Below are 57,671 nucleotides of genomic sequence, written 5' to 3' on the forward strand. Positions count from 1 at the left end.
TCACGCTCAACTTCCTGTTTGATCGCATTGAAGCTGCGCTTCAGGCGCCCGATCCAGAGACCGGCGGTGCGCGCAGCACCCGGCAGGCGCTCGGGGCCCAGCACCAGCAGGGCGACGAGGCCGACGAGCAGCAGTTCAGTGAAGCTGATCCCAAACATTAGTCAGTGCTCACGAGTCTTTGCGGGTCGGCTCTTCGACTTTCTGTGCCTGCACATCGATAGTGTGCGGCGCATTCACAGGCTGTGCTGCTTGAGGCTGTACGGGCTGGGCCGGCTGCACAGGCTGGGCAGGGGCTGCCGTCGGATCGGCCGGTTTCTCGTCGTCGTTCATGGCTTTGCGAAAGCCCTTGATCGATTCGCCGACATCGGTACCCAGGTTCTTCAGTTTCTTGGTCCCGAACACCAGCACCACGACAACCAGGATGACGATCCAGTGTTTCCAGTCAAAAATACCCATGTGGCTATTCCTCTCAATAGTTGATCAGGCGGACGGGCGCGAAGCCTTCTCGACGTGCCCGGACAGACCGAAGCGACGGTCCAGTTCATCCAGTACAGCCTGTGGGTGCTGCCCCAATTGAGCCAGCATGACCAGGCTGTGGAACCACAGGTCGGCGGTCTCGTAGATCACGTCGCTGCAGTCACCGCTGATAGCGGCGTCCTTGGCGGCGATGATGGTCTCGACCGATTCCTCGCCGACTTTCTCCAGAATCTTGTTCAGGCCCTTGTGGTACAGACTCGCGACATAGGAACTGTCAGCCGCTGCGCCTTTGCGCTCTTCCAGCACCTGGGCCAGGCGGGTCAGGGTATCACTCATGAGTATGTCCTGAATAAATGGCATGCGGGTCCTTGAGCACCGGATCGACGGTTTTCCAATCGCCGTTCTCGAAGACGCGATAGAAGCAGCTCTGACGGCCGGTGTGACAGGCGATTTCACCGACCTGTTCGACCATCAGGATGATGACGTCGCCGTCGCAGTCCAGGCGCATTTCATGCAGATGCTGCACGTGGCCGGACTCTTCGCCCTTGCGCCACAGCTTGCCACGGGAACGTGACCAGTAGATGGCGCGGTTCTCGCTGGCGGTCAGGGCCAGGGCCTCGCGGTTCATCCAGGCCATCATCAGTACGCGCCCGGTCTTGTGATCCTGGGCGATGGCTGGCACCAGGCCGTCAGCGTCCCATTTGATTTCGTCCTGCCAGTTTTTCATCTTCGACTCCGACCATGGGCCTTGCACCTCAAGTCGGTGGGCCCAGCGTTGAAACAGTGTGCCAGTGCGAACCGGTGCTGGCTATCGACGAACGACCAGATACAAACCAACGATCACCATCACGGCGGCAGGCCAATGCCCCAGCTCGCTCAACGGTCCGCCGGCCGCCAGCACCGCGCCGCCACCCAAGTGTGCGGCACCGAGCAGGCGCAGCAACCAGTCGTCCTTGCGGCGTTTCCACGGCGGGGCGGGGTCTTGGGCGTGGGGCTGGGACATGCGTTCGAGCAGGTCCCGGGTCATGTTGGCCAGGTGCGGGATCTGCTCGAGCTGACTCTGCACGTTGCCCAGCAGGGCCTTGGGGCTGACGCGCTCGCGCATCCAGCGTTCGAGGAAGGGCTGAGCGGTGTTCCACAGGTCCAGGTCCGGGTACAACTGGCGACCGAGGCCTTCGATGTTCAGCAGGGTCTTCTGCAACAGCACCAGCTGTGGCTGAACCTCCATGTTGAAGCGACGCGCGGTCTGGAACAGGCGCATCAGCACCTGGCCGAAGGAAATATCTTTTAACGGTTTTTCGAAGATCGGCTCGCACACGGTGCGGATCGCCGCTTCGAATTCGTTGAGCTTGGTCTCGGCCGGTACCCAGCCTGAATCGATGTGCAGTTGTGCGACGCGGCGGTAATCGCGCTTGAAGAACGCGAACAGGTTGCGGGCCAGGTAATCCTGGTCCTCGGGTGTCAGGCTGCCGACGATGCCGCAGTCGATGGCAATGTATTGCGGGCTCCACGGTTGCACGGTGCTGACGAAGATGTTGCCGGGGTGCATGTCGGCGTGGAAGAAACTGTCGCGGAACACCTGGGTGAAGAAGATCTCCACGCCGCGTTCGGCGAGCATCTTCATGTCGGTGCGCTGGTCGGCCAGGGTCGCCAGGTCGGTGACCTGGATGCCGTAGATGCGCTCCATTACCAGAACCTTGGGGCGGCACCAGTCCCAATAGACCTGCGGCACATACAGCAGCGGCGAGCCTTCGAAGTTGCGGCGCAACTGGCTGGCGTTGGCGGCCTCGCGCAGCAGGTCGAGCTCGTCGTAGATGGTTTTCTCGTAATCCTGGACCACGTCGACCGGGTGCAGCAGGCGCGCATCGGCAGACAGTCGCTCGGCGGTGCGGGCGAGGATGAACAGCCAGGCGAGGTCCTGGGCGATGACCGGCTTGAGGCCCGGTCGGATGACCTTGACCACCACTTCTTCACCGCTCTTGAGCTGCGCGGCATGGACCTGGGCCACGGAGGCCGAGGCCAGGGGCTCGACGTCGAAACGGCTGAAGACTTCGTTGATCTTCTTGCCCAGTTGCTCCTCGATCAGGGCCACCGACAGTTTGGAGTCGAACGGTGGCACGCGGTCTTGCAGCAGCATCAGCTCATCGGCGATGTCTTCGGGCAACAGGTCGCGGCGGGTCGAGAGGATCTGCCCGAACTTGATGAAGATCGGTCCCAGGTCCTGCAAGGCCAGCCGCAGGCGGGCGCCGCGACTCAGGTCCAGCGTTCGCCGGGGGAACCAGCGCCACGGCAGCACGAAACGCAGTGCCAGCAGAAACCAGGGCAGAGGCAGGGCGAACAGCAAGTCATCGAGGCGGTAACGGATCACGACGCGCTGGATGCGCAACAAACGGCGGACGGCAAGCAGCTTCATGCGTTATCGCTTGGTTTCAAGGGATCGGGAAAGGCGCTCGAAACGCGCCTCGAGACGTTCCAGATCAAGTTTGATCCGGTCCAGTTCGTTAAAACGGGCTTCGGCTTCGCGTTTTCCTACGAGCGTACGCGATTCTTCGGCCAGGTATTCACTCAGATTCTGCCCCAGGCTGGCGAACCCCTGCCGATACCAGCGTGTGCGGCTGCGTAAGTGGCCGCTGATCAACTGGGTGGCCACCGGGCCGAGCCAGCGGGACAGCTCATATTCCCAGTCCAGCTCCAGGTCCTGCAGGATGGCCGCCAGGTCCAGCAGCGCGCCGCTGTCGCCTTCGAGCTCGACGTCGGGGCTGTGCAACACCGCCGTTTTGTCCTTGCTCAAGGCCAGGTTCAGCAGGCTCGAGGCCGGGGCACGCAGGGTGCAATCCGCCTCGGCTTCCCAATGGGAGGCGAGCATCAGGCCTTCGTCGCTGGGCAGGATAAACAGCTGCAACGTCGGGCTGCGGCAATCGACGGCAATCACCTTGCCACCCAGATGCGCCAGGCGCGCCAGCGCCGTGCTGTCCAGGCGCAATACCCGGTTGATGCCGAGTTCGACGCTGGCGAGCAGGCCGGCGAGCAGCATCAGGGTTTGATACCGCGGTGCAGGGCCACGATGCCTGAGGTCATGTTGTGGTAGGTCACGCGGTCGAAACCGGCCTCGACCATCATCGACTTCAGGGTCTCCTGGTCCGGGTGCATGCGGATCGATTCGGCCAGGTAGCGATAGCTTTCCGCATCGTTGGTGATCAGCTTGCCCATCAATGGCATGAAGGCAAACGAGTAGGCGTCGTAGGCCTTGGACATCAGCGCGTTGGTAGGTTTGGAAAATTCCAGCACCAACAGGCGCCCACCGGGCTTGAGCACCCGCAGCATCGAGCGCAGGGCGTCTTCCTTGTGGGTGACATTGCGCAGGCCGAAGGCGATGGTCACGCAATCGAAGTGGTTGTCCGGGAACGGCAGTTTCTCGGCGTCGGCCTGGACGAACTCGACATTGCCGGCCACACCCAGATCCAGCAGGCGGTCTCGACCGACCTTGAGCATGGATTCGTTGATGTCGGCGAGCACCACATGGCCGGTCGGTCCGACGATGTGGGAGAATTTTTTCGTCAGGTCGCCCGTGCCGCCAGCGATGTCCAGCACGCGGTTGCCGCTGCGCACGCCCGACAGCTCGATCGCGAAGCGCTTCCACAGACGGTGCATGCCGCCCGAGAGCAGATCGTTCATCAAGTCATATTTGGCGGCTACCGAGTGGAAAACCTCAGCGACTTTTTCCGCCTTCTGGCTTTCCGGCACGTTCTTGAAGCCGAAGTGAGTGGTGGGTTCGGCATCGCTGCCTTTGCGCTGATCAGTCATATCGCTGTCACCAAAAAAGAATGCGGGACATTCTAATCCCGGTGGAGGGCTTTGTCTTGGCAAGGCTGAAGGTAAGATGAACCACCGCCGGGACGTTTTGACGCAGTCCGGGCAATTGCCGATATAACAGGAGTCAGCGAATGGCCAAAATCAGTGTTGAGCGTACCCATGACCTGGGCAAGGAAGCGGCCCGCGCGAAGGCCGACCAGTTGGCGCAGAAATTATCCGACAGCTATGGCCTGAAACCGCAATGGGTCGGCGACACGCTGGAGTTCAAGGGTTCCGGAGTCGAGGGTACGGTGGCGGTCGGCGAGGACCTGATTCGCGTCGACGTGAAGCTGGGCCTGTTGATGTCGGCCATGAGCGGGATGATCAAGACGGAGATTGAAAAGGCGCTGGATAAGGCGTTGGCCTGACGCTGAACTCATGTGGGCACTCCCCGCTGTGGGAGCGAGCCTGCTCGCGATAGCGGTGGGTCATTCAATGATGATGTTGACGGTGATACCGCCATCGCGAGCAGGCTCGCTCCCACAAGAAAGAAGTCAGTGCTTTCAAGAATTGTGTGAGTTGTTAGGGTGCCGTTTCTAATTATTCTCCCTACTTTGTGCCTGAGCCCGTCCGCATGCGGGCAGTTCCTCCAACCTGTTTTCCAGTGAGGTGCACCATGGCCAAAGTTATTCTGAAGAAAAAAACCGACGTTGAATCTTCCACGCTCAGCGGCGTGAAAACGTACGCGCGCAAGATCTGGCTGGCTGGCCTGGGCGCCTACACCAAGGTCGGCCAGGAAGGCAGCGAGTACTTCCAAGAGTTGGTCAAGGCTGGCGAAGTTATTGAAACCAAAGGTAAAAAGAATATCGCTGGAAAACTTGAAGCGGCCAACAGCGAACTGATTGAAGCCAAGGCTGACGTCAATACGTTCAAGGCCCGGGTCGAAGTACAACTCGATAAAGTCGAGAAGGTATTCGACGCCCGTGTTGCAAGTGCCTTGAATCGTATCGGCATTCCGTCTAAACATGACGTTGAGGCACTCTCTGCCAAGCTCGATGAGCTGACGGCACTGCTCGAACGTGTGACGCGTAAACATTAAGGAGAACGGGATGGCTGGCAAAAGAACAACCGAAAAAGAAAGCAGCTCGTGGGCCGGGAAGATTGAAAAATACTCCCGCAAAATCTGGCTTGCTGGTTTAGGCGTGTACTCGAAGATCGACACTGACGGCAGCAAACTCTTCGAGTCCCTGGTTAAGGACGGCGAGAAGGCCGAAAAACTCACCAAGACGGCGGTCAGCAAGCAAGTCGATGCCGCCAAGGACTCTGCCGAGTCCGCCAAGTCGCGCATGAGCGGCGTGAAGGATCGTGCGCTGGGCAAATGGGACGAGCTGGAAGGGGCTTTCGACAAGCGCCTGAACAGCGCGATCTCTCGCCTGGGCGTGCCAAGCCGCAATGAAGTCAAGGCTCTGCACAGCAAGGTCGACACCCTGACCAAGCAGATCGAAAAACTCACCGGGGCCAAGGTCGCACCGGTGGCGGCCAAGACTGCAGCGGCCAAGCCGGCCACTAAAGCGGCGGCCAAGCCATTGGTGAAAGCGGCGGCGAAAACCGTGGCCAAACCTGCGGTGAAAGCCGCGGCCAAGCCAGCGGCAAAAACCGCTGCAGCCAAGCCTGCAGTCAAGGCTGCGGCCAAACCGGTAGCGGCCAAAGCGGCAGCCAAGCCTGCAGCGGCCAAACCAGCGGCGAAGCCTGCGGCAAAAACCGCGGCGGCGAAACCTGCTGCGGCGAAACCGGCAGCGAAACCGGCGGCCAAGCCCGCGGTAAAAGCAGCAGCCAAACCTGCCGCCGCGAAAAAGCCGGCCGTGAAGAAAGCGACCGCGCCAAAAGCAGCGGCACCCAAGGCACCGGCAGCCGTCGCAAAACCGGCGACCCCGACGAGCACGGCAAACTCCGCCTCGGCTCCGACTCCGGTTGCCACCCCGACTCCAGCGCCGGCTCCATCGACGCCTACCAGTCAGTCCTGATTTTCAGGGCACACACAAAACGCCCGGCCTGCGAAGGTCGGGCGTTTTTGTTCATGAGTGCCACAGGGCCCTTGTGGGAGCGAGCCTGCTCGCGATAGCGGTGTATCAGTGACATCCACGCTGCTGACCCACCGCCTTCGCGAGCAGGCTCGCTCCCACAGAAAGGGCTATTCGTGGTCTTCCAGATACCGCAATGCCAACCGTTCGGTCGCCACCTTGGTCGCCGGTAGCAGATGCGGGGCCACCAGCATCATGATCTGATAGACCACCAGTCGAACCTCCCCTTCGCGATCAAGAATCCGCTGGTAGTCCAGCGAGAACAGCAACGTCAGGGTGATCTGTTCCACCAATTGTCCCAAGGCCTGGGTGCCGCTGACCAGAAGCCCCTGGGCCTTGAGTTGCGCCAGCAGGGATGCGAGGGTGCGCTTCAGGGCATTGAGCAACTGGCGGATACCCTTGGCCAGTTTCGGCAAGCGCCCGGCCAGGTTCGACAAGTCCTGGAACAGGAACCGGTATTGGGCCAGGCGTTCGACGATCAGGTGCAGGAACAACCAGTAATCCTCCGGTGCCAGTTGCGCGTCGGCGGGGGGATCCAGCAATGGTGACAACTCTGCCTGGAAGTGCTCGAACAGCCCCAGGACAAGGGGTTCCTTGCCATGGAAGTGGTAATAGAGATTGCCGGGGCTGATGCCCATTTCGTTGGCGATTTCCAGGGTGGAAACGTTCGGTTCGCCCTTTTCATTGAACAGATGCAGGGCGCATTCAAGAATGCGGTCGCGGGTCTTCATCCGGTTTTCTTAATGATGGAGTCGTGCCACGGCCGATACTTCGACCGTGGGGTGAGCCATTCAACGCACGCGTACATAGGTTCCCGGTGCCGCTTCCAGTGGTGGGTATTTGGCGTTGCCCAGGGTCATCCGGGTTTCACGCCGGGCACCGGAGCGCGCCTGAATCCAGTCCAGCCACTGAGGCCACCAGCTGCCATCGACGTGTTTGCCATCGTAGTACCAGGCTCGCGGGTCACTGCTCAGTTGTGGATTCTCGACGTAATTGGCCTTGGGGTTGCCCGGAGGATTGATGATGCTCTGGATATGCCCGCTGTTGGAGAGCACGAAGCGTCGCTCACCTCCCAGCAGCAGCGTCGAACGATACACCACGTCCCACGGGGTAATGTGGTCGTTTATGCCGGCCACGCTGAAACTGTCCACGGTCACCTGCTGCAGGTCGACCGGTGTGCCGCACACTTCCAGCGCCCCGGGACGGGTGAGCGGGTTGTGCTTGAAGAGGTCCAGCAGTTCACCGTGATAGGCCGCCGGCAGCCGCGTGGAGTCGTTGTTCCAGTAGAGGATGTCGAAGGCCGGCGGTTCTTTGCCCAGCAGGTAATTATTGATGAAGTAATTCCACACCAGATCGTTGGGCCGCATCCAGGCGAATACCCGGGCCATGTCACGACCCTCGAGAATGCCCTTCTGGTAGGACCGGCGCTTGGCGGCTTCGAGGGCCTGCTCATCGAGGAACAGGGTGGCCGCACTGTCGATCTCGCAGTCCAGCAGGCTCACCAGGTACGTGGCGCTGGCGACTCGGCGCAGTTGACGCTTAGCTTGCAGATGACCTTGCAGGGCAGCGATGGTCATGCCGCCGGCGCAAGCCCCCATCAGGTTGACCTCACGGGCGCCAGTGATCGCCCGGCAGACGTTCATGGCTGCTTCGGTCGCCTCCACATAACTGGACAGGCCCCATTCACGGTGGCGCACATCCGGGTTGCGCCAGCTGATGATGAACACCTGCAAGCCATTCTTCAGGGCGTACTGGACGACGCTGTTGGAGGGGGTCAGGTCGAAAATATAGAACTTGTTGATCTGCGGCGGCACGATCAGCAACGGCTTGGCGTATTGCTTTTCGCTCATGGGCCGGTATTGGATCAGCTCCAGCATTTCATTGCGGAACACCACTGCGCCGGGTGTGATTGCCAGGGTCTTGCCGACCTCGAAGGCATGGGGCGTGACCTGCCGTGGCATTGCGTCGTTGTGTAGCAGGTCATCGACCAGGTGACTGAGGCCACGGATCAGGCTGGTGCCGCCGGAGTTGAAGAACTCCTTGACTGCCAGTGGGTTGAGCAAGGTGTTCGAGGGCGCCATGGCGTCGTTGAGCAACGAGAAGGCGAAGTGCGCGCGTGCATGATCATCGGGCGTCATGTCGCAATCGTCGATCCAGCTCCTGACCTGTTTTTGCCAGCTCAGGTAGGCCTGCAGGCTGCGACGGTAAAAGGGATTGAGTTCCCAGGTGGGATCGGCGAAGCGCTTGTCCTTGGGGTTGGTGGGGTGCAGGGTTTCCCCCAGCAGCACGCGACCCAACTGGCTGCCCAGCTTCAGCGCGTGCCGGGCACTGTTCACCGGGTTGCGCAAGCCGTAGGCGGCAACGTCGCGCAAGGTGGACAGCAGGTCCCTGCCGCGCAGGCCGGTGACCGCACTTTGCGCATTGATGAAGCTGGCAGGGGCGGGCATGGAACCCTTCGCCGGTTTGTCGCGCATGAGTCAACTCCTTCTTCATCAGGCCAAATACAAACACACCGAATCAGACAACATAGTCGCTGTTTCGGAAGTTGCGCGTTCCGGCTTCCTGCCAGGCGCGCCGGGGCGTCAGCCGCCACCCTGCGGTGTGGGATGCGGATGCATGACCGCACGCTGACGTTCTTCCTCCAGGAACTTCATGATGATGGGCGCCACGGCCTCGGCCCGGGTGATCAGGAAGAGGTGGCCGTCATCGATGATGTGCAGCTGGGAGTTGGGGATGCGCCAGGCCAGCATGCGCATGTTGATCAACGGGATCAGCGGATCGTCGTCGCCGGCCAGGATCAGGGTCGGCTGATGGATCTTGTGCAGCCAGTGGATACTGGTCCAGCCCAGGCCGGCAAACAGTTGCCAGTAATAACCGAGTTTGCCCGCCGAGCGGACCCTGGCCGCGTGGCTGGTCGCCAGATTCGGGTCGCGGCGGAACGAGCCGCCGTAGATCAGCGGCGCGATGCGCAGCACATGGGAAGGCTGAACGTAGCGTCTGGGGCTTGCCATCATCCACAGTACCTTCGGCTTGCCCGGCACCATCACCGCCCCGGCGGCCGTGGCCGCCAGGATCAGTTTCTTGCAGCGCTCCGGGTAATCGTGGGCGAACTGCTGGGCCAGGGCGCCGCCCCATGACACACCCACCACGCTGACCTGCCCATAGTCGAGGTAATCGAGCATGCGCGCGGCAAGCTTTGCCAGGCCAGGAAAGCGATAGGGCCGGCTGGGTGTCGATGAACCGCCGACACCAGGCACATCGAAGGCGATGACTTCCAGGTCCGGGTCCAGGGCCTCGATGAACGGGAACACCAGCTCCAGGTTCGCGCCGATGCCGTTGAAAATCAGCAGCGGCGTCAAGTGAGGCTTGCCGGGACGTACCGCGGTGCGCAAGGTCTGGCCATCCAGGTCGACGGTACGGAAGATGTACGGTTGCGGCATGCTTCAAGCCCTGTGGGTTATGTCGCGATCTTTCATTTTTCCCCGATTCCTTGTGGGAGCGAGCCTGCTCGCGCTGGCGTCGGGTCAGTCGGTATGGATTTGACTGGCCTGGCGCTGTCGCGAGCAGGCTCGCTCCCACAGGGGATTTGCTGCGAGCATGGGATCGGGTCTGCAGCGAGCGGGTCCTGCATCAGATCAGGATATCGGCAGGCAAGTCCCATCCGTTACCGCTCATGCACATACGTGCCAGGTGCCGCTTCACCCGCCACGTAGGTCTTGTTGCCCAGAACGGTGGGTGCCTTTTTCAGTTTGCCCGAGCGCTCGGCCTGCCAGGCCTGCCAGTGCAGCCACCACGAATCGGTGTGCTTGGTGGAGTTTTCCTGCCAGTCCTCGGCCTTGGCGGGCATGTCTTCGCTGGTCATGTAGCGCGACTTGGGATTGCCCGGCGGGTTGAGGATGCTCTGGATATGACCGCTGCTCGACAGCACGAAATCCACTTTGCCACCGAACAGCTGCGCCGACTTGTAGCAGGACTTCCACGGCGTGATGTGGTCGTTGGTGCCCGCCAGGGCAAAGATGTCGGCAGTGACCTGCTTGAGATCGATCGGCGTACCGCACACTTCCAGTGCATTGGGCCGGGTCAATGGGTTGGTCTTGAACATTTCGATGAGGTCGCCGTGGAACGCCGCCGGAAGCCGGGTGGTGTCGTTGTTCCAGAAGAGGATGTCGAATACCGGCGGCTCGTTGCCCAGCAGGTAGTTGTTGACCCAGTAGTTCCAGATCAGGTCGTTGGGGCGCATCCAGGCGAAGACCTTGGCCATGTCGCGGCCTTCGAGCACACCCGCCTGGTAGGAATGACGCCGGGCCGCTTCGAGGGTCTGCTCGTCGACGAACAGTGCCACGTCAGTGTCCAGGGTGGTGTCGAGCACGCTCACCAACAGGGTCAGGGCGTTGACTTTCTTCTCGCCGAGGGCGGCGTAATGGCCCAGCAGCGCGGTGCAGGTGATGCCACCCGAACAGGCTCCCAGCATGTTCACGTCCTTGCTGCCGGTGATGGCCGTGACCACATCCACCGCTTCCTTTAGCGCCTCGATGTAGGTCGACAGGCCCCACTCGCGCTGGTCTTTGGTGGGGTTGCGCCAGCTGACGATGAAGGTCTGCACATTGCTGCGCAGGCAGAAGCGCGCCAGGCTCTTGTCCGGGCTCAGGTCGAATACATAGAACTTGTTGATCTGCGGCGGAACCACCAGCAGCGGTCGCTCATGGACCTGCTCGGTGATGGGACGGTACTGGATCAGCTCCAGCACGTCGTTGCGAAACACCACGGCACCTTCGGTCACGCCCAGGCTCTTGCCGACTTCGAAGGCGTCCATGTCCACCTGGCTCGGCATCCCCCCGTTGTGCACCAGGTCCTTGGCCAGGTGGGACAGGCCGTCCAGCAGGCTCTTGCCGCCGGTTTCGAAGAAGCGCTTGACCGCTGCCGGGTTGGCCGCCGAGTTGGTCGGCGACATGGCTTCGGTCATCAGGTTGATCACGAAATGCCCACGGCTGATGTCCTGGGGCGGCAGGTTGCTGTCATCGATCCAGGCATGCAGTTCCTTGCGCCAGGCCAGGTAGGTCTGCATGTAGCGCTTGTAGAGCGGGTTCTGGCTCCATGCCGGATCATTGAAGCGGCGGTCATCGGCGGCTGGTTGCAGCTCGGACTTGCCGAACAGGACGTTCTTGAGCTCGGCACCGAAATGGGCGACGTGCCTGGCGCTGTGCAGCGGTTGCTTGAGGGTCTGGGTCAGTACCATGCGAGCAGAGGCCAGCAGGTCTTTTCTGCGCAAGCCGACGACGGGATTCAACCCCAGGGTATTTTCCGAGGCTTGGTACTTCAGGTCATCGTTGTTCTTGTTGCTCATCTACGACGCTCCATTGTCAGACGAGTACCGGGACCGTGCCGCAAAGCCACACAGCCAATACCAGGTACGCTGCTCGGGTGACCGTTAATTCCGCATCGTGGCCAATGAGGAAACATGTGCAAGGGAACTCGCAGGTTCCTTTGCAGGGAACTTGCCAGCTCCATTGGTTACCCGAGTTTAATTTTTTTCGCAAGCAGGCCAGTCATTGACCTTGCCGGGTGGACATTCAAACAGATGAGTCTAGAAAATTCGCCCTAAAGCGCCAGCCCTTGAGCTAGAGCATCAGCTTGACGACGGACTCGCTGGGGTCGCGGGTTTTTCCGGCGGCCTTGAGCTCGGCAAGATAATCGCTCCACAAGTCGTCCTGGCGCACTGCCAACTGGTACAGGTACTCCCAGGTGAACAGTCCGCTGTCATGACCGTCGTCGAAGGTCAATTTCAGTGCGTACTGGCCGGCGGGTTCGATCTTGGACAAACCGACGTTGAGCTTGCCGTATTGCAGGATGGGTTTGCCGTGGCCCTGGACCTCGGCGGAAGGCGAATGCACCCGCAGGAATTCGGCGGGCAGGTGGTACTCCTCGTCCGGCGCGTATTTCAGCGTCAGGGTCTTCGAAGCTTTGTGCAGATTGATGGCGGTGGGGAGTTTGGTCATGGCCTGTGGTCCGTAGCTGAAAGAACCCTGATCTACGCAGCGACACCGTCAGATGTGGGAGCGAGCCTGCTCGCGAAGGCGCAGTGTCAGCCAACAATGATGTGACTGATACCCCGCTTTCGCGAGCAGGCTCGCTCCCACACGGAACTGCGCATGCCTGTAGTGATGAGTTACAGGATATACCGCGACAGGTCTTCGTTCTGCGCCAATTCACCCAGGTGGCTGTTGACGTACTCGGCGTCGATGAGGATCGGCGCTTCGTCATGTTTGCTCGCCAGGTCACCGGCGCTGAACGACACTTCCTCGAGCAGTCGCTCAAGCAGCGTGTGCAGGCGGCGAGCACCGATGTTCTCGGTCTTCTCGTTGACCTGCCAGGCGATCTGCGCCAGGCGCTTGATGCCTTCTGGCGTGAACTCGATGTTCAGGCCTTCGGTCTTGAGCAGTGCGCAGTACTGTTCGGTCAGGGAGGCATGGGGCTCGCTCAGGATGCGTTCGAAGTCTTCCGGCGACAGCGCCTTGAGCTCCACACGGATCGGCAGGCGGCCTTGCAGTTCCGGCACCAGGTCACTTGGCTTGCTCAGGTGGAACGCGCCGGAGGCGATGAACAGGATATGGTCGGTCTTGACCATGCCCAGCTTGGTGTTGACCGTACAACCTTCGATCAGCGGCAGCAGGTCCCGTTGCACGCCCTCACGGGAGACGTCGGCACCGCCGACATTGCCACGCTTGGCAACCTTGTCGATTTCGTCGATGAACACGATGCCGTGCTGTTCGACGGCCTCCAGGGCCTTGGCCTTCAGTTCTTCCTCGTTGACCAGGCGGCTGGCCTCTTCATCGCGCACCAGTTTCAGCGCTTCCTTGACCTTCAGCTTGCGGCTTTTCTTCTTGCCCTTGCCCATGTTGGCGAACAGGCTCTGCAACTGGTTGGTCATCTCTTCCATGCCCGGCGGCGCGGAAATGTCGACGCCGGACATTTCGGCCACTTCGATCTCGATTTCCTTGTCGTCCAACTGGCCTTCGCGCAGACGCTTGCGGAACAGTTGGCGGGTGTTGGAGTCCTGGGTCGCGGCGGAGTCGGCATTGAAACCCATGCGCGCCGGTGGCAGCAGGGCATCGAGGATGCGTTCTTCGGCCGCGTCTTCGGCGCGGTGGCGGACCTTGGTGATTTCCTGTTCGCGCAGCAGCTTGATGGCGGCGTCGGCCAGGTCGCGGATGATCGACTCGACGTCACGGCCGACATAGCCGACTTCGGTGAACTTGGTGGCCTCGACCTTGATGAACGGGGCGTTGGCGAGTTTCGCCAGGCGACGGGCGATCTCGGTTTTGCCGACACCGGTCGGGCCGATCATCAGGATGTTCTTGGGGGTCACTTCGACGCGCAGCTCTTCGGGCAGCTGCATCCGGCGCCAGCGGTTACGCAGGGCGATGGCGACGGCGCGCTTGGCATCGTCCTGGCCGATGATGTGGCGGTTGAGTTCGTGGACGATTTCGCGGGGAGTCATGGACATAGTAGTTGGCGGTCCTCAAGCAAGAATGAGCCGGGGTACGGGCTTCATTCTGCGAGATCCTGCTCCTCAATGGTTTGGGTATGGTTGGTGAAGACACAGATGTCGCCGGCAATGCCCAGGGCGGTCTCGACGATTTCACGGGCCGACAGGTCGGTCTTCTTCAGCAGCGCACTGGCGGCGGCCTGGGCGTAGGCGCCCCCGGAACCCATGGCGATCAGGCCGTCTTCGGGCTCAACCACATCGCCGTTGCCGGTGATGATCAGGGAGGCGTCCTTGTTGGCGACCGCCAGCATGGCTTCGAGGCGGCTGAGGGAACGGTCGGTGCGCCACTCCTTGGCCAGCTCAACGGCGGCCCGAACCAGATGGCCCTGGTGTTTTTCCAACTGGCCTTCGAAGCGCTCGAACAAGGTAAAAGCGTCGGCAGTGGCCCCGGCGAAGCCGGCGATTACCTGGCCGTGATACAGGCGGCGGACTTTCTTCGCATTGCCTTTCATCACGGTATTGCCCAGTGAAACCTGGCCGTCGCCGCCCATGACGACTTTGCCATGACGGCGGACTGAAACGATGGTGGTCAAGGGAAGAGTCTCCACGCAGCGGGGCGAAAATGCCCGGATGAAAACTCATATGGGGGTGACGTGGGGTTTTTCAACTGCGGCGTGGGCGAGAGGACGGGTGGTCTCTTACTGATCGTGCCCACGCTCCGCGTGGGCATGCAGCCCGTGACGCTCCGCGTCACTGGACGCGGAGCGTCCCCTGAGGCGTTCCCACGCGGAGCGTGGGAACGATCAGTAGGCTACTAGCGGCTCTGGCGTTGTTGTAACAGCAGGTTGCTAAAGCCGCTGCTGGCCAGTTGTTTCTGCGCCTTGGTCAGTTCCTCGCGGTTGCTGAACGGGCCGACCATGACCCGATACCAGGTTTCGTCCTTCACGGTCCCGGACTCCACCGACACGGATTGGCCCTGCAAGATGATCTGCGCCCGGACCTTGTCGGCGTCGGCTTCCTTGCGGAACGAACCGGCTTGCAGGAAGAACTTCGTCACCGGCGCGGCTTTCTGCACGGGTGGCGCCGGTGGCGGCGTGATGCCAGCCAGGGCCGCCTGGGCGCGGGCGGTGTCGATCTTCGCGGCTTCGGCCGGAGTGACCGGCGTGGCGGGCACTTGTGGCGTCGGCAGGGTTTTTTCCGGTACCGCATCAGGCGGCACGATGACTTCCGACTCCGGCAGCAGGGTGTAGAAGTCGTATTTCGGCTTCACCGGTTGCGTCGGGCTCGGCGGAGTCTTGTTGGCCTCGGCGATGCGCGTGGCTTTCTGCTGCTCCTGGCGAACGCGCTTGACGTCATCGCCCTGGCCCGGCTCCAGTTTCATCAGGAACACGATGAAGGCGCCGACGCTCAGGCCGATCGCCATCCACAACCAGCCCGGAATCGGCTTCTTGGCCGGGGCCTGGTAACGACTGGCGCCGCGTTTGGGGGCAGGTTTTTTCTTGGCAGCCAACTTACATGCGCTCCAGCGTTTCCAGGCCCAGCAGTTCCAGGCCTTGCTTGAGGGTGCGTCCGGTCAGCGCGGCGAGGCGCAGGCGGCTCTGCATTTGCTCCGGGGTGTCGGCGCTCAGGATCGGGCAGTTCTCGTAGAAGCTGGAGAACAGACCGGCCACGTCATACAGGTACGCGCACAGGGTGTGGGGTGTGCCCTTGTCGGCGACGTTGTTCAGCACTTCGCCGAACTGCGCCAACCTCGCTGCCAGTTCCTGTTCGTGAGCCGCCTCCAGCACAATCCGGCCATCCACCTCGTCGAAGCTTTTGCCGAGCTTGCGGAACACGCCTGCCACGCGGGTGTACGCGTACAGCAGGTACGGCGCGGTGTTACCTTCGAAATTGAGCATCAGGTCGAAGTTGAAGCTGTAGTCGCTGGTGCGGTGCTTGGACAGGTCGGCGTACTTCACCGCGTCGATGCCCACGACTTTGGCGATCTGGCGCAGTTCGTCCTCGGCCAGGTCCGGGTTCTTGCCCTTGACCAGGGTGTAGGCGCGCTCCTGGGCTTCGGTCAGCAGGTCGATCAATTTCACCGTGCCGCCGTCGCGGGTCTTGAACGGACGGCCATCGGCACCGTTCATGGTACCGAAGCCCATGTGCTCCATTTCCATCGGGCGAGGTACGAAGCCGGCCAGGCGGGCCACTTCGAACACTTGCTGGAAGTGCAGGGCCTGACGCTGGTCGACGAAGTACAGGACCCGGTCCGCCTTCAGCACGCTGTTGCGATAGCGCACGGCCGCCAGGTCAGTGGTGGCGTAGAGGTAGCCGCCGTCGGCCTTGACGATGATCACCGGCAGAGGCTCGCCGTCGGCGGTCTTGAACTGGTCGAGGAACACGCACTGGGCGCCGTTGCTCTCTACCAGCAAGCCCTTGGCCCGAAGGTCGTTGACCACATTGATCAGGTCGTCGTTGTAGGCGCTTTCGCCCATCACGTCGGCCATGGTCAGCTTGACGTTCAGCAGTTCGTAGATTTTCTGGCAGTGGGACAGGGAGATGTCCTTGAACTTGCTCCACAGGGCCAGGCACTCGGCATCGCCGGCCTGCAACTTGACCACCAGGCCACGGGCGCGGTCAGCGAACTCCGGCGACTCGTCGAAGCGCTGCTTGGCGGCGCGGTAGAAGTTCTCCAGGTCCGACAGTTCGTCGCTGGTGATTGGGTTTTCCTGCAGGTAGGCCATCAGCATGCCGAACTGGGTGCCCCAGTCGCCGACGTGGTTCTGCCGGATCACGGTGTCGCCCAGGAACTCCAGGACCCGGGCCACGCCATCGCCAATGATGGTCGAGCGCAGGTGGCCGACGTGCATTTCCTTGGCGAGGTTCGGCGCGGACAGGTCGACCACGGTGCGTTGCAACGGGCCGGCTTTGCGCACGCCGAGGCGTTCGTCGGCCAGGGCGGCGTCCAGGCGCGAGGCCAGGGCCTGGGTATTCTGGAAAAAGTTGATGAACCCGGGGCCGGCGATGTCTGCCTTGGTGACGTTTTCGTCAGCCGGCAGCGCAGCGATGATTTTCTCGGCCAGGTCCCGTGGTTTCATTCCGGCCGGTTTTGCCAGCATCATTGCGATGTTGCTGGCAAAGTCGCCATGGGTCTTGTCGCGGGTGTTTTCGACCTGAATCGCCGGCGACAGGCCTTCTGGCAACACACCTTCAGCGACGAGTTGGGTGATGGCTTGCTGGATGAGCTGGCGAATGGTGTCTTTCATGGTCTTCTCTTTCAACCGCAGGCGCGGCGGCGCTTCGATGCGCTGGTGGAAAAACTGGGCATTATCCGTGGGGAAGACGGGCTTGCCAACTGTAGCGGGTCGGTTGGGGGCCGGTGGTGACTATTCGGACGCCATCGCGAGCAGGCTCGCTCCCACATTGGAATGCGATTTCCTGTGGGAGCGAGCCTGCTCCGGGCGGCGATATTCCATTCAGTACAAATCCACCGGATCCACATCCATCGACCAGCGTACCGCTCGTCCGCTGGGCATCTGTTCCAGTACCAGCAGCCAGGCGCTCAGTAGGCGATGTAGCGGCGCCCGGGCATTGGCTTGTAACAAGAGTTGCGCCCGATAGCGCCCCGCGCGTCGTTCCATCGGCGCTGGTACCGGGCCCAGCAACTCGATTCCGCTCAGGTTCTGCTCGGCCAGCAGGCGCTCGGCCTCGCTGCAGGCGTCGTCAAGAAAGCCTTCGGCCTGCCCCGGCTTGTGGGCTTCGGCCCGCAACAGCGCCAGATGGGCAAACGGCGGCAGGCCGGCGCTGCGGCGCTCGCTCAAGGCTTGCTCGGCGAAGGCGAAGTAGCCTTGCTCGGTCAGTTGTATCAGCAGCGGGTGGTCCGCCAGGTGGGTCTGGATAATCACCTTGCCCGGCTCTTCGGCCCGCCCGGCACGGCCGGCAACCTGGACGATCAGTTGCGCCATGCGTTCGCTGGCACGGAAATCCCCGGAGAACAGCCCGCCGTCGGCGTCCAGGATCGACACCAGCGTCACCCGGGGGAAGTGGTGTCCTTTGGCGAGCATCTGCGTGCCCACCAGGATGCAGGGCTGGCCTTTCTGGATCGTGGTGAACAACTGGTTCATCGCGTCCTTGCGCGACGTGCTGTCACGATCCACCCGCAGCACCGGGTAATGGGGAAAGAGAATGCCCAGGCGCTCTTCGGCGCGTTCGGTGCCGGCGCCCACCGGACGCAAGTCCACCTTGCCGCATTGCGGGCAATGCCTCGGTACTCGCTCGGTGTGGCCGCAGTGGTGGCAACGCAGCTCGCCGTAGCGTTGATGCACGGTCATCCGCGCGTCGCAGCGTTCGCAGCCGGACATCCAGCCACAGTCATGGCACAGCAGGGTCGGGGCGAACCCGCGGCGGTTGAGAAACACCAGGACCTGCTGGCCGGCAGCCAACGTCTGGCCGATGGCTTGCTGCATCGGCCCGGAAATGCCGCTGTCCAGTGGGCGGCTCTTTACGTCCAGGCGCAGGAACCGCGGCTGTTTGGCACCGCCGGCCCGTTCGTTCAGGCGCAGGAGCCCATAGCGACCGGTGTAGGCGTTGTGCAGGCTCTCCAGGGAGGGCGTCGCCGAGCCGAGGACAATGGGAATGTCCTCCTGGCGGGCCCGCACCAGGGCCAGGTCGCGGGCGTGGTAGCGCAGGCCTTCCTGCTGTTTATACGAGCCGTCGTGTTCTTCGTCGATGATGATCAGCCCGGGGTTCTTCATCGGCGTGAAGAGGGCCGAGCGGGTGCCGATGATGATATCGGCCTCGCCGTCCCGGGCGGCCAGCCAGGCTTCCAGGCGTTCGCGGTCATTGACCGCCGAATGCACCAGGGCGATCCGGGCGTTGAAACGCTGTTCGAAGCGCGCGAGGGTCTGTGGACCGAGGTTGATTTCCGGAATCAGCACCAGGGCCTGCTTGCCCGCTTCCAGGGTCTGGCGGATGAGCTGGAGATAGACTTCGGTCTTGCCGCTGCCGGTGACGCCCGCCAGCAGAAAGGCGTGATAACTGTCGAAGCCTGCGCGGATCGCTTCGCAAGCCGCTCGCTGTTCGGCATTGAGCGGCAGTTCCGGCTGGGCCAGCCAATGTTCATGACGGGCGCCCGGGGCATGCCGGCGGACTTCCACCTGGACCAGATCCTTGGCCAACAGCAGGTCGAGGCTGTCCTTGCTGAGCATCAGCTTGCTCAGCAACTGATGCGCCACGCCGTGGGGATGCTGGGCAAGCGTCGCCAGGGCTTCGCGTTGACGGGGCGCGCGGGCGATGCGCGGGTCATCCAGCGAAGCCCCCGGTGCCACCGACCAGAACCGCTCCTGGCGTGCTTCGGCCGGTTCGCCCTGGCGCAGCAACACCGGCAACGCCCAACTCAGGGTGTCGCCGAGGCTGTGCTGGTAATACTGGGCGGTCCACAGGCACAGCTTGAACAACGAGGTCGGCAGCGGCGGCGTGGCATCGAGCAGCGCCAGGGCGGGCTTGAGCTTGTCGGCGGGGACCTCGCTGTGGTCGGTGACTTCCACCAGAATGCCGATCATTTCCCGCCGACCGAACGGCACCCGCAAGCGCATGCCCGGTTGCAGCCGGGCACGCGGGACTCCGGCCGGGGCGCGATAGTCGAACAGGCGGCGCAGGGGCGAAGGCAGGGCGAGGCGCAGGATGGCGTCGGGCACGCGGGGATCTCGATAGCAAATCAGAAGGGCTGGGTGCACCCTGTGGGAGCGAGCCTGCTCCGGGCGGCGATCCGACGATAGCGGTGGTTCAGCAACCTGCACAGTGACTGACACGCCGCCATCGTCGGATCGCCGCCCGGAGCAGGCTCGCTCCCACAGTTGAGGTCGGGAGCCTAGCAGACGGTTGGTACAAGGCATAGCTTGCGTCATCGTCGATGTCTGGTAGAATCCGCGCCCTAATTACGTGCGGTATTCAACAATAGTGTTGGGTGGCGGCACGCTAGCCTGAGGAAAACACCATGAAAGCCGATATCCATCCGGAATACCCAGCCATTGCTGTAACCTGCAGCTGCGGCAACAAGTTCGAAACCCGTTCGACCTACGGCAAAGCCCTGGCGATCGACGTTTGCAACGAATGCCACCCGTTCTACACCGGTAAGCAAAAGACTCTGGATACCGGTGGTCGCGTTCAGAAGTTCGCAGACCGTTTCGGTGCTTTCGGCGCCAAAAAGGCCTGAGACTGATCATTTTGGCGGGTCGTTTCGACGGCTGCGAAGTGATGAAAAAGGCGTCCCTTGTGGGCGCCTTTTTTGTGTCCGCGATTTGGCTGAGCGGCGCCCAGGCCTTCTGCCCCGCACCGACGGGCGCGACCGAGGTGGTGGTCCGGCGGGTGGTGGATGGCGATACCCTGCGCCTGACAGATGGTCGCAGCGTGCGCTTGATCGGCCTCAATATACCTGAGCTGGGTCGGCAGGGGCGTTCCGACGAGCCCTTTGCCGTTGCGGCCCGCCGTCGCCTGGAAGCCTTGGTGGCCGCCAGTGGCGGGCGCGTAGGGTTGGTTCCCGGCAGGGAGGGCAAGGATCGCTACGGTCGGACACTGGCCCATGCCTATGGTGCCGATGGACGCAATCTCGAAGCGCAGATGCTCGCCGAGGGCCTGGGCTTTCAGGTGGCGGTGGCACCGAATGTCGGGTTGGCCGATTGTCAGCGGGCCGCCGAACGCCAGGCGCGGGAAGCGCGTCTCGGCCTGTGGAAGCGTTCACCCGTGCTCAAGACCGGGCAGGTCAAGGCGTCCGGTTTCGCAGTGCTGAGCGGGCGCGTCAGCGCAGTCAGGCGCAATCGTGGTGGTGTTTGGCTGCAATTGGATAATTCGGTTGTATTGCGCATTGCGCCCAATCTGCTGGAACGCTTCGATATGGCTTCGCTCGAGCGCCTTGTCGGCAAGCAGGTCGAGGCGCGTGGCTGGGTGGCCGAGCGGTCTCGCCGTGGGAACGCGGGGCAGGGGCAAGGCCGCTGGCTACTGCCGCTGACCGATCCGGCGATGCTGAGTCCGATGCCGGGATAAAAAATTGTAGACATTTTTTCTGTTGATTGTATGCATCGAGCCCTTGTGTTTCGTGGCCCTTGGCCCAAAGTCGTAGGGCAGGGCGCTTGACAGCGGTGACCGGTCAGTCTTGTAGGGACTTTGCGAGGCGCGTATCCTCGGCGGTCCGTCTGTCCAACACAGTAAAAAGCGGAATGCCCACATGTCTGATCTGAAAACTGCCGCTCTCGAATATCACGCTCATCCTCGTCCAGGAAAGCTGAGTGTCGAGCTCACCAAGGCCACCGCTACTGCCCGCGATCTGTCGCTGGCCTACAGCCCCGGCGTAGCCGAGCCAGTCCGCGAAATCGCTCGCGACCCTGAACTGGCCTACCGATACACCGGCAAGGGCAACCTGGTTGCAGTCATTTCCGATGGCACCGCGATTCTCGGCCTGGGTGACCTGGGTCCATTGGCCTCCAAGCCGGTCATGGAAGGCAAGGGTGTGCTGTTCAAGCGTTTCGCCGGTATCGACGTGTTCGACATCGAAGTCGACTCCGAAAGCCCGCAAGCCTTCATCGACACCGTCAAGCGCATCTCCATCACCTTTGGTGGCATCAACCTGGAAGACATCAAGGCGCCTGAGTGCTTTGAAATCGAACGCGCGCTGATCGAACAGTGCGACATTCCGGTGTTCCACGATGACCAGCACGGTACCGCAATCGTGACCGCGGCCGGCATGATCAACGCCCTGGAAATCGCTGGCAAAACCTTGCCGGAAGCCAAGATCGTCTGCCTGGGCGCCGGTGCTGCGGCCATCTCCTGCATGAAATTGCTGGTGAGCATGGGCGCGAAGATCGAAAACATCTTCATGATCGACCGTACCGGTGTGATCCATTCCGGTCGTAGCGACCTGAACCAGTACAAGGCTGTCTTCGCTCACGCGACCGACAAGCGCACCCTGGCGGACGCATTGGACGGCGCTGACGTATTCGTCGGTCTGTCGGGTCCGAACCTGCTGAGCCCGGAAAACCTGCTGCGCATGGCGCCGAACCCGATCGTGTTCGCCTGCTCGAACCCGGATCCGGAAATCGCTCCGGAACTGGCTCACGCCACTCGCAACGACGTGATCATGGCGACTGGTCGTTCGGACTACCCGAACCAGGTCAACAACGTACTGGGCTTCCCATTCATCTTCCGTGGTGCCCTGGACGTTCGCGCCAAGCGCATCAACGAAGAGATGAAAGTCGCGGCGGCCAACGCCCTGCGCGAACTGGCCAAGCTGCCGGTGCCTCAGGAAGTCTGCGACGCCTACGGCGGCATCAAGCTGGAATTCGGTCGTGAATACATCATTCCGAAGCCAATGGACGCCCGCCTGATCACCCTCATCTCCGACGCCGTGGCCAAGGCCGCGATCGAGACTGGCGTGGCAACCCTGCCGTACCCGAAAAACTACCCGCTCAAGAGCGTGGATGATGTGTTCAACGGCTAAACCGTTGTAACGCTTCAACGAAAAACCCCGGCTCCTGTGAGTCGGGGTTTTTTATTGATCGTTCCCACGCTCTGCGTGGGAATGTAGCCCGGGACGCTCCGCGTTCCATCAAGAGCCGAACGCGGAGCGTCCGTAGCGGCGTTCCCACGCAGGAGCGTGGGAACGATCACACCTTGAGGGCGCCATCGCGAGCAGGCTCGCTCCCACATTGATCGTTCCCACGCTCTGCGTGGGAATGTAGCCCGGGACGCTCCGCGTTCCCATCAAGAGCCGAACGCGGAGCGTCCGTAGAGGCGTTCCCACGCGGGAGCGTGGGAACGATCAATCGCGAGCAGGCTTGCTCCCACATTTGGAATACATACCCCTGTGGGAGCGAGCCTGCTCGCGATGCAATATCAGAACAGATCGATCGGCGCCGCTTCATCCGCCGGCAGCGGGCTGCCTGGTGCAACGCCATTGCCCAGCTCGTTGGCCGACGGTGGGGTGTCTTCGCTCTTGAACAGCTCGAAGTACGCACCGGGAGTGCCTGGTGTGGCCGCACGGCCGCTGACCGGGTCGACCCGCAGGCTGAGGATGCCTTCCGGTTCTGGCTGGGTGTGAGGCGGTTTGTCCTTGAGGGCGGCGCCCATGTAGCTCATCCAGATAGGCAGCGCCACGGTGCCGCCGAACTCGCGGCGACCCAGACTCTCGGGCTGGTCGAAACCGGTCCAGACGGTGGTCACGTAGTCGCCGTTGTAGCCGGAGAACCAGGCGTCCTTGGATTCGTTGGTGGTACCGGTCTTGCCTGCCAGGTCGGTACGGCCCAGGGCCAGTGCACGACGGCCGGTGCCGAGCTTGATCACGTCTTCCAGCATGCTGTTGAGAATGTAGGTGGTGCGCCCGTCAACGATGCGTTCGGCGACCGCAGGTGCCTGGGTCGCTGGAGTGGCGGCGGAGGCTTCACCCGGAGTCGGATTCACCGTGAAAGTCTCGGCGGACGGGGCGGCGATGCCATCGCTGGCCTGCTCGCCGGTAGGCACCCGCGGCGGGTTGGCCACGAACAGTGTCTCGCCGTTGCGACTTTCGATCTTGTCGATGATGTACGGGGTGATCTTGTACCCGCCGTTGGCGAATGTGCTCCAGCCCGTGGCGATTTCCATCGGGGTCAGGGTGGCGGTGCCCAGGGCCAGTGACAGGTTGCGGGGCAGGTCCTGCTTGTTGAAGCCGAACCGGGCGATGTAGTCGATGGTGCGATCCACCCCCAGCGCCTGCAACAGGCGGATCGACACCAGGTTGCGCGACTTGTACAGCGCCTCGCGCAGACGGATCGGGCCGAGGAAGGTGTTGGTGTCGTTCTTCGGGCGCCAGACCTTGTCCAGGTATTCGTCGACAAACACGATGGGCGCGTCATTCACCAGGCTCGCAGCGGTATAGCCGTTATCCAGCGCGGCGCTGTAGACGAACGGCTTGAAGCTCGAGCCCGGCTGGCGCTTGGCCTGCAATGCGCGGTTGTAGTTGCTCTGCTCGAAGGCGAAGCCACCCACCAGGGAGCGGATCGCGCCGTCCTGCGGATCGAGGGACACCAGGGCGCCCTGGGCGGCCGGGATCTGGCTGAACTTGAGGGTGTTGTCCGGCTGGCGCTGTACCCGGACCAGATCGCCGACCTGGGCCACGTCCGATGGCTGCCGGGGTGCGGCGCCCATGCTGTTGGTATTGAGGAACGGACGGGCCCACTTCATGGTGTCCCATTTCACGTGTTCCTCAAGCTCGCCGTTGCGCGTCAGGACCTTGATACCGTCCTTGTCCACCTGGGTGACGATCGCCGGTTCCAGGCTGCTGATGGTGCGCTGTTTGGTCAGCTCAAGGGCCCAGGCTTCCCTGGTCTTGCCTGGCAGGCGCGATTCGGGGCCACGGTAGCCGTGGCGCTGATCGTAGGTCATCAGGCCTTCGTGCAGCGCGGTGTTGGCCATTTCCTGCAGGTTGCTCGGCACCGTGGTGGTCACGCGGAACCCTTCGGTGTAGGCATCGCTGCCATAGCGTCCGACCATCTCGGCCCGGGCCATTTCGGCGATATACGGGGCGTTCACTTCCGGTGTTGGCACGTGATAGCTGGCGTTCAATGGCTCGTTGATCGCGGCGGTGTAGTCGGCCTCGCTGATCTTGCCGAGTTTGTACATGCGCCCCAGGATCCAGTCGCGACGCTCCTTGCTGCGCGCCGGGTTGGCCAGCGGATTGAAGCGCGACGGTGCCTTGGGCAGGCCGGCGATCATTGCCATCTGCGCCAGGCTCACATCACGGATCGACTTGCCGTAATACACCTGGGCCGCCGCCTCGATGCCATAGGCGCGGTTGCCCAGGTAGATCTTGTTCACGTACAGCTCGAGGATTTCATCCTTGGTCAACTGCCGTTCGATCTGCAGGGCCAGGAGAATTTCGGTGGTCTTGCGCGAGAAGCTGCGCTCGCTGGTCAGGAAGAAGTTCTTGGCCACCTGCATGGTGATGGTGCTGCCGCCGGACTGGATGTGCCCGCTCTTGACCAGCTGGCTGGCGGCACGCATCAGGCTGCCCGGATCGACGCCATAGTGGTTGGCGAAGTTGTCGTCTTCGGCACTGAGTAACGCATTGATGAAATTGGGGGGGATGTCGGCGAAGCGGATCGGCGTGCGGCGCATTTCGCCAAATTCAGCGATCAGCTTGTTGTCGCTGCTGTATACCCGCAGAGGAATCTGCAACTGAATACTTCTCAGCGCCTCCACGGATGGCAATCCCGGACTAAGGTAAAGAAACGCACCGCTCAGACCCAAGAGCAGTCCGCAGAAAACGGCGATGACGGACCATCCGAAAAATTTCAGCAGACGAATCAAGGCTTTTGGATATCCAGGCAAAGAATGAAAAAGACGCCAGGTGCAGGGAAGGACCCGTGCTTGCAGCAAAGCGAAAAAAACGCTGCGCATTATAAGCATTTTTTTCCGTCGGAAACGCCATCCGGACGTCCGTCGGGCTGGGGTGATTGAACGCAATGCGTATTAGAGAGTCCGTAACTCACGGATAGTCATAGGGAATTGGTAGTGCTACGACTCTTCAATAAAAAAACCCATACGCTTCTGGGCATCGACATCAGCTCCACATCGGTGAAGCTGCTCGAGTTGAGCCGCCAGGGTGACCGTTACCGTGTCGAGTCCTACGCGGTCGAACCGTTGCCGGCCAACGCCGTGATCGAGAAGAACATCGCCGAGCTCGAGGGGGTCGGGCAGGCGTTGTCCCGGGTTTTGATCAAGGCCAAGACACCCACGCGCAGTGTGGCGGTGGCCGTGGCGGGTTCGGCAGTGATCACCAAGATCATCGAGATGGATGCGGGGCTTTCCGACGACGAGATGGAGAACCAGCTCAAGATCGAGGCGGACCAGTACATTCCTTATCCACTGGATGAAGTGGCCATCGATTTCGAGGTCGTGGGCGTGTCTGCGCGCAACAGCGAGCGGGTCGAGGTGCTGCTGGCGGCCTGTCGCAAGGAAAACGTCGAGGTTCGCGAGGCTGCGCTGGCGCTGGCGGGGCTGACGGCTCGGGTGGTCGATGTGGAAGCCTATGCGTTGGAGCGCGCCTTTGGCCTGCTCGCCACACAACTGGCGGCGTCCCAGGAGCGGTTGACCGTTGCGGTGATCGATATCGGCGCCACCATGACCACCCTGAGCGTGCTGCACAACGGACGCATCATCTATACCCGTGAGCAACTGTTCGGCGGTCGCCAACTCACCGAGGAAATCCAGCGGCGCTATGGCCTGACCCTCGAGCAGGCCGGCCTGGCAAAGAAGCAGGGCGGTTTGCCGGACGATTACCTCAGCGAAGTGCTGCAACCCTTTCGCGAGGCGTTGGTGCAGCAGGTTTCGCGGTCGCTGCAGTTTTTCTTCGCTTCGGGCCAGTACAGCGCGGTGGACCACATCCTGTTGGCCGGAGGCACGGCGTCAGTCGCCGGGCTGGACCGCCTGATCGAACAGCGCCTGAGCACGCCGACCCATGTGGCCAATCCGTTTTCCAACATGGCCCTGGGCAGCAAGGTCAATGCCGGTGCCCTGGCCAGTGACGCGCCGGCACTGATGATCGCCTGCGGACTGGCCCTCAGGAGTTTCGACTGATGGCACGGATCAACCTTCTTCCCTGGCGCGAAGAGCTGCGTGAAGAGCGCCGCAAACGCTTCCTGCTGGCATTGGTGGGGGCGCTGGTCGGCGCGGTGGGGGTGACCTTGATCGGCGTTCAGTACCTGCACAGTGCCATCAATCACCAACTGGCGCGCAATGGGCACATCACTGAGCAGATCGCGGTGCTGGACGAGCGCATCAAGCAAATCAGCGAGCTGAAGGCCCGTCGCCAACAACTGGTGGAGCGCATGCGCATCATCCAGGACCTGCAGGGAAACCGGCCGGTCAGCGGGCGCATCTTCGATCAATTGGTACGGACGTTGCCGGACGGGGTGTATTTCACCGAAGTGAAAATGGAAGACAAGACGCTCTCCATCAAGGGGGCTGCGGAGTCCAACCACCGGGTCTCGGACCTGATGCGCAACCTGGACGCGTCGGATCTGTTCGATGCGCCCAGCCTGACGGAAGTCAAGGCCACGACCGCTGGCCAGCTCGACCAGGCCAACGTGTTCCAACTGACGGTCCGACAGACCCAGCCGGTCGACGCGGAGGACGCCCAATGAGGCCGGGGGAGTGGTTCGACGCGCTGCGCAAGGTCGACTTCCGTGACCTGGACACCAACAACGTCGGTTCCTGGCCGTTGCCGGTCAAATGGTTGGCCGGCGTCCTGCTGGTAGTCCTGGTCCTGGGGTTGGGCTATAACTTTGCCGTGAGCGACCTGGAGGATGAGTTGCAGCAGGTGCGCGAGGAAGAAAATACCCTCAAGGCGCAATTCGCGGGCAAGGCCCATATGGCCGCGAACCTGGAGCGCTATACCGAGCAGATGAAGCAGATGGAAACCTCCTTTGGCGTGCTGTTGCGGCAATTGCCCAGCGACACCGAAGTGCCTGGCCTGCTGGAAGACATCACCCGCACCGGCCTGGGCAGCGGCCTGGAGTTCGAGGAGATCAAGCTGCTGCCCGAAGTGACCCAGCCGTTCTACATCGAACTGCCGATCCAGATCACGGTGACCGGTGGCTACCATGACCTGGCGACATTCGTCAGCGGTGTTGCCGGGCTGCCCCGCATTGTCACGCTGCACGATTTTGACATTGCCCCCGCGGACCCCGAGTCGGGCTCGAAGCTGCGCATGAGCATCCAGGCCAAGACCTATCGGTACAACGAGCAGGGGGCGCAGCCATGAAGCCGCTCCGCTGCATGGGCCTGCTGGCCGGGCTGGTTGTGCTGGCCGGCTGTAACAACGACAGTGGCTTCGAGGACCTGGACGCCTACATGAACGAGGTGCGGTTGCGCCCGCCCGGCAAGATCGAGCCGACGCCGACGTTCAAGCCAAACGAAACCTTCACCTACAGCGCGTCCGACCTTCGCAGCCCGTTCTCGCGGCAGGTCCGGGTGGATCAGGCCGAACGGCAAAAAGGTTCGCGCAATGTCCGGCCCGATCCGAACCGGGTCAAGCAGTACCTCGAAGGCTTCAACATCGAACAGTTTGAAATGGTCGGCACGATCGCCAATGCCAGTGGCTCCTATGCGCTGCTGCGCGGTGCGGGCGGGGTGCATCGGCTCAAGGTCGGTGACTATCTGGGGCGCAACGACGGGCGAATCGTCGCCGTCACTGCCACCCAGGTCGATGTGGTCGAAATCGTTCCCGATGGCGAAGGTGCCTGGCTGGAGCGACCACGGACCATTCCTTTGAAAGAGCACTCAGTGGAACTCGAACAATGAACAGGATTTTTACAGCCCTCGGTGTTTCGCTATGGATAGCGCTGATGTCACCGACGGTGCTTGGGGCGAACCTGAAGGCGCTGGATGTTGCGGCTTTGCCGGGAGACCGGGTCGAGTTGAAGCTCTCTTTCGACGGGCCACCGCCAACGCCTCGTGGCTATACCACCGAACAACCGGCCCGGATTGCCCTGGACCTGCCTGGGGTGACCAGCCAGCTGGCGCGCAAGACCCAGGACCTGGGCAGCGGTAACGCACGCAGTGCCACCGTCGTCGAGGCGGGGGACCGCACCCGATTGATCATCGGCCTCACCCAATTGGTGCCGTATAACGCTCGGGTCGAGGGCAACAATCTGTTCGTGGTGGTCGGTAAAGGCGCGGAGCCGAAAACGATTGCCCAGGCCCCACGCCCAGCAGCTGCCGGCGCGGTGCCCGCCAGGAGCAACGCACCGGTGGGCCGGGCCATTCGTGGCGTGGACTTCCAGCGCGGGACCCAGGGTGAAGGCAACGTGGTGATCGACCTGTCGGACCCGTCCATTGCGCCGGATATCCAGGAGCGGGAAGGCAAGATCATCCTCAACTTCGCCAGGACCCAGCTGCCTGAACCATTGCGAGTGCGCCTGGACGTCAAGGACTTCGCCACCCCGGTCCAGTTCGTCAATGCCAGCGCCGGTTCCGACCGGGCCACCATCAGCATCGAGCCTGGCGGTACCTTCGATTACTCCACCTACCAGACCGACAACAAACTGACCGTCAGTGTCCGTCCGATGACAGTCGAGGACTTGCGCAAGCGCGACACCGACCGTGCCGCCTACAGCGGTGAAAAGCTGTCCCTGAACTTCCAGGACATCGAAGTGCGCTCGGTCCTGCAACTGATTGCCGATTTCACCAACCTGAACCTGGTGGCAAGCGACACGGTGCAAGGGGGGATCACCTTGCGATTGCAGAATGTTCCCTGGGACCAGGCGTTGGATCTGGTCCTGAAGACCAAGGGGCTGGACAAGCGCAAGGTCGGCAACGTGTTGCTGGTAGCCCCTGCCGATGAGATTGCGGCTCGCGAGCGCCAGGAGTTGGAGTCCCAGAAACAGATTGCCGACCTGGCGCCGCTGCGGCGAGAGCTGTTGCAGGTCAACTATGCGAAGGCGGCGGACATCGCCAAGCTGTTCCAATCGGTGACCAGCGCCGAAGCGAAAGCCGATGAACGTGGCACGATCACGGTGGATGAGCGGACCAATAACATCATTGCCTACCAGACCCAGGATCGGCTCGACGAATTGCGTCGGATCGTGGCCCAGCTGGATATTCCGGTGCGCCAGGTGATGATCGAGGCCCGGATTGTCGAGGCCAACGTCGATTACGACAAAAGCCTGGGGGTGCGTTGGGGCGGCTCGGTGCAGAACCAGGGCAACTGGAACTCTTCGGGTGTGACCAACGGCAGCTCCACCACTATCGGCACGCCGGGCAGCACCAGCACCAACCAGCCGTTCGTCGACATGGGCGCGGCAGGCAATACCTCGGGTATCGGCATTGCGTTCATCACTGACAACGTACTGCTGGATCTGGAGCTGACGGCCATGGAGAAAACCGGCAACGGGGAAATCGTCTCCCAGCCCAAGGTGGTGACTTCGGACAAGGAGACCGCGAAAATCCTCAAGGGCACGGAAATTCCCTACCAGGAAGCCAGTTCCAGTGGCGCGACCTCGGTGTCGTTCAAGGAAGCCTCGCTGTCGCTGGAGGTAACCCCGCAGATCACGCCGGACAACCGCATCATCATGGAGGTCAAGGTCACCAAGGATGAACCGGACTACCTGAACAAGGTGCAGGAAGTACCACCGATCAAGAAGAACGAAGTCAACGCGAAGGTGCTGGTCAATGACGGCGAGACCATTGTGATTGGCGGGGTTTTCTCAAATACTCAGAGCAAGGTTGTAGATAAGGTGCCATTTCTTGGCGATGTGCCGTATCTTGGCCGCCTTTTCCGGCGTGATCTGGTTTCGGAGAAAAAATCCGAGCTGCTGGTATTCCTCACTCCGCGTATCATGAATAACCAGGCGATTGCTGTGAGTCGTTGATTCTGTGCGAAATTTGATTCTTGTTGGGCCGATGGGCGCTGGAAAAAGCACCATCGGCCGTTTGCTGGCCAAAGAGCTGCGCCTGCCGTTCAAAGATTCCGACAAGGAAATTGAATTGCGCACGGGCGCCAATATCCCGTGGATTTTCGACAAGGAAGGCGAACCAGGCTTTCGTGATCGCGAGCAGGCGATGATCGCCGAGCTGTGCGCATTCGAAGGCGTGGTGCTGGCCACCGGTGGCGGCGCCGTGATGCGCGAAGCCAACCGTCGGGAACTGCATGCCGGCGGACGGGTGGTCTATCTGCACGCCTCCGTCGAACAGCAGGTCGGTCGTACCGCCCGGGACCGCAACCGTCCGCTGTTGCGTACCGCCGATCCGGCCAAGACCCTGCGGGACCTGCTGGAGCTGCGTGATCCGCTGTACCGGGAAATCGCCGACCTGGTGGTGGAAACCGATGAGCGGCCGCCGAGGATGGTGGTGCTGGAGATTCTCGAGCGTCTGCAGCAATTGCCTCCCCGTTAATGCACCACGGGAAATGCGCTATCCTCGCCGTCTCGTTGTTATCCGCCGGGGCGTGGCACATGGCCGCCGAGTGGCGTCATAGCAGGCACCGTGGACTTTTCGTTAATTGCAGGCAGGACGCCTGATTCCATCTTCACCGTGGGGACACATGCAGACACTAAAGGTCGACCTGGGCGAGCGCAGCTACCCGATTCACATTGGCGAAGGCTTGCTGGACCAGCCGCAACTGCTGGCGCCACATATCGCCGGGCGGCAAGTGGCGATCATCTCCAACGAAACCGTCGCCCCTTTGTATCTGGAGCGCCTGACCCGCAGTCTGTCAGCCTTTTCGGTCATTTCCGTGGTGTTGCCCGATGGCGAGGCGTTCAAGAACTGGGAAACCCTGCAACTGATCTTCGACGGCCTGCTGACCGCACGGCATGACCGGCGCACCACGGTGGTGGCCCTGGGCGGTGGCGTGATCGGCGACATGGCCGGTTTTGCCGCAGCCTGCTACCAGCGCGGCGTCGACTTCATCCAGATCCCCACTACCTTACTGTCCCAGGTCGACTCGTCGGTGGGCGGCAAGACCGGGATCAACCATCCGCTGGGCAAGAACATGGTCGGCGCTTTCTATCAGCCCAACGTGGTGCTGATCGATACCGCTACCCTCAATACCTTGCCGGCCCGTGAGCTGTCCGCAGGGCTGGCGGAAGTCATCAAGTACGGGCTGATCTGCGACGAGCCGTTCCTGGGGTGGCTTGAAGACAACGTCGACCGCCTGCGGGAACTGGACCAGGCTGCCCTGACCTACGCGATCGAGCGCTCCTGCGCAGCCAAGGCCGCAGTGGTCGGTGCCGATGAGCGTGAGTCGGGTGTACGGGCCACGCTCAACCTGGGCCACACCTTTGGACACGCCATCGAGACCCACATGGGGTATGGTGTCTGGCTACATGGCGAGGCGGTAGCGGCCGGTACGGTCATGGCCCTGGAAATGTCCGCGCGCCTGGGCTGGATCAGCGAGCAGGAGCGTGATCGCGGCATTCGGCTCTTCCAGCGCGCCGGGCTACCGGTGGTGCCTCCCGAGGAAATGACCGAGGCCGATTTTCTCGAACACATGGCAATCGACAAGAAAGTGATCGATGGTCGTCTGCGTCTGGTGCTGCTGCGCCGCATGGGCGAAGCGGTGGTGACCGACGATTATCCGAAAGAGGTTCTACAGGCCACGCTGGGCGCGGATTACCGCGCCTTGGCTCAGCTTAAAGGTTAATAAGATTCCGATGACTAGTTTGCATGCCGACGAGGCTTTCCTCGGCCATTTCCAATTGAGTCACGACCCCTTCGCTCCACGGGTCCCCGGCTTCAAATTCTTTCCGGCCCAGCGCAAGCCGGTATTGGGTCAGTTGCATCACCTGGCGCGCTACAGCCAATTGCTGCTGGTAGTGACCGGTCCCCAGGGCAGTGGCAAGACCTTGCTGCGCCAGGCCCTGGTGGCCAGCACCAACAAACAGTCGGTGCAAAGCGTGGTGGTCTCGGCCCGGGGTGCCGGTGATGCTGCCGGTGTGTTGCGCCAGGTCGCCCAGGCGTTGAACCTGGCCCAGGCCGAAGTGGGTGCGATTCTCGACCAGATCGTCCAGTTGGCGCTGACCGGGCAGGAAGTCTATCTGCTGGTGGATGACGCCGAGCAGCTCGACGAGTCGGCCCTGGAAGCCCTGCTGGCGCTGGCGGCCGGTGCGCCGGAGGGGCGCCCCCATGTGTTCCTGTTTGGCGAGTCGTCGTTGATCGCCGATCTGGAGCAGTTGGAGCTCGAGGAGGAGCGCTTCCATATCATCGAGCTGGCGCCCTATACCGAAGAAGAAACGCGTGAATACCTGGATCAACGTCTTGAAGGCGCTGGCCGGGGTATCGAACTTTTTACCGCCGATCAGATCTCTGAGATTCACGAAGGCTCCGGCGGCTGGCCTGGCAACATCAACCAGGTCGCTCGGGATGCCTTGATCGAAGTCATGATTGCCAGCCGCTCAGCGGTGAAGCGTCCAACTATGGGGTTCAACATGCCGAAGAAACACGTATTGGCGATTTCCGCCGTCGTCGTGGTCGCGGTCGTCGCCGCCTGGCTGATGCCGGGTCGCAACAAGGCGCCGACGACCGGCGCGCCAGCCAACGAACAGGCACAACTGCCCCTCGGCCAAGGGGCGCCGAAACCCAATGGTGGCGCGCCGGCGGTGGAATTTGCCGGCAGCACCCAGCCGATGCCGTTACCGTTGGTCGGCCAGTCGCAACCGGTCATGCGCGGGCCCCTGGCTGAAGCTGCCGGCGGAATCACCGAGGGTGACGATGGCGCGGCACCACCGATCGACGATGGCGACACGCCGCCGACCGTGACCACCACGGCACCGCCTGCGGGCGTGCCTGCTGGCCCGGCTCCGACACCCGCCCCCGCACCTGCTCCGGCCGCCAAGCCGACTCCGGCTCCGACCCAGGTAGCAACGGCCAAGCCTGCCCCGGCGCCGGCCGCCAAGCCGACGCCTGCCCCGGCCGCCAAGCCTGCTGCACCGGCCAAGGCCGCAGGTGGCAACTGGTACGCCGGCCAGGCACCGAGTAACTACGTCGTACAGATTCTCGGCACCAGCTCCGAAGCCACCGCGCAGAACTTCGTCAAGGAGCAGGGCGGCGAGTATCGTTATTTCAAGAAAGTCCTCAACGGCAAGCCGCTGTATGTGATCACTTACGGCAGCTTTGCCAACCGTGATGCAGCTGTTTCCGCTATCAAGGCCTTGCCAGCGAAGGTTCAGGCTGGTAAACCTTGGCCTCGCACTGTCGCCAGCGTCCAACAGGAACTGGCTGCAACTCGCTGAAGATTCGGCGGCCTTACCCAGGCCGCCTCTCCCGGCAACCTCAACATTTCCGCAAGAGCGAGCGACCTGTCAGGCCGCGCGCCTTGTGGTGTCTGCGTCACAGTAGCGTTTGAGTCGTAGCGGTCGAACCCAAAAAAGTTTTGACTAGCACAGCATATAGCTTTAAACCTTTCACAAATGCGACATGAATTTGCGGCGTTTCGTCGTCAAATTTGTGAGCGTCTGTGTCGGCATGTACAATGACCTCCCTTTTGCCCCCGCAAAGCTGGCGTACGTTCAGCGTGGAGTGCAAGCGGTTGAATTGAAAAGAAATTTGCCTCGATAAGAGGCAGCCTGGTGAGAAAGTGTCTATGAAAGCAGGTCTGTACCAACCAGATGAATTCAAGGATAACTGTGGTTTTGGCCTGATAGCCCATATGCAGGGCGAGCCCAGCCATACCCTTTTACAAACGGCCATTGAGGCCCTGACCTGCATGACCCACCGTGGTGGGATCAACGCCGACGGCAAGACCGGCGACGGCTGTGGCTTGCTGATTCAAAAGCCTGATGAGTTCCTGCGTGCCATTGCCCAGGAAACGTTTGGCGTCACCCTGCCCAAGCAGTACGCCGTGGGTATGGTGTTCTTCAACCAGGACCCGGTGAAGGCCCAGGCCGCTCGCGAGAACATGGACCGCGAGATCCTGGCCGCCGGCCTGCAGCTCGTCGGCTGGCGCAAAGTGCCGATCGATACCAGTGTTCTCGGTAGCCTGGCCCTGGCGCGCCTGCCGCAGATCGAACAGGTGTTCATCGCCGGCGAAGGCCTGAGCGATCAGGAAATGGCGATCAAGCTGTTCAGTTCCCGTCGTCGCTCGTCCGTGGCCAACGCCGCCGACACCGACCACTACATCTGCAGCTTTTCCAACAAGACCATCATCTATAAAGGCCTGATGATGCCGGCGGACCTCACCGCCTTCTATCCAGACCTGAGCGACGAGCGCCTGAAGACCGCGATCTGCGTGTTCCACCAGCGCTTCTCCACCAATACCCTGCCGAAATGGCCGTTGGCCCAGCCATTCCGTTTCCTCGCCCACAACGGCGAGATCAACACCATCACCGGCAACCGCAACTGGGCCCTGGCCCGTCGCACCAAGTTCGCCAACGACCTGATGCCGGACCTCGAAGAGCTCGGCCCGCTGGTCAACCGCGTGGGCTCGGACTCTTCGAGCATGGATAACATGCTCGAACTGATGGTGACCGGTGGCATCGACCTGTTCCGTGGCGTGCGCATGCTGGTTCCGCCGGCGTGGCAGAACGTCGAGACCATGGACCCGGACCTGCGGGCGTTCTACGAATACAACTCCATGCACATGGAGCCGTGGGACGGCCCGGCCGGTATCGTCATGACCGACGGCCGCTACGCCGTGTGTCTGCTGGACCGTAACGGTCTGCGCCCGGCGCGCTGGGTCACCACCACCAACGGTTTCATCACCCTGGCTTCGGAAATCGGCGTCTGGAACTACCAGCCCGAAGACGTCATCGCAAAGGGCCGCGTAGGCCCGGGCCAGATCTTTGCCGTGGACACCGAAACCGGCCAGATCCTTGACACCGATGCCATCGACAACCGCCTCAAGTCCCGTCATCCATACAAGCAATGGCTGCGCAAGAATGCCCTGCGTATCCAGGCGACCATGGAAGACAACGACCACGGCTCGGCTTTCTACGACGTCGACCAGCTCAAGCAGTACATGAAGATGTACCAGGTGACGTTCGAAGAGCGTGACCAGGTGCTGCGTCCGTTGGGTGAGCAGGGCTACGAAGCGGTCGGCTCCATGGGCGACGACACGCCGATGGCTGTGCTGTCGCAGCGCGTGCGCACGCCATACGACTATTTCCGTCAGCAGTTCGCCCAGGTGACCAACCCGCCGATCGACCCGCTGCGCGAAGCGATCGTGATGTCGTTGGAAATCTGTCTGGGCGCCGAGCGCAACATTTTCCAGGAGTCGCCGGAGCACGCCTCGCGGGTGATCCTCAGCTCGCCGGTCATTTCCCCGGCCAAGTGGCGCTCGCTGACCAACCTCGACCGTCCGGGGTTCGCGCGTCAGGTCATCGACCTGAACTACGACGAAAGCGTCGGCCTGGAAGCGGCCATCCGCAATGTGGCCGATCAGGCTGAAGAAGCCGCGCGCGCCGGGCGTACCCAGATCGTGCTCAGCGACCGTCACATCGCGCCGGGCAAGTTGCCGATCCACGCGTCGCTGGCCACCGGTGCGGTGCACCATCGCCTGACCGAAAAAGGTCTGCGCTGCGATTCCAACATCCTTGTCGAAACCGCTACCGCCCGTGATCCGCATCATTTCGCGGTGCTGATCGGTTTCGGTGCCTCGGCGGTGTATCCGTTCCTGGCCTACGAAGTGCTCGGCGACCTGATCCGTACCGGTGAAGTGCTGGGCGATCTCTACGAGGTGTTCAAGAACTACCGCAGGGGCATTACCAAGGGCCTGCTCAAGATCCTCTCGAAGATGGGCATCTCGACCATCGCCTCGTATCGCGGTGCGCAACTGTTCGAGGCCATCGGCCTGTCCGAAGAAGTCTGTGAGCTGAGCTTCCGTGGTGTGCCGAGCCGCATCAAGGGTGCGCGTTTCGTCGACATCGAAGCCGAACAGAAAGCCCTGGCCGCCGAAGCCTGGAGTCCGCGCAAGCCGATCCAGCAAGGCGGCCTGTTGAAGTTCGTCCATGGCGGCGAATACCACGCCTACAACCCGGACGTGGTGAATACCCTGCAAGCCGCCGTGCAGCAGGGCGACTACGGCAAGTTCAAGGAATATACGGCACTGGTGGACAACCGCCCGGTGTCGATGATCCGCGACCTGCTCAAGGTCAAGACCCTGGACACGCCGCTGGACATCAGCGAAGTGGAACCCCTGGAATCGGTGCTCAAGCGCTTCGACTCCGCCGGTATTTCCCTGGGCGCCTTGTCCCCGGAAGCCCACGAAGCCCTGGCCGAAGCCATGAACCGCCTCGGTGCGCGTTCCAACTCCGGCGAAGGTGGCGAAGATCCGGCGCGCTACGGCACCATCAAGAGCTCGAAAATCAAGCAGGTGGCTACGGGCCGCTTCGGTGTGACGCCGGAGTACCTGGTCAACGCCGAGGTGCTGCAGATCAAGGTTGCCCAGGGCGCCAAGCCCGGTGAAGGCGGCCAACTGCCCGGCGGCAAGGTCAACGGCCTGATCGCCAAGCTGCGCTACGCGGTTCCCGGCGTGACCCTGATTTCGCCACCGCCCCATCACGACATCTACTCGATCGAAGACTTGTCGCAACTGATCTTCGACCTCAAGCAGGTGAACCCGAAGGCACTGGTTTCGGTGAAGCTGGTGGCGGAAGCGGGCGTCGGCACCATCGCCGCCGGTGTGGCCAAGGCCTATGCCGATCTGATCACCATCTCCGGCTACGACGGCGGCACCGGTGCATCGCCGCTGACCTCGATCAAGTACGCCGGTGCGCCCTGGGAACTGGGCCTGGCTGAAACCCACCAGACCCTGCGCGGCAACGACTTGCGCGGCAAGGTCCGGGTGCAGACCGACGGAGGCCTGAAAACCGGCCTCGACGTGATCAAGGCGGCCATTCTGGGCGCCGAGAGCTTCGGTTTCGGCACCGCGCCGATGATCGCCCTGGGCTGCAAATACCTGCGCATCTGCCACCTGAACAACTGCGCCACCGGCGTGGCGACCCAGAACGAGAAGCTGCGCAAGGACCACTACGTCGGTACTGTCGACATGGTGGTGAACTTCTTCACCTACGTGGCCGAAGAAACCCGTGAATGGCTGGCGAAACTGGGCGTGCGCTCGCTCGAAGCGCTGATCGGCCGTACCGATCTGCTGGACGTGATCGAGGGCCAGACCGCCAAGCAGCATCACCTGGACCTGACCCCGTTGCTGGGTAGCGATCTGATTCCGGCAGACAAGCCACAGTTCTGCCAGGTCGATCGCAACCCGCCGTTCGACAAGGGTGAGCTGGCCGAGAAGATGGTCGACATGGCCGCTTCAGCGATCAACGACCTGAGCGGGGCCGATTTCAGCCTGGATATCTGCAACTGCGACCGTTCCATCGGTGCGCGGATCTCCGGCGAAATCGCCCGCAAGCACGGCAACCAGGGCATGGCCCAGGCGCCGATCACGTTCCGCTTCAAGGGAACTGCCGGCCAGAGCTTTGGCGTCTGGAACGCTGGCGGCCTGAACATGTACCTGGAAGGCGATGCCAACGACTACGTGGGCAAAGGCATGACCGGCGGCAAGCTGGTCATCGTTCCGCCCAAGGGCAGCGTCTACAGGACCCAGGACAGTGCCATCATCGGCAACACCTGCCTCTACGGCGCCACGGGCGGCAAGCTGTTCGCCGCCGGCACCGCAGGCGAGCGTTTTGCCGTGCGTAACTCCGGGGCCCACACCGTGGTGGAAGGCACCGGGGATCACTGCTGCGAATACATGACCGGTGGTTTCGTCTGCGTATTGGGCAAGACCGGCTACAACTTCGGCTCTGGCATGACCGGTGGTTTCGCCTACGTGCTCGACCAGGACAACAGCTTCGTTGACCGGGTCAACCACGAGCTGGTGGAAATCCAGCGGATCAGCGGCGAGGCGATGGAAGCCTACCGCAGCCACCTGCAACGCGTGCTGAACGAGTACGTCGAGGAAACCGACAGCGAGTGGGGTCGTGAACTCGCGGAAAACCTCGATGACTACGTGCGTCGTTTCTGGCTGGTCAAGCCGAAGGCTGCCAACCTGAAGTCGTTGCTTTCCAGCACTCGTGCCAACCCGCAGTGATATGCGCCTGAAGAGTTTGATGAGGTTTTAACAATGGCTGAACGTCTGAATAACGACTTCCAGTTCATCGATGTCGGGCGCAAGGATCCGAAGAAGAAACTGTTGCGTCAACGCAAGAAAGAGTTCGTCGAGATCTACGAACCGTTCAAACCCCAGCAGTCGGCCGACCAGGCCCACCGCTGCCTGGGTTGCGGTAACCCGTACTGCGAATGGAAGTGCCCGGTGCACAACTTCATTCCCAACTGGCTGAAGCTGGTGGCCGAGGGCAACATCCTCCAGGCCGCCGAGCTGTCTCACCAGACCAATACCCTGCCGGAAGTCTGCGGCCGGGTCTGTCCGCAGGATCGCCTGTGCGAAGGCGCCTGCACCCTGAACGACGGTTTTGGCGCAGTGACCATCGGTTCGGTGGAGAAGTACATCACCGACACCGCGTTCGCCATGGGCTGGCGCCCGGACATGTCCAAGGTCAAGCCGACCGGCAAGCGGGTTGCCATCATCGGTGCCGGCCCGGCGGGCCTTGGCTGCGCCGACGTACTGGTGCGCGGCGGGGTGACCCCGGTGGTGTTCGACAAGAACCCGGAAATCGGTGGCCTGCTGACTTTCGGCATCCCCGAGTTCAAGTTGGAAAAGACCGTGCTGAGCAATCGTCGCGAAGTCTTCACCGGCATGGGCATCGAGTTCCGCCTGAACACCGAGGTGGGCAGGGACGTGACCATGGAGCAACTGCTTGAAGAATACGATGCCGTATTCATGGGCATGGGCACCTACACCTACATGAAGGGCGGCTTTGCCGGTGAGGATCTGCCGGGTGTTTACGACGCCCTGGATTTCCTGATCGCCAACGTCAATCGCAACCTGGGTTTTGAAAAGTCGCCGGAAGATTTCGTCGACATGAAGGGCAAGAAGGTGGTGGTGCTCGGCGGTGGCGACACGGCGATGGACTGCAACCGCACCTCGATCCGCCAGGGCGCCAAGTCGGTGACCTGTGCCTACCGTCGTGACGAAGCCAACATGCCCGGTTCGCGTAAAGAGGTGAAGAACGCCAAGGAAGAAGGCGTGAAGTTCCTCTACAACCGCCAGCCGATTGCCATCGTGGGTGAAGACAAGGTTGAAGGCGTGAAAGTGGTCGAGACCCGTCTCGGCGAGCCGGACGCCCGTGGCCGCCGCAGCCCCGAGCCGATCCCGGGCTCCGAAGAGATCATCCCGGCCGACGCCGTGGTCATCGCCTTCGGCTTCCGTCCAAGCCCGGCGCCCTGGTTCGAGCAGTTCAGCATCCAGACCGACAGCCAGGGCCGCGTCGTGGCCCCGGAACAAGGTCAGTACAAGCACCAGACCAGCAACCCGAAGATCTTCGCCGGTGGCGACATGGTCCGCGGTTCCGACCTGGTGGTGACGGCGATCTTCGAAGGCCGCAATGCAGCTGAAGGGATCCTGGATTACCTGCAAGTCTGACCAGGCGACACACAACCCTGTGGGAGCAAGCTTTTGTGGGAGCAAAGCTTGCTCGCGATCCAGGCGCCGCGTACTCAAGAGACCGCGGTGTTCTCATCGCGGGCAAGCCTTGCTCCCACAAAAGCTGCTTCCACAGTTGTTTTGTGGCGTTGCTGGATTTATGCGGCACCGCGACAAATTGCCCCGATAGATAAAAGGCACGGCTCTTGCCGTGCCTTTTGCGTCGAGCTCTGAGAAAATGCCCGCACTTTTTTTCCGGATGCCGACATGACTGCCCTGAAGAACGACCGTTTCCTTCGCGCCCTGCTCAAGCAACCCGTAGACGTTACCCCGGTATGGATGATGCGCCAGGCCGGCCGCTACCTGCCGGAGTACCGCGCCAGTCGCGCCAAGGCCGGCGACTTCATGAGCCTGTGCATGAACCCCCAGTTCGCCTGCGAAGTGACGATGCAGCCGCTGGATCGCTACCCGCAACTTGACGCGGCCATCCTGTTCTCCGACATCCTCACCATTCCCGATGCCATGGGCCAGGGTCTGTACTTCGAGACCGGCGAAGGTCCGCGCTTCAAGAAGGTCGTCAGCACCCTGGCCGACATCGAAGCGCTGCCGATTCCCGACCCGCAGAAAGACCTGGGCTACGTCATGGACGCGGTCAGCACCATCCGCCGCGAGCTCAACGGCCGCGTGCCGCTGATCGGTTTCTCCGGTAGCCCGTGGACGCTGGCCACCTATATGGTCGAAGGTGGCTCGTCGAAGGACTTCCGCAAGACCAAGGCCATGCTCTACGACAACCCGCAAGCCATGCACCTGTTGCTGGACAAGCTGGCGCAGTCGGTGACGGCCTACCTCAACGGTCAGATCATGGCCGGTGCGCAAGCGGTGCAGATCTTCGATACCTGGGGCGGCAACCTGTCGGCGGCGGCGTACCAGGAGTTTTCCCTGGCCTACATGCGCAAGATTGTCAGCGGCCTGATCCGTGAACATGACGGGCGCCAGGTCCCGGTGATTCTGTTCACCAAGAACGGCGGCCTGTGGCTGGAAAGCATCGCCGATGCCGGTGCCGATGCCCTGGGCCTGGACTGGACCTGCGACATTGGCAACGCCCGCGAACGGGTCGGTCATAAGGTCGCGCTGCAAGGCAACATGGACCCGACCGTGCTCTACGCCAAACCCGAAGCCATCCGTACTGAAGTCGGGCGTATCCTCGCCAGCTATGGCAAGGGCAGCGGCCATGTGTTCAACCTCGGCCATGGCATTACCCCGGAAGTCGATCCGGAACATGCCGGTGCATTCCTGCGGGCGGTGCATGAGTTGTCGGCGCAATATCACGACTAGGGGCCTACGCGGATCCCACTAAAGCAGCCTGTCCGACCCCGCGTCGGACAGGCTTTTTTGTGTGCGCTGTTTATCTTTTCAACATCAACTAACCGGTTGTTTGGGCAGGCGTGTTTGTTGTTTATGTCGGCTAATGTCTTATGTGTAAGAAATTTCTTTCGTCATGTAAGAAAAATGGATTCAGAGATCCTTCCTTCTACCTAGAGAGATTTACCCTACATAGCAAATTTTAAGTTTTCGATAAGGTTCGGCGCTTGAGAGGTACGGCGCCGAGCACTCCTGCGTGCCTTTCAAGATGACGGTGATACGTCTTCCCCAATCTCGAATGACTAGCCTGGAACTTATATGAAAAACAACTTCAACAAGAGCACAGTATTGACGGGGTGTGCTTCCTCCTTAGTTCTCTTGTCGACCTTGATGGTGCCCCAGGGAACGCTTGCCCATGGCTTCCTTGAAGTACCGCCTTCGCGCGCTCTGTTGTGCCAGAGAGGTGAAAACAAGAATTGTGGTGGCGCGCAATTCGAGCCCCAGAGCACGGGTGAAACCTTCAAGGGGTTCCCCAACGGAGCGGGTGGAGCTCCCCTGCAAGGACCCTTCGACGGAAAAATTGCCAGCGGTGGGCATCCGCTGTTTTCCGCCCTTGATGCGCAGTCGGCCACGCGCTGGCAGCTGACCGAGATCCGCGACCGCAACATCGCCTTCCAATGGCAATACACCGCCGTGCACCCGGCGACCCGGCATGAGTACTTCATTACCCGCGATGGCTGGAACCCGAACGAAGCGCTCAAGCGTGCTTCGTTCGACAGTACGCCGTTCTGCACGGTGGATGGCGGCAACCAGACCCCGAAACCGGGTGCCAGGCACAACTGCGTCATACCCGACAGCAAGACGGGACATCATGTGATCCTGGCGGTCTGGACGGTGGGTGACACCGACAATGCGTTCTACGACCCGGCGGATGTGAACATCCTGGCCGAAGCCGCGCTGCCGGGCGGTTGGTCGCCGGTGGGCAGTATTGCGTCGTCGACCCCGTTGCTGGTGGGGGACAAGGTCAAGGCGCGGGCGTTCTCCGCCACCGGCGAAAATCACCCCTACAGCGTGACTGTCGGCATTGACTCCGCCGAGGAAGGCAGGCCTGAGAACTGGTCGTTCAAACTGGCCGAAGCCATCAACAAGGCCCATCCCCTGATTCGTGCGGGTATTCGCGACGATGAGGGCAATATCACCCCGGTCCGCGGCAGCAACAACCTCTATGCCCAGAAAGAAAGCGGCGTGAGCCGGTATGAAGTGCAACTGGACATGCAGGAAGACGCTGGCGCCAGCATGACGATTGCTTCCCTGCAGCCGGAATATGTACTCGACAAGGGTCGCGTCAACATGACGTTCGCGGCGCAGACGAACCGCCGGATGAACCTTGAAGCCACATTGCTCGATGAGAAGAACAAGCCGGTCGGTGTCGTGAGCCAATCCGCAGGTGAAGGCAATATCGGGCTGAGCATGGACGTGCGCAGTGCCCCGGGCGCCCACACCCTGACGCTGGTAGGCACCAGCGAGGACGGGCGGACCACTCGCCAGGACACTCGCAGTGTCACCCTGACCGGTGAGGGCGCAGACGTCGAATACGATTTCGTGTTCCCTGAAAACCTCGGTGAATACAGCGCCGGTACGAAGGTGTTGCAGCCCAAGACCAACGAGGTCTTCGAGTGCAAGCCGTTCCCCGCGTCCGGCTATTGCAAGCAATACAGCCCGACGGCGAATGGCTTCGAGCCCGGTGTCGGTGCTTCCTGGCAAAGCGCCTGGGAAAAGTTGTAAGTCCTGAGAGGACGGCGCCAGGCAATCCGTAGGGGTTGCCCGGCGTCTTCAAGCGAGAGCGCGGTGATGCATTCAAATTACTCCTTCGCACGGCACGTGGTGTGGCTCGTGCCGCTGCTGCATGGCGTATTTCTGGCCGGGCAGGAGTGGCGTTTTCGCCAGGCATTGGGCCGTGAAGTGCCGGTGGTTGCCGAGTCGCCGGCCGCTCCGGTTGACCGCTCGCCCAACGTCCAGGCCGTGGCGACCGTGCTCGGCCTCACACCCGCAGGCGCCCACGCGCCCAGCGCCGAGCCGATGACCTTGCAAGCCAGTTTTGTCGTCGCCCAGGGCCTGTCGCGGGCGTTGCTGGCTGACGCTGCGGGTGCGCGCATTTACCGGGTGGGCGAGCGTTTGCCCAGTGGCAGCGTGCTGCGCCGGGTGGAAGCCGATCATGTGACGTTGTGGCGCAACGGGCGTGAAGAACGGCTGGCCCTGAAGCAAGAGGCAAAGCCCTGGCTGCACCGGGTGGGGCGCGAAGATGAGCGCCCTGCAACAGCCCATTCCTCGCAATACATACGCCCGGTGGCCGGGCATTCAGAGTGATCGAATTCATGAACAGCGTTATCCGCAGCCGTGTATCCCACGCCTTGCTCTGTCTTTCCGTGTCCTGCCCACTGATGTTTGCCGACATGGCACGGGCCGAGGAGGCGCGTTGGCAACTGGCGATGAACAATGCCGAGTTGCGTGACGTGGTCGAAGAGATATCCGCGATCCTGGGCAAGACCGTGGTGCTCGATCCCAGGGTGTCGGGGCGGATCTCCGTCATGTCCCGCGAGGCGTTGGATCGTGAAGGCGTGCGTCGGTTGTTCTATTCGGTACTCGATGCCCACAACTTCACCGTGATCGATGAAGGCGAGCGGATCCTGATCACCCCGGTCGCCGATGCCAGGACCCGGGCCGGCGCCGGCGAGACCAGGGACCCAGCGCCATCACAGTTCGTAACCCGGGTCATCGACTTGCAGTCGAGCATTGCCGCTGACGTTGCGGGACTGATCCGCCCCCTGGTATCGAGTGGTGGCTACATCGGGCCTTCGGTTTCCTCCAACGCGCTGGTGGTGACCGACACGGCCGCCAATGTGCAGCGCATCAGCCGGGTCGCGCAACAGCTGGACTCGGGACACAACCGCAATCATGTGGTGGTGCAGTTGCGTCATGCCAGGGCCGGGGATATCGCGTCGATCCTGGAAGCTTCTGGCAGCAAGCGCGAGGGCGACACCGCAGGCTCGGTGATCGCCGACGCGCGGGGCAATCGCCTGGTGATCATCGGCGCACCACGGGTGCGCCAACGCCTGGCCGAACTGGCCCGGACCCTGGACGTTCCGGCCTCCGCGTCCGAGGACAATGCACGGGTCATCCGCTTGCGCCACAGCGATGCCAAGCAACTGGCCGAGGTGCTGGAAGGCGTCGGGCAAGACAAGAAGGCCCCAGCGGCCCAGGCTGGCCTGCGGGAAAGCGCTTCCGCCAACACGTTCATGATCAAGGCCGACGAAAGCCAGAATGCCCTGGTGTTGGTCGCCGAGCCGGCCCAGGTCCGCACCATCGAAAATATCGTCCGGGAGCTGGACCAACCCCGGGCCCAGGTGCTCATCCACGCCGCCATCGTGGAAATTTCCGGAGACATTGCCGAAGCGCTGGGGGTGCAGTGGGGGATCAAGAGTGGCAGCGCGGCGGGGGTCATCAGTTTTTCGGGAACCAACACGCCGATCATCGGCGAGCTGAACCCCAAGGACGTCGATGGCGTGCTCCTGCGGTTGGGCGGCGATCGCTTCAGTGCACTGATCTCGGCCCTGGCGAGCAATACCCGCAGCAACCTGCTCTCCACTCCCAGCCTGCTGACTCTGGATAACCAGGAAGCGGAGATCATTGTCGGCAAGAACGTGCCTTTCAAGACCGGCTCCTACGCCACCAACAGCAGCGGCGCGGACAATCCCTTTACCACGGTGGAGCGCAAGGACGTCGGCATCAGCCTCAAGATCAAGCCCTACATCAACCAGGGTTCCTCCTTGCGCCTTGAGGTCCAGCAGGAAGTCTCGGACATTGCCCCGTCTGTTGCCGGCGTGGATTCCTCGGACCTGATCACCAACAAGCGTGCCCTGAAGAGCACGATCCTGGCGGACGACGGCGAGATCATCGTGATCGGCGGCCTGATCCGCGACGATGTCCGTTCCCAGGAAAGCGGTGTGCCGCTGTTACGCAGCATTCCGTACCTGGGCGCACTGTTTCGCTGGACCCGCGACACCCAGACCAAGAGCAACCTGATGGTGTTCCTGCGGCCCACCATCGTGCGCGGCAAGGAAGACCTGGCGAATGTCAGCCGCCAGCGCTACGACGCGCTCCGGGAGCTGAGCAAGCCGGGCTCGCGGCAGAACAATTCGCTGTTGCTGCCGCGAGACGCTCGCCAGTTGTTCGAGCCTTCCCTGGAGGCGTCGTCGGCAGATCCGTTGCCGCAGAATCGAGGTGACCTGTGAACGAGTCCCTGGCCCCGTTGCCCTTCGGTTTTGCCCGGCGCCACGGTGTGCTGCTGGACGGCGAAGGGGCTGCCGTGAGCCTGGTGATGCGCTGCGATGCGCCGCTGACTGCGCTGGCGGAGGTTCGTCGCCTATGTGGCCGGGAACTGCCGATCCAGGTGCTGGAGCCGGCGCAATTCGCAACGCGTCTGGCCTGTGTCTATCGCCAGGGCCAGAGCGCGGCCGAACAGGTGGCTCAGGGTCTGGACGAGGAGCTGGACTTGCTCAGCCTGGCCGATCAACTGCCACAGACCGCCGACTTGCTGGAGCAGCAGGGCGATGCGCCGATCATCCGGTTGATCAACGCGTTGCTCAGCGAAGCGGTGCGCGAACAGGCGTCGGACGTGCACCTGGAAACGTACGAGCAATACCTGTCGGTCCGCATGCGGGTCGACGGCCAACTGCGGGAAATGCTGCGTCCACGCCGTGAGCTGGCCAGCCTGCTGGTATCGCGGATCAAGGTCATGGCACACCTGGATATCGCTGAAAAACGAGTCCCCCAAGACGGTCGGATGGCGTTGCGGCTGGCCGGGCATGAGGTCGATGTACGGGTCTCGACCCTGCCGTCGGCCCATGGCGAGCGAGTGGTGTTGCGCCTGCTCGACAAGCAGGCCGGGCGCCTGGATCTGCCGCGTCTGGGCCTGCCGGACGACACCCTGGCGAGCCTGCGTCGGTTGCTCGCCAAACCCCACGGTATCGTGTTGGTGACCGGCCCCACGGGCTCGGGGAAAACCACCAGCCTGTACGCGGCGCTCAGCAGCCTCAACGACCAGAGCCGCAACATCCTCACCGTCGAAGACCCGATCGAATATCACTTGCCGGGCATCGGCCAGATGCCGGTCAACCCGAAGGTCGACATGACCTTCGCCCGTGGCTTGCGAGCCATTTTGCGCCAGGACCCGGACGTGGTGATGGTGGGCGAGATCCGTGATCGCGAGACGGCGGAAATCGCAGTCCAGGCCTCCCTGACCGGTCACCTGGTGTTGTCGACCCTGCATACCAACAGCGCCGTCGGCGCGATCACGCGGTTGGTGGACATGGGCGTGGATGCCTATCTGCTGGCCTCGTCCCTGGCCGGCATCGTCGCGCAAAGGTTGTTGCGGGCCCTGTGTCCGTCCTGCAAGACCTCCTATGTAGCCGACGCCGCCACCTGTCGGCGGCTCGGGCTCGAGGCCGATGTCGGGCCCCGGCTGTTCAGGGCCCGGGGGTGCGATGAATGCCAGGCAGGTTACCGCGGGCGTTTCGGCATTTATGAGCTGGTCAGTGTCAGCAGCCCGCTGTCGCAACTGATTCATCAGGGGGCTACTGAACAGGTGCTGGCGTTCGAGGCGCGCAAGACCTCTCGCAGCCTGTTCCAGGACGGGCGTCAGCGGGTCCTGGAAGGCCTGACCAGTGTCGATGAACTGCTGCGCATCACCCAGGAGGATTAGTGCGATGCCGACTTTCGACTATCGGGCCGAAGACGCCCAAGGGCGGCGCTGCAAGGGGCGCGTGGAGGCCGACAGCGCCCGTCATGCCCGTCAGTTATTGCGCGAACGCGGATTGCTGCCTTGGGAGCTGCGCGAGGGCGAGGCGCAAGCCACCCTGGGTGCCCGCTTCGTCGGGGGGCGCCTGAGTCCGGCCGACCTGGCCTTGTTGACGTTGCAGCTCTCCACGCTGATCCAGGCTGGGCTCCCCCTCGAAGAATCCCTGCGGGCCGTGGCGCAACAGAGCCAGAAACGTCGCGTCGTCCACCTGCTGTCAGCGGTGCGCACTCGGGTCATGGAAGGTCACGCATTGGCCACGGCCCTGAAAGCGTTTCCCCAGGCATTCCCCGAACTGTTCTGCGCCACCGTCGCGGCGGGCGAACAGTCCGGTCACCTTGGCCAGGTGCTGGAGCAACTGGCGACTTACACCCAGGCGCGTCAGGCGTCTCGCCAACGCATTCAATTGGCGCTGGTGTACCCGCTGATCCTGCTGCTGGCCTGCGTTGCGATTGTCGCTTTCCTGCTGGGCTATGTGGTGCCGGATGTGGTGAAGATTTTCATCGACAGTGGCCAGCGGTTGCCCTGGCTCACCCAGGCGCTGATCGCGGTGAGCGATGGGGTGCGCCGCTATGGGGCGCTGATGCTCGTGGTCCTGGCCGGTGGGCTCGGGCTGTGGCGCTGGAGCCTGCGCCAGCCGCTGTGGCGCCTGCGCTGGCATCGCCTGCTGCTCAGGCTGCCGCTATTAGGCGACGTTTTGCGGGCGATGGAAGCCGCCCGATTCGCCAGCACCCTGGCGATTCTGAGCCAAAGCGCCGTGCCCCTGGTCGAGGCCCTGCACATCGCCGCGCAGGTCATCGGCAACCTGACCATCCGTGCCCGCATGGCCGATGTTGCCCGTTCGGTGCGCGAGGGCGGAACCCTGACCCGAGGCCTGGAACTGGGCGGCGATATTCCGCCGCTGATGTTGCACATGATCGCCAGCGGTGAACGGGTCGGCGAACTGGATCGCATGTTGGCCCGTGCCGCCGAACAACAGGAGGTCAGCCTCGCGGCGCGGATTGCGCTGGTGGTGAGCCTTTTCGAACCGGCCATGTTGGTGGTGATGGGCGGCGTTGTGCTGCTGATCGTCATGGCCATTCTCCTGCCTATCTTGAGCCTCAACCAATTGGTGAATTGATCGATGAAACTACAAAACAACCGGCCCGCACGCCTGCAACGCGGCTTTACGCTGATCGAAATCATGGTGGTGGTGGTCATCATCGGCGTGCTGGGCGCCATGGTGGTGCCGCAGTTCATGAGCCGTCCCGATCAAGCCAAGATCACGGCCGCCCGCACCGATATCCAGGCGATTTCCACGGCGCTGGAAATGTACCGGCTCGACAATTTCCATTACCCCTCGACCCGGCAGGGCCTCGATGCACTGAGTAAACGTCCGTCCGGCACACCTGCGGCAAGAAACTGGAACCCACAGGGCTATCTGAAAAGCCTGCCGATCGATCCCTGGGGCACGCCTTATCAGTATCTCAATCCTGGTCTCAAGACCGCCGATGGCAGCTACGACCTGTACTCGCTGGGTGCCGATGGCGAGCCGGGCGGTGACGGCACGGCGGCCGACATCGGCAACTGGGGCGAATGAGCATGGGCCGTCGCTGCAGGGGGTTCACGTTGCTTGAACTGATGGTCGTCATTGTCTTGATCGGGGTCTTGGTGGGTATGGTCAGCCTCGCCATCGGGCCGAGCCCGGCGCGTGAGGCCCGGCAGCAAGCGCAGGACTTCGTCCGTGTGGTGCAGCAGTTGCGCGAGCGGGCGGTGCTGGATGGGTTGGAATACGGTGTGCGAGTACAGCCTCGCGGCTATCAGGCCGTGCGACTCGACGTCGGCGATTGGACTGCGGTGGCGCCCATGCAGCGGTTACCTGAAGGCATCACGCTGGGGCTGGAGCAGGACGGTCATGCCTGGGTCCTCGACGAGACGCCAGGCGCACCGCAATTGCTGATGCTCAGCAGCGATGAGATCAGCCCGTTCAGGTTGCTGGTGAAAGTCGCCGGCCAGCGTATCGCGCGGGTGTCGAGCGATGGTCTGGCGGAGCTGTCGATTGATGAGTGAGTTGCGCAGGCCGGCCGCTTGCAAGGGATTTACCTTGCTGGAGGTCATGATCGCCCTGACGATTTTTGCGACGGTGGCAGCGGCAGCGCTGTCGGCCAGCCAGTTCGTGCTCAGGCAAAGTGTCGCGCTCGAGGACCGCCTGTTCGGCGCCTGGCTGGCCGACAACCAGTTGAGCGAGCTGCGCCTGCAAGCCGCCGCTGCGCCGGGCCGCCAGCACCTGACCCGATCCATGGATCGTCGCGACTGGACCTTGCAACAGCGTATCGCCGCGGCCCGCGACCCGCGTCTGCTTCAAGTCGAGATCCAGGTCAGCCGCGCCGACGGCTCGTCCGCCCTACACCAAGTGACCGGGTGGATCCGCAACCGTCATGAATAGACAGTCGGGGTTCACCTTATTGGAACTGGTCATTGCCATCGCCCTCTTTGCGTTGCTCGGCCTCGCCGGTTGGCGGCTGTTCGACGCTGTCGTGCGTACTCAGCAAGGGGCCGGTCAGCATGAGCGGGAAATCAGGGCCTTGCAGCGTGCCGTGGGCGTGATCGAGCGCGATGCGTGGCAAGCCGTGGCCGGGTCTGTCGTGCTCGCGCCGGGGCACCTGCAATTGCAGCGCAGCCACTGGCGCAATCCACTGGACCAGCCCCGCAGCGAACGGCAGACGGTGAGTTATCGGCTTGAAGGTGCAGCGTTGTGGCGCGACAGCTTTGGCGAGGGAACGGCCACCCTGCAGCGGCAGAAACTGCTCGATGATGTCCGCAGCCTGAGTTGGCGCCTGTTTGAATCGCAACGGGGTTGGCACGGCGAAGCCGCGGGCGACGGCTGGCCGCTGGCATTGGAACTGAACGTGTCGACGGGGCGCTTCGAACAGATCCGTCGGGTCCTGCTGTTGCCGGGAGCGTTGCCATGACGCATCAACGCGGGGTGGCATTGATCAGTATGCTGCTGGTGTTGAGCCTGGCGTTGTTGCTGGTCGGTGGAATGTTGCGCAGCCATCGCCTGTTGTTGCACAGCAGCGCGCAGCAGCTGCAACAGGTCCAATTGCGCCAATTGGGCCTGGCCGCCGAGGCCTGGGCGCGCGCCGTGCTGGAAGACAGCGTGGACACCCAGGCCGGGCCCGTCGACCTGAGCCAGGACTGGGCCCGGCTGGCGCTTGCCCTGGCGCTGGATGACACCGGAATCGACGTTGATATCGAAGACCTGTCCGGGCGTCTGAACCTCAATCCATTGTTGGTCCGCGGGCAGATCGATCAAGTGACCTTGGGACGGTGGGCCCGGTTGCTCACCCTGCTGGATTTACCGGCGCTGTCGTTGCCCCAGGTCGGAGCCGTCCAGGAGCTGAGTCAGCTGCGTCTGTTGCCCGGTATCGACGGTCAGACCCTGCAACGCCTGGAACCGTGGGTGGCAGTGCTGCCCATGGACGCGCAACTGAATATCAACACCGCACCGCAGCGTGTCCTGATGGCCTTGGACGGCATGGACGGCGGCGTTGCAGACGCCGTGATAGCGCGGCGTGCCGACACCCCCTACGCCAGTGTCCAGGCGTTCACTGGCGACCCATTGTTGTCCGGCCTGGGCCTGAGCAGCCATGGCCTGGGCGTGAGCAGCCGCTGGTTCCGGATCACCGTGAACGTGACTCAAGCGAACCGCCACCTGCGCCTGGCCTCGGACATCGAACGTGATCCGGTGACTGGCCTCTGGAGTGTTCGCCAGCGTCGTTTTTTACCCATCAGCCCCAGTGAGCTTCCTTGATGAAAACCTGGCTTTACCTGACCGCCGAAGGCATGGGTGCCCCGTGCGCCAATTGGCGTTGCTGTGTGTGGTCGCCCTCGGGTGAACGCCGCTGCCTGCCTTTGCACGAAGCCGCTCGCGAGTTGAGCGGGCGGGTCGTCGATGTGCTGTTGCCGATGGAAATGTGCAGCTGGATGCGTAGCGATCCCTGGCCCTCTCGACGCCAACCCCGACCCCAGGCCCTGGCATTCGCTATCGAAGAGCAACTGAGCGAGAGCCTGGAGGCGCTGCACATCGGCATCGGTTTACGGGACCGTCAGCAGCGCTATCCGCTGCTGGTGATTCAGCGGGCCCGATTCCAGACTCTGCTGGCGTTGCTCGACGCCCATGGCATTGATGCCCGGGCGATCCATGTCGATGCTGAGCTGATCGCTGAGGACAAGGCTTTCGGGGTGCGCTGGTTCGGTCGCTGGCTGCTGGGTGGAGCGCTACCGGCGCGGATGGCGCTGTCGGTCCAAGCCTTGGCAACGCTTAAGCCGAATCTGTCCGGGGACATCCACTGGCTGGACGAGGCGACTGACCGTCCCGGCATCGACGAGTGGTTGCTGAGCACCGAGGGACATCCCATCAACCTGTTGCAGGGTGAATTCCGGCGGCGGCGTCAGCGTCTACCCTGGCGCGGTTCGGCGATGGCCGTGCTGGGCATGTTTGCGCTGACCTGGGCGTTCGATGAAGCCCGCATCGGTTTTCTGCACAATGAAACCCGTCGCCTGTATGCGCAAGGCGAGCAGCAATTCAGGTCGCTCTATCCCGGGCAGGATCCCAGCGTTGACCTGGCGGCGCAGTTCCAGGCATTGCAGCAGCGTCGCGGTCAAAACCAGGTCACCCAGGTCGGTCGGTTGGCCCGCCTGACTGAACAGGTGGTTGGCGCCAGTCATGTCGCGGTGCAGCAGATCGAGTACCGAGAGCACGAAGGCTGGAAAATCCAACTGACCGCCAACAGCTTCATCGAGCTTGAGCAACTGCGTGAACGCGGGCAGCAAAACGGCCTGCCCATTACCTTGGGCAGCGCCAGCAAGCAGAACAACCGGGTACAGGCGACCCTCACCCTGGAGGACAGTTGATGAGTCTCAGTGGATGGACGCGCCTGAAGCAGGCCTGGGCAAGCATGTCTGGCCGCGAGCAACGGTTGTTGCTGGGCCTCGCCGGGGTGGTTCTGGTGGGGGTGGGTTATGCCTCGATCTGGCAACCTACCCGCCAACGCCTGGAGATAGCTGAGCGGCAGTATCGCCAACAGGCACAATTGAATGCACGGATCCAGCGCGCCGAACCCGACCGGGATACGAGCACCGCTCTGCGCCCGTTGTCGGTGCGGGTCAACGACAGTGCGACAGCGGCGGGCTTGGAAATAGTCGAGATGGAGATCGAGGGCGATTCGTTACGGCTCACCGTCACTGGCGATGCCAATCCGCTGCTCCATTGGCTGGATCGCCACGAACGGGACGGTGCGGCTGTGCGATCGTTGGCCTTGGAAGCGCGCGATGGGATGTTGGAAGCGCGGGTGGTGTTGCGTCAGTGATTAGCTGGACATGTGCCTGATGCCAGTCAGTTGGAAATCAAACGGCGCAAACCCTGTGGGAGCGAAGCTTGCTCGCGATGGGGCAGACCAACCGACATTGTTGCTGGCTGACTTACCGCAATCGCGAGCAAGCTTTACTCCCACAGGTGGTGTTCAGACCGGCATGTTTCCTGGCAACACCGGCAATTTCGCCAGTTTTACCGCCACCGACAACGCCACCAGCAGCAGCGCGCCAATGAACAGGCCGACACCGTTCCATCCACCCAGGTGCCAGGCCACGCCGCCGGCGGTGCCGGCCACGCTCGAACCGGCGTAATAGCTGAACAGATAAAGCGATGATGCCTGGCCCTTGGCGGTGAGGGCACGGCGGCCGATCCAACTGCTGGCGACCGAGTGGGCCCCGAAGAAGCCGAACGTGAAGACCAGCATGCCAGGGATCACCAGCGTCAGGGGCGTCGCCATGGTCAGTGCGAGACCGGCCAGCATCAAGGCAATGGTGGCCCAGAGCATCTTGCGTCGGCCGAGCTTGTCCGCCAGTGCGCCGACTTTGGCCGAGCTGTAGATGCCCGACAAGTACACCACCGACAGCAGGCCAACGAAGGCCTGATCCAGGTGATAAGGCTCGGCCAGCAGGCGGTAGCCGATGTAGTTGAACAGCGTCACGAAGGCGCCCATCAGCACGAAGGCTTCGAGAAACAGCAACGGCAAGCCAGCATCGCGAAAGTGCCGGGTGAAGCCGTCCAGCAAGCTGCGTGGATGCAGTGAGCGTGGGCGGAAATTGCGCGACTCGGGCAGGATCCTCCAGAACACCGCCGCGGCGATCAGGGCCAGGCCGCCAATCACCAGCATCGCGGTGTGCCAGCTGACAAAGTCGATCAGCACGCCGGTGATCAAGCGCCCGCACATGCCACCGATGGCGTTGCCGGCGATGTACAGTCCCATCGCCAGGCCGATGTGCTTGGGATGGATCTCTTCACTCAGGTAGGTCATCGCGACGGCGGCCAATCCGCTCAACGACAGCCCCACCAGGGCCCGGAGCAGCAGTACGCCATGCCAGGTCGGCATCATGGCGCTGGCCACGGTGCACAGTGCGGCGGCGAACAGTGCGGTGACCATCACCGACTTGCGGCCGATGCGGTCGGAAATCGGCCCGGTGATCAACAGGCCGACGGCGAGCAGGCCGGTCGCCACCGACAGGATCAGGCTGCTTTGCGCCGCATTGACGGAAAATTCCCTGGACAGCAATGGCATCATCGGCTGCACGCAATACAACAGGGCAAAGGTTGCGAAGCCACCGCAGAACAGCGCCAGTACCGTGCGCATGAACATCGGCGTGCCTTTTTCTATGTAGATGTCCTTCAATTCGGTAACGACGGCGTCCTGCACGCGGGAGGGGATTTCATGGGCCAGTGGCGCGACAGCAGTTTTCACGATGGACCTCGCAAGAGCACGATCAGGCAGGCAATGAAAAAAAGCATATAGCTGACTAACGTTTCTATCCAATATATTGTTCGACCTGTTTAAGACGTTTAGCGACCTATTGGATGGCCCATGGAACTGCGTCACTTGCGTTACTTCATCGCCGTGGCCGAGGAACTGCATTTCGGCCGCGCCGCGCTGGCTTTGGGTATTTCCCAGCCGCCCCTGAGCCAGCAGATCCAGGCGCTGGAGCAGGAGATCGGCGCGCGCTTGTTCGAACGCACCAATCGTCGGGTCGAGTTGAGCGAAGCCGGGCGGCTGTTCCTCGAAGAGGCGCGGCGGGTACTGGCCCAGGTCGACAAGGCCGCCGACGTGGCGCGTCGCGCCCAACAAGGGGAACTGGGTGAACTGAAGATCGGCTTCACCTCTTCGGCGCCGTTCAACTCCACCATTCCCCAGGCGATCTTTTCGTTTCGCCAGCGGTTCCCGGCCGTGCACTTGAACCTGCGGGAGATGAGCAGTACCCAGGTGGCCGATGCGTTGCTGGACGAAACGATCGAGATCGGCATCATGCGGCCCCTGCCGCTGCCCGATGCCTTGAGCGAAATCGAGCTGAGCCGCGAACCGCTGGTGGCGGTGCTCAGTGCCAAGCACCCGCTGGCCCAGAGCAGTGACGAGGGATTGTTTCTCTCGGCACTGGCCCAGGAGCCGTTCGTGTTCTTCCCCCGTAGCTACGGCAGTGGCCTCTATGCACAACTGCTGAGCCTGGCCCGTGACGCCGGCTTCAGCCCCCACTTTGCCCAGGAAGCCGGCGAAGCCATGACCATCATCGGCCTGGTGGCGGCAGGGCTGGGGGTTTCGGTATTGCCGGCGTCTTACCAGCGGATACGGGTCGATGGCGTGGTCTACCGGCCATTGCTCGACCCGGCGGCGGTGTCGGCGGTGTGGTTGGTGCAGCGTAAGGACCAGCGTTCGCCGATGGCGAAGGCGTTTGTGGAGTTATTGGCTAAAAATACCGGTATTTCTGGTTCTGAAAGGACGGCTTGAAAGAGGCCGCCTTTGGGCTAATGCCGATCAGTTAAGCCACAACTCTGTGGGAGCAAGCTTTGCTCCCACAGAGTTTGTGCTGTTTGATCCTTAACTGACTGGCATTACGCCTCTCGGCGCCCTTTTTTCTTAGCCTTCCCAAACCGTCGCAGGGCCATTGGCGTGGTAGTCGTAGAACCCTCGGAGTATCCAGCTATCGCCCTCGCGTTCAAACGCGGCGCGCCATGCGCCTTTGCCACCGCCCGGGGTCAGTTGGGCCATGGTGTACCAGTAATATCGGTTGCTCTTCTTGGTGGTTACCCTTCCCGCGCGAATATCTTCGGTGATGACTCGGACCCTGGTTTTCGCCGCCTCTGAGAAGCTGGCGTAGGACATCTGGGCTTCGGCCAATGGGCTGGTGGTGACGGTGAACCTGTCCGGTGCCGGCGATGGAGTGGGTAGAACCGCAGGGGTGACGGTGGACGGTGTCCCTTCCACTTTGTGGGTTCGAGCCTGGGTCACGATCTCGATATCGAACGGTTCGTAGTTGGCCAGTGTACGGCTGAAGTCCGTGATGTCTTCCCCAGTGAGCAGCATGACGTTGCGTTGTGTCCGCCCTTTGTTGGCAATGATATAGGGCACTCGATTGTTTCTGATTTCCGTCAGCAGTCCGGGTTTGTGCCTGCGCAGCTTCTCTTCCCGCAGGGCTGTAATCAACTCGTTATAGTATTCCTCCGAGGCCGTGTATTTTTCCCGGGCTGCCTTTGTTTCCGGATCATTTCCGGGGAATCGCGCCTGCGTCGTGGCATCCAGTCTGGCTTCCACGGCATCCAACATGTCCCGAGTGTCCTTGGCTATTTTGTTCATGGCCGCCTTCTTCCTCCCGCCTGGGAAGGTGAAGGCCATGAATACCGCGCCGGTAATGTTGTCCGTTATAACCGTTGTGTTGACCTTGATCCGGTCTTCGGTAAAGAACATGTTTCTGTGCGCGAGTATCGTGTCGTATATTTTTATTTTCTGGGTCTCGCTCAGGTCAATGTTGGACACGTTTGCTTCGATGTCTCGACTACTGAGGAGGACGATGCTCCATGTATTCATTTTGTCCAGTAGTTGCATCTGAATGGCTTTGCGCCTGGACAAGTCGCCCCGCCCCCGGGTCAAGTCATCTATTCGTGCGCGGTAAGCGTTGATGTCGGCCGCACCGACATCCGCCATGCTCTCGCGCAGTATGCGTTCGGACAGCGCTTCAGGCATGGAGTCGAAGATGGCTTTTGCGGTGCTGATCGCTTCATAGGAGGGGTAGCGGTTCATCACCAGCACGCCCTCCACCAAGGCATCGCAGGTGCGTTGTCGTGGGGTTTCCGGGGGGCGACTGAACAGGCTCTGGAGCGCGCCACCTCCGTGTAACCGATGTCGCTCCTCAATGCGCCAGTGGTCATTTTCCCACGTGACCGTTCGCTGGTTCGAGCGGTTGTCCGGCGCGTAGATGATCCGTTCGCCAGCCTGGATCGCCGTTTTGTAATAGCCGTTCCCAAGCTTCAGGTAACCCTGCCCGTCGGCGCCCCTGTACCGGTGGCGTCCCTCGGTGATCAACCCATGCCCGTTGAAGCCTTTGAGCCGATAGTGTTCCAGCTCTGGATCCGGCATGCGGGGGAGGGAGGACAGGGCCGGGCGTGCCTGTTTCCGACGGCGTCCCGCGCGGGCCATGATCAGGTCCTGCCCGGCTTCGGCGATGACCTCTCCCAACCCGCCGATGAAATCGGTGGCCCATTGACGGACGCTGCCGCCCTCTTCATCGATCGCGGATACCGCGGCACCGCCCGCCATGGTCGGCAGGATCGCACGGCCCAATATGCCGCCCAACCGGCCCACCGGGAACATCGACATGGCGCCCGTGAGCAGCATGACGGCGTTTCGGCGCCCTTCCTGTGCGGACGCGCTGTCGCGCTCGGCATTGGACACCGTGAGCATTTCCGCGGTTTTCATCCCGTGGGTGATCTGCGTTTCGTGCAGCACCTTGAACAGGTCCGCTTCCACCACCGGCGAGGCGATTTTCTTTGCGAAGTCATTTTGTGCCCGGTCCTTGGTCCAGGCGAAGACGGAACGCGTGACCTTCCTGATCTTCTCCTCGAACGTCAGGTCCTCCGACATCGGCACCAGGCTGGCTAGCTGCTCGGCCTGTTCCAGCAGCGGCAGGTGCGAGATCAGCCAGCGAGCCATCTGCGGTGTGGCGGTGAGGGTCTGCACCAGGGCGGCTTCCAAGGTTCGGCTGCTGGCCGCATCCACGTCGCGAAACGTTTTGCCGTCCGGTGCCCCTGGTGTGTACAGCGTCAGCGAGGGGCGGCTCGCCAGGGCCTTGACCCCAAACGCCAGTATTTCTTTCAGTACGCTATTGCCCCAGTGCAGTTGACGGACCACCACTTCGTGCCCGCCAACCTTGACGCGTCCTGCCGCCACGGGGCTGTCCAGTGCCGCCAGTACCAGTTTCAGCCCGGTATTGTCACGGTCGAGTCTCAGGTCGCCGGAGATATGGGCGGCCCAAACCTGGGCTCGCATCTGTTGTGCTTTCAAGGCCATCCATTGCGCCTGGGTTTGCCGGGCTACAACTTGCAGCTCGGTCGGCAACCGGGCGCCGACATTGGCCCTTTCGATGACCTCGACAATCTGCGCGAAACTCAGCGGCCCTTCTATGGCGGGCCGAGGGGCATTGCGTTCATCCAGGGTCAGGTTGGACATCGCCCACTCTGTCAGGGAGCGGCGGTCGTCGATGATCCCTCTGACGCTGCCTTGGGATATCCCGGACCCAAACGGTGACCCGCCCGTGGGGGCATGT

49 protein-coding genes and 1 pseudogene (2 of these 50 cut by a window edge) are annotated in these 57,671 nt (G+C 62.2%); 30 read left to right on the forward strand and 20 right to left on the reverse strand.

Annotated features, from left to right (window positions below; genetic code table 11):
* The 7 genes and pseudogenes from tatB to ubiE form a co-directional block, all read right to left on the reverse strand.
* A protein-coding gene (gene tatB, locus FGE05_RS16170; RefSeq protein WP_139646473.1) for a Sec-independent protein translocase protein TatB crosses the window boundary here: on the reverse strand, positions 1-158 show its beginning. The gene continues 259 nt to the left of window position 1, outside the view; only the first 158 of its 417 coding nucleotides appear in the window; its start codon is at positions 156-158; its stop codon lies beyond the left edge, outside the window.
* A 10-nt stretch (positions 159-168) separates the two neighbouring features.
* The gene (locus tag FGE05_RS16175) at positions 169-456 is read right to left on the reverse strand and encodes a twin-arginine translocase TatA/TatE family subunit (RefSeq protein WP_139646475.1); all 288 of its coding nucleotides are present in this window, start codon (positions 454-456) and stop codon (positions 169-171) included.
* 24 nt (positions 457-480) lie between these two features.
* Entirely contained in the window at positions 481-813 is a 333-nt protein-coding gene (locus FGE05_RS16180; RefSeq protein ID WP_003186671.1) for a phosphoribosyl-ATP diphosphatase, read from the reverse strand.
* Positions 806-1,204, reverse strand: a complete 399-nt coding sequence (gene hisI / locus FGE05_RS16185) for a phosphoribosyl-AMP cyclohydrolase (RefSeq protein ID WP_024779928.1) — start codon at positions 1,202-1,204, stop codon at positions 806-808. The genes FGE05_RS16180 and hisI overlap by 8 nt, the downstream gene beginning before the upstream one ends.
* 81 nt (positions 1,205-1,285) lie before the next feature.
* Positions 1,286-2,890, reverse strand: coding sequence for a ubiquinone biosynthesis regulatory protein kinase UbiB (gene ubiB / locus FGE05_RS16190; protein ID WP_139646478.1), 1,605 nt, complete (start codon positions 2,888-2,890; stop codon positions 1,286-1,288).
* Positions 2,887-3,511, reverse strand: a pseudogene (locus tag FGE05_RS16195) (SCP2 domain-containing protein). Before FGE05_RS16195 ends, ubiB begins: the two are co-directional and overlap by 4 nt.
* Positions 3,511-4,281 (reverse strand): bifunctional demethylmenaquinone methyltransferase/2-methoxy-6-polyprenyl-1,4-benzoquinol methylase UbiE, encoded by a 771-nt coding sequence (gene ubiE / locus FGE05_RS16200; RefSeq protein WP_024779926.1) that lies wholly within the window; start codon positions 4,279-4,281, stop codon positions 3,511-3,513. The pseudogene FGE05_RS16195 and the gene ubiE overlap by 1 nt, the downstream one beginning before the upstream one ends.
* Before the next feature lie 140 nt (positions 4,282-4,421).
* Here ubiE and FGE05_RS16205 point away from each other — a divergent pair, with 140 nt between their 5' ends.
* The 3 genes from FGE05_RS16205 (at position 4,422) to FGE05_RS16215 (ending at position 6,293) form a co-directional block, all read left to right on the forward strand.
* Positions 4,422-4,697, forward strand: a complete 276-nt coding sequence (locus tag FGE05_RS16205; RefSeq protein WP_139646482.1) for a polyhydroxyalkanoic acid system family protein — start codon at positions 4,422-4,424, stop codon at positions 4,695-4,697.
* Between the two features lie 248 nt (positions 4,698-4,945).
* A complete protein-coding gene (locus FGE05_RS16210) occupies positions 4,946-5,368 on the forward strand; it encodes a phasin family protein (protein ID WP_139646484.1) in 423 nt (140 codons plus the stop codon).
* Positions 5,369-5,378: 10 nt separating this feature from the next.
* Positions 5,379-6,293: a phasin family protein gene (locus tag FGE05_RS16215; protein ID WP_139646486.1), complete on the forward strand. Its 915-nt coding sequence runs from the start codon at positions 5,379-5,381 to the stop codon at positions 6,291-6,293.
* Positions 6,294-6,460: 167 nt separating this feature from the next.
* On the opposite strand, the gene FGE05_RS16220 is transcribed toward FGE05_RS16215, so the two are convergent.
* The 10 genes from FGE05_RS16220 to FGE05_RS16265 form a co-directional block, all read right to left on the reverse strand.
* The gene (locus FGE05_RS16220; protein WP_139646487.1) at positions 6,461-7,081 is read right to left on the reverse strand and encodes a TetR/AcrR family transcriptional regulator; all 621 of its coding nucleotides are present in this window, start codon (positions 7,079-7,081) and stop codon (positions 6,461-6,463) included.
* 60 nt (positions 7,082-7,141) lie between these two features.
* Positions 7,142-8,824: a class II poly(R)-hydroxyalkanoic acid synthase gene (gene phaC / locus FGE05_RS16225; protein ID WP_139646489.1), complete on the reverse strand. Its 1,683-nt coding sequence runs from the start codon at positions 8,822-8,824 to the stop codon at positions 7,142-7,144.
* Positions 8,825-8,932: 108 nt separating this feature from the next.
* On the reverse strand, positions 8,933-9,790 hold the full coding sequence (phaZ, locus tag FGE05_RS16230; RefSeq protein WP_139646491.1) for a poly(3-hydroxyalkanoate) depolymerase: 858 nt from the start codon (positions 9,788-9,790) through the stop codon (positions 8,933-8,935).
* A 224-nt stretch (positions 9,791-10,014) separates the two neighbouring features.
* The gene (phaC, locus tag FGE05_RS16235) at positions 10,015-11,694 is read right to left on the reverse strand and encodes a class II poly(R)-hydroxyalkanoic acid synthase (protein WP_139646493.1); all 1,680 of its coding nucleotides are present in this window, start codon (positions 11,692-11,694) and stop codon (positions 10,015-10,017) included.
* A 274-nt stretch (positions 11,695-11,968) separates the two neighbouring features.
* On the reverse strand, positions 11,969-12,346 hold the full coding sequence (locus tag FGE05_RS16240) for a gamma-butyrobetaine hydroxylase-like domain-containing protein (protein ID WP_024779918.1): 378 nt from the start codon (positions 12,344-12,346) through the stop codon (positions 11,969-11,971).
* A 170-nt stretch (positions 12,347-12,516) separates the two neighbouring features.
* Positions 12,517-13,854, reverse strand: a complete 1,338-nt coding sequence (gene hslU / locus FGE05_RS16245; protein ID WP_139646495.1) for an ATP-dependent protease ATPase subunit HslU — start codon at positions 13,852-13,854, stop codon at positions 12,517-12,519.
* Positions 13,855-13,898: 44 nt separating this feature from the next.
* The gene (gene hslV, locus FGE05_RS16250; RefSeq protein ID WP_003186641.1) at positions 13,899-14,429 is read right to left on the reverse strand and encodes an ATP-dependent protease subunit HslV; all 531 of its coding nucleotides are present in this window, start codon (positions 14,427-14,429) and stop codon (positions 13,899-13,901) included.
* Between the two features lie 221 nt (positions 14,430-14,650).
* A complete protein-coding gene (locus tag FGE05_RS16255) occupies positions 14,651-15,346 on the reverse strand; it encodes an SPOR domain-containing protein (protein ID WP_041024763.1) in 696 nt (231 codons plus the stop codon).
* Between the two features lies 1 nt (position 15,347).
* Positions 15,348-17,084 carry an arginine--tRNA ligase gene (gene argS, locus FGE05_RS16260; protein WP_139646497.1) on the reverse strand — a complete coding sequence of 579 codons (1,737 nt, stop codon included), beginning with the start codon at positions 17,082-17,084 and terminating at the stop codon, positions 15,348-15,350.
* Positions 17,085-17,294: 210 nt separating this feature from the next.
* Positions 17,295-19,514: a primosomal protein N' gene (locus FGE05_RS16265; protein ID WP_139646498.1), complete on the reverse strand. Its 2,220-nt coding sequence runs from the start codon at positions 19,512-19,514 to the stop codon at positions 17,295-17,297.
* Positions 19,515-19,813: 299 nt separating this feature from the next.
* On the opposite strand from FGE05_RS16265, the gene rpmE reads away from it, so the two are divergent.
* From rpmE to FGE05_RS16280, 3 genes are all read left to right on the forward strand, one after another.
* Entirely contained in the window at positions 19,814-20,032 is a 219-nt protein-coding gene (gene rpmE, locus FGE05_RS16270; RefSeq protein ID WP_024779913.1) for a 50S ribosomal protein L31, read from the forward strand.
* 41 nt (positions 20,033-20,073) lie between these two features.
* A complete protein-coding gene (locus tag FGE05_RS16275) occupies positions 20,074-20,859 on the forward strand; it encodes a thermonuclease family protein (protein WP_139646500.1) in 786 nt (261 codons plus the stop codon).
* A 181-nt stretch (positions 20,860-21,040) separates the two neighbouring features.
* Positions 21,041-22,309, forward strand: coding sequence for a malic enzyme-like NAD(P)-binding protein (locus FGE05_RS16280; protein ID WP_139646501.1), 1,269 nt, complete (start codon positions 21,041-21,043; stop codon positions 22,307-22,309).
* Between the two features lie 395 nt (positions 22,310-22,704).
* On the opposite strand, the gene FGE05_RS16285 is transcribed toward FGE05_RS16280, so the two are convergent.
* Positions 22,705-25,149: a penicillin-binding protein 1A gene (locus FGE05_RS16285; RefSeq protein ID WP_373682496.1), complete on the reverse strand. Its 2,445-nt coding sequence runs from the start codon at positions 25,147-25,149 to the stop codon at positions 22,705-22,707.
* A gap of 207 nt (positions 25,150-25,356) precedes the next feature.
* On the opposite strand from FGE05_RS16285, the gene FGE05_RS16290 reads away from it, so the two are divergent.
* The 23 genes from FGE05_RS16290 to gspM all read left to right on the forward strand — a co-directional run bounded on the left by FGE05_RS16290 (position 25,357) and on the right by gspM (position 52,393).
* Entirely contained in the window at positions 25,357-26,421 is a 1,065-nt protein-coding gene (locus FGE05_RS16290; protein ID WP_139646505.1) for a pilus assembly protein PilM, read from the forward strand.
* A complete protein-coding gene (locus FGE05_RS16295) occupies positions 26,421-26,987 on the forward strand; it encodes a PilN domain-containing protein (protein WP_139646507.1) in 567 nt (188 codons plus the stop codon). Before FGE05_RS16290 ends, FGE05_RS16295 begins: the two co-directional genes overlap by 1 nt.
* Entirely contained in the window at positions 26,984-27,607 is a 624-nt protein-coding gene (pilO, locus tag FGE05_RS16300) for a type 4a pilus biogenesis protein PilO (RefSeq protein ID WP_139646509.1), read from the forward strand. Before FGE05_RS16295 ends, pilO begins: the two co-directional genes overlap by 4 nt.
* Positions 27,604-28,146, forward strand: coding sequence for a pilus assembly protein PilP (locus FGE05_RS16305; protein WP_139646511.1), 543 nt, complete (start codon positions 27,604-27,606; stop codon positions 28,144-28,146). The genes pilO and FGE05_RS16305 overlap by 4 nt, the downstream gene beginning before the upstream one ends.
* Positions 28,143-30,215, forward strand: a complete 2,073-nt coding sequence (gene pilQ, locus FGE05_RS16310; protein ID WP_139646513.1) for a type IV pilus secretin PilQ — start codon at positions 28,143-28,145, stop codon at positions 30,213-30,215. Before FGE05_RS16305 ends, pilQ begins: the two co-directional genes overlap by 4 nt.
* 4 nt (positions 30,216-30,219) lie before the next feature.
* Complete coding sequence (gene aroK, locus FGE05_RS16315) at positions 30,220-30,738, forward strand: shikimate kinase AroK (RefSeq protein WP_041020548.1); 519 nt, start codon at positions 30,220-30,222, stop codon at positions 30,736-30,738.
* Positions 30,739-30,886: 148 nt separating this feature from the next.
* Entirely contained in the window at positions 30,887-31,987 is a 1,101-nt protein-coding gene (aroB, locus tag FGE05_RS16320) for a 3-dehydroquinate synthase (protein WP_139646515.1), read from the forward strand.
* Positions 31,988-31,997: 10 nt separating this feature from the next.
* Positions 31,998-33,575: an AAA family ATPase gene (locus tag FGE05_RS16325; protein WP_139646517.1), complete on the forward strand. Its 1,578-nt coding sequence runs from the start codon at positions 31,998-32,000 to the stop codon at positions 33,573-33,575.
* A gap of 350 nt (positions 33,576-33,925) precedes the next feature.
* A complete protein-coding gene (gltB, locus tag FGE05_RS16335; RefSeq protein WP_139646518.1) occupies positions 33,926-38,374 on the forward strand; it encodes a glutamate synthase large subunit in 4,449 nt (1,482 codons plus the stop codon).
* A gap of 33 nt (positions 38,375-38,407) precedes the next feature.
* On the forward strand, positions 38,408-39,826 hold the full coding sequence (locus tag FGE05_RS16340; protein WP_024779900.1) for an FAD-dependent oxidoreductase: 1,419 nt from the start codon (positions 38,408-38,410) through the stop codon (positions 39,824-39,826).
* Between the two features lie 267 nt (positions 39,827-40,093).
* Positions 40,094-41,161: a uroporphyrinogen decarboxylase gene (gene hemE, locus FGE05_RS16345; RefSeq protein ID WP_139646520.1), complete on the forward strand. Its 1,068-nt coding sequence runs from the start codon at positions 40,094-40,096 to the stop codon at positions 41,159-41,161.
* Between the two features lie 345 nt (positions 41,162-41,506).
* Entirely contained in the window at positions 41,507-42,973 is a 1,467-nt protein-coding gene (gene gbpA / locus FGE05_RS16350) for an N-acetylglucosamine-binding protein GbpA (RefSeq protein ID WP_139646522.1), read from the forward strand.
* Positions 42,974-43,039: 66 nt separating this feature from the next.
* Complete coding sequence (locus FGE05_RS16355; protein ID WP_139646524.1) at positions 43,040-43,555, forward strand: type II secretion system protein N; 516 nt, start codon at positions 43,040-43,042, stop codon at positions 43,553-43,555.
* An 8-nt stretch (positions 43,556-43,563) separates the two neighbouring features.
* Positions 43,564-45,480 carry a type II secretion system secretin GspD gene (gene gspD / locus FGE05_RS16360; protein WP_176563014.1) on the forward strand — a complete coding sequence of 639 codons (1,917 nt, stop codon included), beginning with the start codon at positions 43,564-43,566 and terminating at the stop codon, positions 45,478-45,480.
* Entirely contained in the window at positions 45,477-46,949 is a 1,473-nt protein-coding gene (gene gspE, locus FGE05_RS16365) for a type II secretion system ATPase GspE (RefSeq protein ID WP_139646528.1), read from the forward strand. Before gspD ends, gspE begins: the two co-directional genes overlap by 4 nt.
* 4 nt (positions 46,950-46,953) lie before the next feature.
* The gene (gene gspF / locus FGE05_RS16370; protein ID WP_139646530.1) at positions 46,954-48,162 is read left to right on the forward strand and encodes a type II secretion system inner membrane protein GspF; all 1,209 of its coding nucleotides are present in this window, start codon (positions 46,954-46,956) and stop codon (positions 48,160-48,162) included.
* Between the two features lie 3 nt (positions 48,163-48,165).
* Complete coding sequence (gene gspG, locus FGE05_RS16375) at positions 48,166-48,621, forward strand: type II secretion system major pseudopilin GspG (protein ID WP_055136905.1); 456 nt, start codon at positions 48,166-48,168, stop codon at positions 48,619-48,621.
* A gap of 2 nt (positions 48,622-48,623) precedes the next feature.
* Entirely contained in the window at positions 48,624-49,091 is a 468-nt protein-coding gene (gspH, locus tag FGE05_RS16380; RefSeq protein WP_139646532.1) for a type II secretion system minor pseudopilin GspH, read from the forward strand.
* Positions 49,084-49,467, forward strand: a complete 384-nt coding sequence (gene gspI / locus FGE05_RS16385; protein WP_139646534.1) for a type II secretion system minor pseudopilin GspI — start codon at positions 49,084-49,086, stop codon at positions 49,465-49,467. The genes gspH and gspI overlap by 8 nt, the downstream gene beginning before the upstream one ends.
* The gene (locus tag FGE05_RS16390) at positions 49,460-49,993 is read left to right on the forward strand and encodes a type II secretion system protein GspJ (protein WP_139646536.1); all 534 of its coding nucleotides are present in this window, start codon (positions 49,460-49,462) and stop codon (positions 49,991-49,993) included. Before gspI ends, FGE05_RS16390 begins: the two co-directional genes overlap by 8 nt.
* A complete protein-coding gene (locus tag FGE05_RS16395; RefSeq protein WP_139646538.1) occupies positions 49,990-50,835 on the forward strand; it encodes a type II secretion system protein GspK in 846 nt (281 codons plus the stop codon). Before FGE05_RS16390 ends, FGE05_RS16395 begins: the two co-directional genes overlap by 4 nt.
* Positions 50,835-51,938, forward strand: a complete 1,104-nt coding sequence (gene gspL, locus FGE05_RS16400) for a type II secretion system protein GspL (protein ID WP_139646540.1) — start codon at positions 50,835-50,837, stop codon at positions 51,936-51,938. The genes FGE05_RS16395 and gspL overlap by 1 nt, the downstream gene beginning before the upstream one ends.
* Positions 51,938-52,393 carry a type II secretion system protein GspM gene (gene gspM, locus FGE05_RS16405; RefSeq protein ID WP_139646542.1) on the forward strand — a complete coding sequence of 152 codons (456 nt, stop codon included), beginning with the start codon at positions 51,938-51,940 and terminating at the stop codon, positions 52,391-52,393. Before gspL ends, gspM begins: the two co-directional genes overlap by 1 nt.
* Positions 52,394-52,546: 153 nt before the next feature.
* Here gspM and FGE05_RS16410 read toward each other — a convergent pair whose 3' ends face one another.
* Positions 52,547-53,824, reverse strand: a complete 1,278-nt coding sequence (locus tag FGE05_RS16410) for an MFS transporter (RefSeq protein WP_139646544.1) — start codon at positions 53,822-53,824, stop codon at positions 52,547-52,549.
* A 120-nt stretch (positions 53,825-53,944) separates the two neighbouring features.
* On the opposite strand from FGE05_RS16410, the gene FGE05_RS16415 reads away from it, so the two are divergent.
* Positions 53,945-54,859, forward strand: coding sequence for a LysR family transcriptional regulator (locus FGE05_RS16415; RefSeq protein ID WP_139646546.1), 915 nt, complete (start codon positions 53,945-53,947; stop codon positions 54,857-54,859).
* A gap of 129 nt (positions 54,860-54,988) precedes the next feature.
* Here the strand turns inward: FGE05_RS16415 and FGE05_RS16420 are convergent, their stop codons facing one another.
* Positions 54,989-57,671 carry the 3' portion of a dermonecrotic toxin domain-containing protein gene (locus tag FGE05_RS16420; RefSeq protein ID WP_139646548.1) on the reverse strand. The gene runs 1,319 nt beyond the window's last position, so 2,683 of the gene's 4,002 nt are visible here — the last part of the coding sequence; the start codon falls outside the window, past its right edge; its stop codon occupies positions 54,989-54,991.

Origin of the sequence: Pseudomonas sp. ICMP22404 (assembly GCF_006227205.1) — a bacterium.
Lineage (GTDB): Bacteria > Pseudomonadota > Gammaproteobacteria > Pseudomonadales > Pseudomonadaceae > Aquipseudomonas.

Coding starts and splice junctions, on each gene's coding strand:
- FGE05_RS16175 (WP_139646475.1), bottom strand. CDS start 456: ATGGGTATTTTTGACTGGAAACACTGGATCGTCATCCTGGTTGTCGTG.
- FGE05_RS16180 (WP_003186671.1), bottom strand. CDS start 813: ATGAGTGATACCCTGACCCGCCTGGCCCAGGTGCTGGAAGAGCGCAAA.
- hisI (WP_024779928.1), bottom strand. CDS start 1,204: ATGAAAAACTGGCAGGACGAAATCAAATGGGACGCTGACGGCCTGGTG.
- ubiB (WP_139646478.1), bottom strand. CDS start 2,890: ATGAAGCTGCTTGCCGTCCGCCGTTTGTTGCGCATCCAGCGCGTCGTG.
- ubiE (WP_024779926.1), bottom strand. CDS start 4,281: ATGACTGATCAGCGCAAAGGCAGCGATGCCGAACCCACCACTCACTTC.
- FGE05_RS16205 (WP_139646482.1), top strand. CDS start 4,422: ATGGCCAAAATCAGTGTTGAGCGTACCCATGACCTGGGCAAGGAAGCG.
- FGE05_RS16210 (WP_139646484.1), top strand. CDS start 4,946: ATGGCCAAAGTTATTCTGAAGAAAAAAACCGACGTTGAATCTTCCACG.
- FGE05_RS16215 (WP_139646486.1), top strand. CDS start 5,379: ATGGCTGGCAAAAGAACAACCGAAAAAGAAAGCAGCTCGTGGGCCGGG.
- FGE05_RS16220 (WP_139646487.1), bottom strand. CDS start 7,081: ATGAAGACCCGCGACCGCATTCTTGAATGCGCCCTGCATCTGTTCAAT.
- phaC (WP_139646489.1), bottom strand. CDS start 8,824: ATGCGCGACAAACCGGCGAAGGGTTCCATGCCCGCCCCTGCCAGCTTC.
- phaZ (WP_139646491.1), bottom strand. CDS start 9,790: ATGCCGCAACCGTACATCTTCCGTACCGTCGACCTGGATGGCCAGACC.
- phaC (WP_139646493.1), bottom strand. CDS start 11,694: ATGAGCAACAAGAACAACGATGACCTGAAGTACCAAGCCTCGGAAAAT.
- FGE05_RS16240 (WP_024779918.1), bottom strand. CDS start 12,346: ATGACCAAACTCCCCACCGCCATCAATCTGCACAAAGCTTCGAAGACC.
- hslU (WP_139646495.1), bottom strand. CDS start 13,854: ATGTCCATGACTCCCCGCGAAATCGTCCACGAACTCAACCGCCACATC.
- argS (WP_139646497.1), bottom strand. CDS start 17,084: ATGAAAGACACCATTCGCCAGCTCATCCAGCAAGCCATCACCCAACTC.
- rpmE (WP_024779913.1), top strand. CDS start 19,814: ATGAAAGCCGATATCCATCCGGAATACCCAGCCATTGCTGTAACCTGC.
- FGE05_RS16275 (WP_139646500.1), top strand. CDS start 20,074: ATGAAAAAGGCGTCCCTTGTGGGCGCCTTTTTTGTGTCCGCGATTTGG.
- FGE05_RS16280 (WP_139646501.1), top strand. CDS start 21,041: ATGTCTGATCTGAAAACTGCCGCTCTCGAATATCACGCTCATCCTCGT.
- FGE05_RS16295 (WP_139646507.1), top strand. CDS start 26,421: ATGGCACGGATCAACCTTCTTCCCTGGCGCGAAGAGCTGCGTGAAGAG.
- pilO (WP_139646509.1), top strand. CDS start 26,984: ATGAGGCCGGGGGAGTGGTTCGACGCGCTGCGCAAGGTCGACTTCCGT.
- FGE05_RS16305 (WP_139646511.1), top strand. CDS start 27,604: ATGAAGCCGCTCCGCTGCATGGGCCTGCTGGCCGGGCTGGTTGTGCTG.
- pilQ (WP_139646513.1), top strand. CDS start 28,143: ATGAACAGGATTTTTACAGCCCTCGGTGTTTCGCTATGGATAGCGCTG.
- aroB (WP_139646515.1), top strand. CDS start 30,887: ATGCAGACACTAAAGGTCGACCTGGGCGAGCGCAGCTACCCGATTCAC.
- FGE05_RS16325 (WP_139646517.1), top strand. CDS start 31,998: ATGACTAGTTTGCATGCCGACGAGGCTTTCCTCGGCCATTTCCAATTG.
- gltB (WP_139646518.1), top strand. CDS start 33,926: ATGAAAGCAGGTCTGTACCAACCAGATGAATTCAAGGATAACTGTGGT.
- FGE05_RS16340 (WP_024779900.1), top strand. CDS start 38,408: ATGGCTGAACGTCTGAATAACGACTTCCAGTTCATCGATGTCGGGCGC.
- hemE (WP_139646520.1), top strand. CDS start 40,094: ATGACTGCCCTGAAGAACGACCGTTTCCTTCGCGCCCTGCTCAAGCAA.
- gbpA (WP_139646522.1), top strand. CDS start 41,507: ATGAAAAACAACTTCAACAAGAGCACAGTATTGACGGGGTGTGCTTCC.
- FGE05_RS16355 (WP_139646524.1), top strand. CDS start 43,040: ATGCATTCAAATTACTCCTTCGCACGGCACGTGGTGTGGCTCGTGCCG.
- gspD (WP_176563014.1), top strand. CDS start 43,564: ATGAACAGCGTTATCCGCAGCCGTGTATCCCACGCCTTGCTCTGTCTT.
- gspF (WP_139646530.1), top strand. CDS start 46,954: ATGCCGACTTTCGACTATCGGGCCGAAGACGCCCAAGGGCGGCGCTGC.
- gspG (WP_055136905.1), top strand. CDS start 48,166: ATGAAACTACAAAACAACCGGCCCGCACGCCTGCAACGCGGCTTTACG.
- gspH (WP_139646532.1), top strand. CDS start 48,624: ATGGGCCGTCGCTGCAGGGGGTTCACGTTGCTTGAACTGATGGTCGTC.
- gspI (WP_139646534.1), top strand. CDS start 49,084: ATGAGTGAGTTGCGCAGGCCGGCCGCTTGCAAGGGATTTACCTTGCTG.
- FGE05_RS16390 (WP_139646536.1), top strand. CDS start 49,460: ATGAATAGACAGTCGGGGTTCACCTTATTGGAACTGGTCATTGCCATC.
- FGE05_RS16395 (WP_139646538.1), top strand. CDS start 49,990: ATGACGCATCAACGCGGGGTGGCATTGATCAGTATGCTGCTGGTGTTG.
- gspL (WP_139646540.1), top strand. CDS start 50,835: ATGAAAACCTGGCTTTACCTGACCGCCGAAGGCATGGGTGCCCCGTGC.
- gspM (WP_139646542.1), top strand. CDS start 51,938: ATGAGTCTCAGTGGATGGACGCGCCTGAAGCAGGCCTGGGCAAGCATG.
- FGE05_RS16415 (WP_139646546.1), top strand. CDS start 53,945: ATGGAACTGCGTCACTTGCGTTACTTCATCGCCGTGGCCGAGGAACTG.